We start from the raw sequence: 57,671 nt of genomic DNA, 5'->3' as shown, positions 1-57,671 counted from the left end.
CAAGGGCGGCGTCGGCAAGTCCTCGGTGACGGTCAACCTGGCCGCGGCGATGGCGGCGGACGGCCTGAAGGTCGGCGTGGTCGACGCCGACATCTACGGCCACTCGGTGCCGCGCATGCTGGGCGCCGACGGGCGGCCCACCCAGGTCGAGAACATGATCATGCCGCCGTCCGCGAACGGCGTGAAGGTCATCTCCATCGGCATGTTCACCCCGGGCAACGCCCCGGTGGTGTGGCGCGGCCCGATGCTCCACCGCGCCCTCCAGCAGTTCCTGGCCGACGTGTACTGGGGCGACCTGGACGTCCTGCTGCTCGACCTGCCGCCCGGCACCGGCGACATCGCCATCTCGGTGGCCCAGCTGGTCCCGAACGCCGAGATCCTGGTCGTCACCACCCCGCAGCAGGCCGCCGCCGAGGTCGCCGAGCGGGCCGGTTCCATCGCGGTGCAGACGCACCAGAAGATCGTCGGCGTGGTCGAGAACATGTCCGGCCTGCCCTGCCCGCACTGTGACGAGATGGTCGACGTGTTCGGCACCGGCGGCGGTCAGGTCGTCGCCGACGGCCTGACCCGCACCACGGGCGCCACGGTGCCGGTGCTCGGCTCCATCCCGATCGACGTCCGCCTGCGCGAGGGCGGCGACGAGGGCAAGCCGGTGGTGCTGACCGACCCCGACTCCCCGGCCGGCTCGGCGCTGCGGGCCATCGCCGGCAAGCTCGGCGGGCGCCAGCGCGGCCTGTCCGGCATGTCGCTGGGCATCACGCCGCGGAACAAGTTCTGACGCAGCCGGGCGGTCCGCGGACCGCGCGGTGAGGGGGCGCCGTCCCGGCCGGGACGGCGCCCCCGCGTCGTACGGCGGCTCGCGCCGCGCGGCAGCTCGCGCCGCGCGGCAGCTCGCATCGTGCGGCAGCTCGCATCGTGCGGCGGCCCGCGGCGCATGGCGGCTCGCGTCGCGCGGCAGCTCGCGTCGTGCGACGGCCCGCGACGCGCGGTCGGCGGCGGTCAGGTGTAGGCGGCGATGTCCTCGATCGCCGAGAAGCCCAGGCCGTAGGCGCTCATCCCGCGCCCGTACGCGCCCAGGTGGACGCCGCCACCGGTGGAGCCGGCCAGCACCCAGCCGAACTCGGACTCGCGGTAGTGGAAGGTGGTGGCCTCGCCGTCCACCGGCAGCAGCAGGGTGGACCAGGCGGGGCTCTCCAGGTCGTCGGCGAGCACCCAGGCCGTCTCGGTCTGCTGCTCCAGCCAGTCGTCGCGCAGGCTGTGGTCCATGTGCAGGGGCCAGGTGTAGGAGAGCAGGCCCAGGCCGGCCAGCCAGGCGGCGGAGGAGACGGTGGTGGCGTCGAGCACGCCGGTGCCGTCGGCGCTGCGGCGGACCGGCTGGTCGGCCACGGTGACCACGACGGCGAATCGTTCCTTGTCCTCGGCGGCCTCGTAGCGCACCGAGGGTTCGTCCCCGTGGCCGATGGAGCCGTGCTCCACGGAGCCGTCGGTGGAGGAGGCCACCTGCATCAGCCAGCGGGGCCCGGTGAACGCCTCGTCCAGGCCGTACCAGGGGAACGGCGCTCGCAGGTAGCCGTCGACCCCGCCCGCGGCAGGCCGGCCGCCCACGACCGCCGACGCCTGCGCGCCTACCCGACTTCTCGTCTCCATGCCCGGACGCCTCCTCGTTCTTCGCCGGACCGCGGGGAGATCGTGGAGGATCGGCCGCCGGTCCGCACAACAACTCGGCAGCATAGCCACCTTGCTTCACGGGTCCGGGATTACGGCCGAACGGGTGGGTCGGGGGAAGCCGTCCGAGGAGGGGGATGCCCGCGCGCCGGTGCGCGCGGGATCAGGTGGCGTCGAGGTCGTACGGGGGCCGCTCGGCGGCCTTCTCCGGCTTCTTCTCCAGGCCGACCGGGCCGGAGGTGGCGGCGGCCGGGGCGGAGGGCGACGACGTGGACGACGCCGCGGACTCCACGGCGGCGTTCGGGTCGGCGAGCTGCTGGATGTCCTTCTTCAGGTCGAGCGACTCACGGATCTCCTTGATGCCGAGGTCGTCGTTCTGCAGCTGCTTCTGGATGAACGTCTTGGGGTTGAGGTCCTGGAACTCGAAGTCCTTGAACTCCGGGCCGAGCTCCTCGCGGATGTCCTGCTTGGCGCTCTCGGAGAAGTCGCGGATCTTGCGGATGGTCCGCGAGATGTCCTGGATCAGCTTGGGGAGCTTCTCCGGCCCGAAGACGAGCACGGCGAGGACGACGAGCGTCACCAGCTCGAGCGTGCCTATGTCATTGAACACCTGAAGCTCCTTGCGATGTCCCGGGGCGGATCCACGGTACCCGGCCGACCGGCCACACCGGTACCGTCTCGCCGTCCTCTGACGCATACAACACATCCCGGGCCGCCGGGTGGCCGCACGCCGGTGACGGCAGGGTGACGACGCGGTGGCGCGGCGCGGTACCGGCGCCACCGCCGTACCCGCAGGTCAGTCCTGGGAGGAACCGAGGACCAAGGAGACCTTGCGCTCCTCGCCGTCCCGCTCCACGGTCAGCTCCAGGCGGTCGCCGGGGCGGCGGGCCCGTGTCTTGACGATCAGCTCGTCCCCGGAGTGCACCCGGACGCCGTCCACGGCGGTGATCACGTCGCCGGGCTTCAGCCCCGCCTCGGCGCCAGGGCCGCCGGGGGTCACCGGGGAGCCGCCGTCGGCGCCGCGGGTGTGGACGCGGGCGCCGTCACCGGGGTAGGCCATGTCGAGGGTGACGCCTATCACCGGGTGGGTGGCCTCGCCCTCGTTGATCAGCTCCTCGGCGACCCGCTTGGCCTGGTTCACCGGGATGGCGAAGCCGAGGCCTATGGAGCCGGACCGGCCCTCGTCGGTGTCGATGCCGGTGTCGGCGGAGCGGATGGCCGAGTTGATGCCGACCACCCGGCCCTCGGCGTCGAGCAGCGGACCGCCGGAGTTGCCGGGGTTGATCGGGGCGTCGGTCTGCAGCGCGTCGACGTAGGAGACGTCGCCGCCCTCGCCCTCACCGCCGGCCGTGATGGGGCGTTCCTTGGCGCTGATGATGCCCGCGGTGACCGTGTTCGACAGGTCGAAGGGGGCGCCGATGGCCACCACCGGGTCGCCGACGCGGACGTTGTCGGAGTTCCCCAGCGGCATCGGGCGCAGGCCCTTCACGCCCTTCACCCGGACCACGGCCAGGTCGTAGCCGGAGTCCCCGCCGACCAGTTCGGCGCGCGCGGTCTCGCCGCCGCTGAAGGTGACGACGATGCGGCCGTCGCCGGAGTCCTCGGCGGCCTCCACCACGTGGTGGTTGGTCAGGATGTGGCCGCGCTCGTCCAGCACGAAACCGGTGCCGGTGCCGGCCTGCCCGGAGCCCTGGACGTGCAGGGTGACCACGCTGGGCAGGGCGCGCTCGGCGATCCCCGCGACGCTGTCCGGGTCGCGGGGGGTGTCGCTGCGGGGCGCCTGCGACAGTTCGACGACGCCGAGGCCGCCGTACCGCTCCAGGTGGACGCCGGCCAGCCCGCCGGCCAGCCCCGCCGCCAGGGCGACCAGGGCCGCCCCGCCGACCAGGACCCGGCGGCGGCGGGCGCGCCGCCGGAACGGGCTCTCGGCGGCCTCCCCGCCGCCCTGCAGCGGGGCGGCGGGCAACGGGGCGGGGGCGGGTCCGGTGCCGGGGGTGGCCCAGGGGTCGTAGCGGCTCCAGGGGTCCGCCGCGTCGGACGCCGCGGGCTCGGCCGCGGCGGAGGGCCGTCCCTCCGGCGGTCCGGCGGGAACGGCGTCCTCGGGCGCGGGCGCCGGCGCGGAGGCAGCGGGGCCGGGGGCCGGTTCCGCCGGGGCCACGGGCGCCCACGCCTCGCGCGCCGCGGTCTGCCCGGCCGGGACCGGGGGCGCCGGTGCGGCCGGGGCGAGGGGCGCGGCGAGGTCCCCGGCGGCGGGGGCCGGGGCCTGCGGCGGCAGGTGGGTGCCCGCGGCCGGGGTCGCGGGGTGCTGCACGGGCGGCGCCGGGGCCCAGGGGCCCGGGTTGCCGTACGGCGGCGTGCTGTAGTGGTCCGGCTCGTGCAGGGGCCGGGGGGTGGCGACGGAACCGGCGGGGGAACCCGCTCCCGAGGGCTCGGGCCCACCGAGGTTTCCCGGCTGCGCCGGGTGCGCCGGGGCGACCGGCGCCTCCGGACGGACCGCGTGCTCGTCGGCACCGCCGGAACCGCCGGCGCCGCCCCCCTCACCCAGCGCGGCGGACCCGACCGGGGCCGGCGGCACCGCACCCCCGCCGTGGCCGGCGGCGGCGGAGGCCTCCGGGCCCGGGCCGTGGCCCAGGTCGGCGGAAGGGGCCGCGCCGGTGGGCCGGGGCGCGGCGATGTCGGACCCCAGGGGGTCCGTGGGGCCGGGCGCGGCGAGGGGGAAGTCGCCGGAGGCGTCGGGCTGCGGGGCGGGCCGGGGACGGCTCCACCACTTGGGCCTCGCGGACTTCCCCGGCGTGCCCTCGTTCATGCTCTCCCCAACACCTGGCGCGATTCGTCGACGCGCCGCCGCACGCGGCGCAGTCCGGATTCAATCAGGTTCCCGCACCGGCGCGCAGAGAACCTGGTCAGCGTCCCACGGGAGGGGAAGCCGTGGCTCCGGTCGGCGCGGGCGAGGGGGCGGTCAGCAGGCCCGGCAGCCCCGGCGTCACCGGAGTGCCCGGCTGTATCAGGGGCGTGGGCGCCTCCTCCGGCACGGACTGCGCGCCGCCGGAGATCAGCGGCGCGGCCGCCGGGGCGAGCTGCTGCCGCTGCCCGGCCGCGCTGTGCGCGAGCAGCGGCGCCGCGGAACGGCGGCGGCTGTCCACCGTGGCGGCGGCTCCGGCCCCCTGCTGGCGCGAGGGAGTGGCGTTGCTGCGCAGGCCGCCGCGGTCGGAGTCGGAGACCGGCACCACCGTGGTGACGCCGCCGAGCGCCACCGCGGCCAGCGAGACCGCGCTCGCGGCGGCGAAGGCGAACCTCCGGCCCCGGGAGGCCGCGGCCCGCTCGGCCTGGGCGCGGCCGACGTCGTGGATGGGGAAGCCGTGCGTGGCCGAGGCGGACAGGCCGAAGGCGTCGGTGTTCCGGGAGCCGAACATGGCGCTCCCGGGTCCCTGTTCCCCGGCCGCCCGGCGCAGCTCGTCGGGCCCGCCCGCGGGCAGCCCTTGCAGGCGCGCGAGAAGGCTCTCGGATGGCGTGGGGCCGGGGACCTCGGCGAAGACGTTCTTCAGTCTGCGCTGGGCGTCGGCCTCGACCCGGCAGCGGGCACAGGTCGCCAGGTGCGCCAGCACGCGCTCGCGCGCCTCGTGGCCCAGCTCGCCGTCGACCAGGGCGGAGAGCCGGTCCCCGAGGTGCTGCTCGGCCGGCGTCGGACGTGACTCACTCACGCGGTCGCGCCTCCTCCTCTCAGCGCCGGCAGGCGGGTGACGCCGAACCGGCGCGCGGCGCGCGCCTCGGGAGAGCGGTGGGCGAGCGCCTTGCGGAGCTGCGAACGGCCGCGGTGGATCCGGCTGCGGACCGTACCGAGCTTGACCCCCAGGGTGGCGGCGATCTCCTCGTACGACAGTCCTTCGATGTCGCAGAGGACGACCGCGGCGCGGAACTCGGGCGCCAGCGTGTCCAGCGCCTGCTGGATGTCGGCGTCGAAGTGGGCGTCGTTGAAGACCTGCTGGGGCGACGGCTCACGGCCGGGCAGCCGCTCGGCGGCGTCCTCGGCGAGGGCGTCGAAGCGGATGCGCTGCTTGCGGCGCACCATGTCCAGGAAGAGGTTGGTCGTGATCCGGTGCAGCCAGCCCTCGAACGTGCCGGGGGAGTACGTGGACAGCGAGCGGAACACCCGGACGAAGACCTCCTGCGTGAGGTCCTCGGCGTCGTGCTGGTTGCCGGTCAGGCGGTAGGCGAGCCGGTACACGCGCGCGCTGTGGGTGCTGACGATCTCCTCCCAGGTGGGCGGAGTCCACGCCGCCCCCTCGCCGTCGGTGGCGAACGTCGCGGTGCGGGTGGGCTCGGCGGAGGCACGGTCGGCCTCCGGGCCGGCCGTACGGTCAGCAGCGGTGTCGGTCACGGATTTCGGCCTGGCCGCCGACCCGAGGAGGCGTCTGAGCCCTCCACCGCGGTCTGCGGGCGCGGCCGCACCTCCCCTGTCGGCTCTGGTGGTGTCCAGTGGAGCCCCTACCATAGCCATCTCGTCCGTTAGCTCCGGATAAGCAGTTTTGCGAGAGTTCGCCACTCGCTCCATCGTCGCTTCCCCCGTCTCCTCGGCGCCTTTCCCCTCACCCTTCAAACGCGGCGTCCCGCCGCCAGGTTCCCGACGGCGCCGGATACAGTCACGACGAATGGATCCAGTGGGACGCCTAAGACGCGGACGGGGACGGGAGGGCGGCCATTAGCGGCAACCGGCAGGCGAGTTGGGCGCTGGCCGACGCGTTCGTCGCGGAGGACGAGGCGCTGCTCGTGGCCCGCGACCGGGCTCGGGAGGCGGGGCTGCGCCCCGTGACGCCCGCCGCCGGCTCGGTGCTGCGGCTGCTCGCCGCGTCGGTGGGTGCCAAGGCGGTCGCCGAGATCGGCACCGGCACCGGCGTCTCCGGCGCCCACCTGCTGCACGGCATGCGGCCGGACGGGGTGCTCACCACGGTGGACACCGAGCCGGAGTACCAGCAGTCGGCGCGGCAGGCGTTCCGGGCCTCCGGCTTCGCCGTCAACCGGGCCCGGCTGATCCCCGGGCCGGCGCTGGACGTGCTGCCGCGGCTCGCGGACTCCGGGTACGACCTCGTCTTCTGCGACGCGGACCGGCTCGAGGTGCTGGACTACCTCGCCGAATCGTTGCGCCTGCTGCGGCCGGGCGGTCTCGTGGTGTTCGCGGGCGTCCTGGCGAACGGCAGGACGGTGGGCACGGGGCCGCAGCCGACGGAGGTGCTGCGCCTGCGCGAGCTGCTCCGCGAGGTCCACGAGAACGAGGAGCTGGTCCACTCCCTCCTCCCGGTGGGCGACGGCCTGCTCTGCGCCGCCAAACGCTGACGCGACCCCATCGGCGGGCGCGGCAGGACAGGGCCCCGGAAAAAGGCCGCTGCCCGGTCCCCTGGGGGAACCGGGCAGCGGACGTCACGCTGAGTGGTGGTCGGCGTCAGCCGACGACCTTCTTGAGGGCGTCGCCGAGCGCATCCGCCTCGTCCGGAGTCAGCTCGACGACGAGCCGACCGCCGCCTTCGAGCGGAACGCGCATGACGATGCCCCGCCCCTCCTTGGTCACCTCGAGCGGGCCGTCGCCCGTCCGCGGCTTCATGGCCGCCATGCTCGTTCCCCTTCCTGAAACCAGCTCAACCGCCGTGCCGGAAGACCTCGAGGAGGACGCGCCGCGAAAAGGACGCACCTCGAAAAGGACTCGCCTGCCCCGAGCGGGCAGGCGTCACCGGCATCGAACACATTGCTTCCCGGCCATTATCCCGCATCTCACGCACCAATCACCAACATCAGTCCGCATCGCTTGCGCAACGCGCGAGGCCAAAACCACTCAATTCGGGGATGTCACTGCGATACTGCGCCGCCGATCCGACCGGCCGGGACCGAATGGTGACCGGAATACTTTGTCCGAGGTCACACACCGGCCACCGTCCGGCTTCCGGAATCTCCGCCATGCTGTCCTGACGACAGCAACCGACGGAGGGATTCCGAGATGGCCGACACCGTGCTCTACGAGGTCAGCGACGCGCTGGCGATCGTCACCCTGAACCGCCCCGAGGCGATGAACGCGCTGAACGTCGAGGCGAAGGTGGCGCTCCGCGACGCCCTGCGGGCCGCGGCGGAGGACCCCGGGGTGCGGGCGGTGCTGCTCACCGCGGCCGGTGACCGCGCCTTCTGCGTGGGCCAGGACCTCAAGGAGCACATCGAGCTGCTCGCCGCCGGGGAGGACGGCGGGGAGGGCCGGCTCAGCACGGTGAGTGAGCACTACAACCCGATCGTCCGCGCCATCGCCGGGATGGCCAAGCCGGTGGTCGCGGGCGTCAACGGGGTGGCCGCGGGGGCCGGCTTCGGCTTCGCGCTGGCCGCGGACCACCGGATCGTCGCGGACACCGCCAAGTTCACGACCTCCTTCGCGGGCGTCGCCCTGACCGCGGACTCCGGGGTCTCCTGGACGCTGCCGCGGGTGGTCGGCCCGGGCCGCGCCACCGATCTGCTCCTCTTCCCCCGCTCCGTCGACGCCCGGGAGGCCCTGGAGCTGGGCATCGCCGACCGGGTGGTGCCGGCCGCCGAGCTGCGCGCGGAGGCGGAGAAGGTGGCCCGGAAGCTGGCCGAGGGGCCCACGGTCGCCTACGCGGCGCTCAAGGAGTCGGTCGCCTTCGGCCTGACCCACTCGCTGGAGGAGACCCTGGAGAAGGAGGACGAGCTCCAGGGCCGGGCCGGCTCGTCGGAGGACCACCGGATCGCGGTGCAGGCGTTCCTCGACAAGGAGCGCCCGAAGTACCTGGGCCGCTGACGCGGCCGGCGCCACGGACCGCGGGCCGGGGCCGACCGCGGGCTCGGGCCGACCGCGGGTCCGCCCGGCCCGCGGTCAGGCCTCGCGCACGGAGCAGTCGGCCAGGTGGTCGTTGACGAGGCCGCAGGCCTGGAGCATCGCGTAGGCGGTGGTGGGGCCCACGAAGCGCAGGCCGCGGCGTTTGAGGTCCTTGGCCAGGGCGGTCGACTCCGCCGTCACGGCGGGCACGTCGGCGAGGGTGCGGGGGGCCGGGCGGGGCGCGGGGGCGTGGGACCAGATCAGCTCGTCGAGCTCGCCCGGCTTCCAGCCGGCCAGCACCTTGGCGTTGGCCAGGGTGGCGTCGACCTTGGCCCGGTTGCGGATGATCCCGGGGTCGGCGAGCAGCCTGGCCCGGTCCTCCTCGGTGAACGCGGCCACCTCGGCGATCCGGAACCCGGCGAAGGCGGCCCGGAAGCCCTCACGGCGGCGCAGGATGGTCAGCCAGGACAGGCCCGACTGGAAGGCCTCCAGGCAGAGGCGTTCGAACAGCGCGTCGTCCCCGTGGACCGGGCGGCCCCACTCCTCGTCGTGGTAGGCGAGGTAGTCGGGCGTGGACAGTCCCCAGGGGCAGCGCGGCCGTCCGTCCGGACCGGGCACCGCCCCGGAGTCCGGCGCGGCCTCCGTCACGGCCGCGGGCGGGGGCTCGGCGGGGGTCATCGGGTCTCCCCCGGGCCGGTCCACCCGTGGTGGTCGCCGTCGTGGTGGTCGCCGCCGTGGTGGTCGCCACCGCGCCGGTCGCCGCCGTCCTCGCGGTCCGCCGGCTTCGCGTCGCCGGGCGCGGTCCCCTCCGGGCGCTCCTCCCGGCCCCGCTCGTCCCGTGACGCGAGGAGCGTCGCCCGGGCGGCGTCGGCGCGGGCGGTGTCCAGGGCGGACTCCAGCGCGGCGATGCGCTCGTCGCGGACGGCGAGCTCGTGGGCCAGACGGACGAGGGCGTCGTCGACGTCCGCCATCCGGTAGCCCCGCAGGGCCGGCGGGAAGCGCAGCGCCTCCACGTCCCGCGTGGTCAGCGCGCGGGACGGGTGCAGCGGGTCGTGGAGGCGGTCCGGCGGCGCCTCGGGCAGCACGGCGCGGTCGCCGCCGCCGACGACGGCCAGTGTGGTCGCGGTCACCACCACGGCGAGCGCGACGACCAGGAAGAGGAACATTGCCAAGGCTGCTGCCCCCGCGGGTGTCGAAGTTGCCAGGGGTCCGATCGTGCCATGCCTCCGGTGCGGTTAGGGTCGCAGAGCCGAAGACCGGTGCAGCGGGACGCAGAGGAAAGAGGCCGCACGGAATGCTCAGGCTGGGCAGGCGTGAGTTCGACACGCACGAGCCGGTGATCATGGCCATCGTGAACCGGACGCCCGACTCCTTCTACGACCGGGGCGCCACCTTCCGTGACGAACCGGCCCTCGCCCGGGTGGAGCAGGCGGTGGCCGAGGGCGCCGCGATCATCGACATCGGCGGGGTGAAGGCGGGCCCGGGCGAGGAGGTCGACGCCGTGGAGGAGGCCCGCCGGACGGTGGGCTTCGTGGCCGAGGTGCGGCGCCGGTTCCCCGACGTGGTGATCAGCGTGGACACCTGGCGGCGCGAGGTCGGCGAGGCGGTCTGCGAGGCCGGCGCGGACCTGCTGAACGACGCCTGGGGCGGCGTGGACCCCGGGCTGGCCGAGGTGGCGGCCCGGTACGGGGTGGGGCTGGTGTGCACCCATGCCGGGGGCGCGGAGCCGCGGACCCGGCCGCACCGGGTGGCCTACGACGACGTCATGGCCGACATCCTGAAGGTGACCGTGGGGCTGGCCGAGCGGGCGGTGTCGCTCGGGGTGCCCCGTGAGTCGGTGCTGATCGACCCGGGGCACGACTTCGGCAAGAACACCCGGCACAGCCTGGAGGCGACCCGTCGGCTCGGCGAGATGACGGCCACCGGGTGGCCGGTGCTGGTCTCGCTCTCCAACAAGGACTTCGTCGGCGAGACGCTGGACCGGCCCGTCAAGGAGCGGCTGCTGGGCACGCTGGCTACCACGGCGGTGTCGGCCTGGCTGGGCGCCCAGGTCTACCGGGTGCACGAGGTCGCGGAGACCCGGCAGGTCCTGGACATGGTGGCCTCGATCGCCGGCCACCGCCCGCCCGCGGTCGCCCGCCGCGGCCTGGCCTGAGCCGGCGGGCCCGGCCGGCCGGCGGCGGGTGCCCGGAGCGGAACCGGGCGGGCCAGGCGAGCCAGGCAGGACGGGCCGGCCAGGCGGGACGGGCTGGGAGGGACGGGGGCGTCTAGCGGCCGGCCGCGCCGCGGGAGACCAGGGCGACGGCCTCGTCCACGTCGTCGGTGAGGTGGAACAGGTCCAGGTCCTTCTCGGAGCACTTGCCCCCGGCGACCAGCGTGGTCTTGATCCAGTCGACCAGGCCGCCCCAGTGCTCGCTGCCGAACAGGACGATCGGGAAGCGGGTCACCTTGCCCGTCTGGACCAGGGTGAGCGCCTCGAACAGCTCGTCCAGGGTGCCCATGCCGCCGGGCAGGACGACGAAGCCGCGCGAGTACTTCACGAAGCAGGTCTTGCGCGCGAAGAAGTACCGGAAGTTCAGCCCGATGTCGCAGTACGGGTTGAGCCCGGTCTCGAAGGGCAGCTCGATGCCGAGGCCCACGGAGACGCCGCCGCCCTCGCGGGCGCCCTTGTTGGCGGCCTCCATGGCGCCCGGGCCGCCGCCGGTGATCACGGCCCAGCCGGCCTCGGCCAGCCCCCGCCCCAGCCGGACCCCCGCCTCGTACTCGGGCGAGTCGGGCTTCGTGCGGGCGGAGCCGAAGACGCTGATGGCGTGCGGCAGCCCGGACAGCGCGCGGAAGCCCTCGCCGAACTCGGCCTGGATCCGGGCGACCTGCCAGGCGTCACGTTCGGTCCAGCCGGACTCGCCGTCCGGGTCGAGGAGTCTGCGGTCGCTGTCCCCCGCGGGGCCGGTCGTCCGTTCGTCGGGGGCGGCCTCGACCGGGTCGAGGCCGTGCAGCAGGTAGCCGAGCCGTTCCTCGCGCGGGGACACCTGCGTTCCCTCGGAGTTGCCTGCGGTCATGGGCTCTCCCCTCCGTGACGGTTTCTCCGCGTCCTCCGCGGAGAGGTCCTCCGCAGAGAGTAGGTCTACGCGGGTTACCCACTGGGGACACGAACATGTCCGTCGTGTGCCGTCCAGTACCCGTTTCGGTGCCCTTTCCGGACCTGCCGTGCCGCCCCGGGCCCCGCCGCGCCCCCGCCGGGGCACCGCTGGGGCACCGCTGCGGCGGGGCCGTGGCTCCTCCCCGGCCGTCCGGCCTCCTCAGCCGGTCAGCCAGTCCCGCAGCCGGCGCTCGGCCTCGGGGATCATCGACGCCCGCACGCGCTCGTCCCTCTTGTGGGCGAGCAGCGGGTTGCCGGGCCCGTAGTTCACCGCGGGGACGCCGAGGGAGCTGAAGCGCGACACGTCGGTCCAGCCGAACTTGGGCCGCGGGGTGCCGCCGACGGCCTCGATGAACGCCTGGGCGGCGGGGTGGGAGAGGCCCGGGAGGGCGCCGGGGCTGTGGTCGTCGACCACGAACTCCTCGATCGGGCAGTCCGCGAAGACCTCGCGGACGTGGGCGATCGCCTCCTCCTCGCCGCGGTCGGGCGCGTACCGGAAGTTGACGGTGACGGTGCACGCGTCGGGGATGACGTTGCCGGCGACGCCGCCCTCGATCGCGACCGCGTTGAGGCCCTCCCGGTACTCCAGGCCGTCGATGACCGGGCGGCGCGGCCGGTACTCGGCGAGGCGGCTGAGGATGGGCGCGGCGGCGTGGACGGCGTTGGCGCCCATCCAGGAGCGCGCCGAGTGGGCCCGCTCGCCGGAGGTGCGCAGCTTGACCCGCAGGGTGCCCTGGCAGCCACCCTCGACCTGCCCGTCGGTGGGCTCGAGGAGGACCGCGAAGTCACCCTCCAGCCAGTCGGGGTGTGCGGCGGCCACGTGACCGAGCCCGTTGAGGTCGGCGGCGACCTCCTCGTTGTCGTAGAAGACGAAGGTCAGGTCGCGGTTGGGCTCGGGCACGGTGGCGGCGATCCGCAGCTGCACCGCGACACCGGACTTCATGTCGCAGGTGCCGCAGCCCCAGAGCACGCCCTCCTCGTCGAGGCGGGAGGGCACGTTCTCGGCGATCGGCACGGTGTCGATGTGCCCGGCGAGGACGACCCGCTCCGGGCGCCCCAGCCGGGTGCGGGCCACCACGTTGTTCCCGTACCGGTCGACGGTGAGGTGGGGCAGGGTCCGCAGTGCCGCCTCGATCGCGTCCGCCAGGGGCTTCTCGGTGCCGCTCTCGGAGGGCAGGTCGACGAGCCTGGCGGTCAGCAGCGCGGCGTCCAGCGAAAGATCAAGCGGGGATTCGGCCATGACCCCGACCCTAACCCCCGCCCGGCGAAGAGAGGTTGTCCACAGGGCTCGGGTACCGGGGTACACCTCCGTTAACGTGTTACCCGTGAAAGAGACGTCAACCGCCCCCAAACGTCGCGGTCGCCTCTTCCGTTACGGAGCGGCCCTGGTGGTGCTGTGCTCCCTCGCGGGTTACGTGGCGGCCCGGCACCTGCCCGGTGGCACCGGTCCTACCGGACCGGGCTGCGAGGTGGTGGCCTCCGGCGGACGCGGCGAGGCCGCCCGCTACGCGTTCACGCCCGAGCAGGCCGTGAACGCCGCCACCATCACGGCCGTCGGCACGGCCCGCGACCTGCCCGAGCGCGCCGTGACGATCGCCCTGGCGACCGCGCTCCAGGAGTCCTCGCTGCGCAACATCCGCTACGGCGACCGGGACTCCCTCGGCCTCTTCCAGCAGCGGCCCTCGCAGGGCTGGGGCACGCCCGAGGAGATCATGGACCCGGCCTACGCGGCCGGACAGTTCTACGACCACCTGGTGAAGGTCCCGGACTACACGGAGATGCCGCTGACGGTCGCCGCGCAGGAGGTGCAGCGCAGCGGCTTCCCGGACGCCTACGCCAAGCACGAGCCGGACGCCTCGCTGATGGCCGCGGCGCTCACCGGCCGCAGCGCGGCCACGCTGACCTGCTCCGGGCGGCCCGCGCCGGACGCGCAGGCCGGGCCGGAGGCGGTCCGGGCGGCGCTGACGCGCGACTTCGGCACCGATGTGCTGGACACGGCCGCCGCGGAGGTCACCAAGGAGGTCACCGGGGCGGGCTCCGAGGAGGTCTCGGAGGACGGGACCGGCGCGGAATCCCCCTCCCCGGTGGCCGAGCGGACGGTGACGGTCCCGGTCGCGGAGCCCGAGGAGCGCCGGCGGGGCTGGCAGTTCGCCCACTGGGCGGTGGCCAACGCGTCCTCCCTGGGGATCGAGAAGGTCGCCTACGAGGGCCGGGAGTGGACGTCCGGTTGGGGCGCCTGGCAGCAGGCCACCGGCGAGGACGCCAAGGGCGCGCCCGGTGCGCCCGGCGCCGGCCAGGTCCGGATCGTCACCTCGCGGTAGCGGCCGGGGGGCTCGCCCACACCTCACGCAAACCGGGCTCACCCACACCCTGGCCACCCACACCCGCCCCCCTCGCTCAGGCTTGCGAGGCTTCGCCCGGTGGGGCCAACCGGCCGCCTGCCGTCCGCTGTGCGGCGGCGGTTATCGCACTGGTGGCCCACCGGGCGCCGTATCCGTTGCGGCAGCGGCGGCGGAAGGTTTCCGCAGCGCCCGACACGCTGTCCGGAACGTCCCGTTCCGTCCGCAGCCGATAATGCGACGCATTGCCAACTCTTTACGTCGGCGGTCCGCAACCTTCGGCCCGCCCGGTCCGTAAACACTGCGTCCGCCTCGCCGGACCATGACCTGGCGGTCGACCCACGAGGCCGCCGTGGACCGAACGTAAGGAGCACCATGTCCCTCCCCCTGACCCGCCGGATCGCCCGTGCCGCGCTGCTCGTCGCCGCGGGAGCCGCGCCCGTCGTCGGCGCCGCCGGATCCGCGCAGGCCGCCCCCGCCCTGCCGGACCTGGCTCCGGTGTCGGCCCTGGACGGCGCCGGAGACCTGGGCTCCACCCTGAGCGGCGTGACCTCCCACGTGACCGGTCTGGCCGGCCAGGCCGGCGGCGAAGCGGTCGAGGGCGGGACCAAGGCCGCCACCGGCGGCGCCACGATGGCCGGGAACGCCGCCGAGGGCGTGCCGGACGTCCAGAAGGTGGTGGGCGGGGTCGCCGGGCAGGCGGGCACCATGGTCGGCGACGCGACCGGCAGCCTCCCGGTGGGCGACCTGCCGCTGCCGGTCTGACCGCCGCCCCCGCCGAAGCAGCGGGCCCCCGGAGCCCATGGGCACCGGGGGCCTCGGTGTGCCCGGGGCGCCGTCAGCCGAGCCGCGCCACGGCGGCGGCCACCCGTTCGTCGGTGGCCGTGAAGGCGACGCGGACGTGCCGCTCGCCGGCCTGGCCGTAGAAGTCGCCGGGGGCGACCAGGATGCCCAGCGAGGCCAGGTACGCCACGGTGTCCCAGCAGGACTCGTCGCGGGTGGCCCACAGGTACAGGCTGGCCTCGCTGTGCTCGATGCGGAAGCCGTGCCGCTCGAGCGCGCCCCGCAGGAGCTCACGCCGGGCCGCGTACCGCTCGCGCTGCTCGGCCACGTGCGCGTCGTCGCCCAGCGCGGCCGTCGCGGCGGCCTGGGTGGGCATGGAGGTCATCATCCCGCCGTGCTTGCGCAGCTGGAGCAGCGGCATCAGGACCTCCTGGTCGCCCAGGAGGAACGCCGCCCGGTAGCCCGCCAGGTTGGAGCGCTTGGAGAGCGAGTGGACGGCCACCAGCCCCTCGTGGGAGCCGCCGCAGACGTCGGGGTGAAGCACCGACACCGGCTCGGCCTCCCAGCCGAGTTCGAGGTAGCACTCGTCGGAGACCACCAGCACGCCGTGCTCGCGCGCCCAGGCCACGATCCGCCGCAGCTCCTCCTCGGGGAGCACGCGGCCGGTCGGGTTGGACGGCGAGTTCAGCCAGAGCAGCTTCAGCGAGCTGGGGTCCAGGTCCTTCGTCGGGTCGTCGTAGGCCGCGAAGTCCGCGCCGGCCAGACGGGCGCCCACCTCGTAGGTCGGGTAGGCCAGCCGGGGGAAGGCCACGGTGTCCCCCGGGCCGAGACCGAGCTGGATCGGCAGCCAGGCCACCAGTTCCTTGGAGCCCACAACCGGCAGCACGTTGCGGTGCGTCAGCCCCTGGGCCCCGAGCCGTCGCCCCGCCCAGCCGGTGATGGCGTCGCGCAGCTCCGGGGTGCCCCAGACCGTGGGGTAGCCCGGCGAGTCGGCCGCCTCGGTCAGCGCCTTCCGGATCAGCTCCGGCACCGGGTCCACCGGCGTGCCGACGGAGAGGTCGACGACGCCGTCCGGGTGCTCCGCCGCGGTCGCCTTGTAGGGCTCCAGCTTGTCCCAGGGGAAGTCCGGCAGGCGGCTCGAGAGCTCGGACACGGGTTTGGCTCACTTTCCTCGTGGCGCGGGTGGTGCGGGATGGGCGGCGCGGACCGGCACGGCACGGACGGCGTGCACGGGCACGGCGGCGCGGACGGGCACGGCGGCGCGTGCGGCGTGGGAGGCGAAACGCCTCGGTCCCGCAGGCGACCGGTGCCGGATCGCCGTACGGGACCGAGGGGGAGTGATCACTCCTACGGGTTCCGCTACTGGTTCTGCGGGGGCAGCGCGGCGACGAAGGGGTGGTCGCGCTCGATCAGGCCCAGCTTGCTGGCGCCGCCGGGAGAGCCGAGCTCGTCGAAGAACTCCACATTGGCCTTGTAGTAGTCCTTCCACTCGTCCGGGGTGTCGTCCTCGTAGAAGATCGCCTCGACCGGGCAGACCGGCTCGCAGGCACCACAGTCGACGCACTCATCCGGGTGGATGTAGAGGGAGCGCTGCCCCTCGTAGATGCAGTCGACCGGGCACTCCTCGATGCACGCCTTGTCCTTCACGTCGACACAAGGCTGCGCGATGACGTAGGTCACGCTGTCGTTCCTCCTCGATAGGGCGCTGGCGGGCCTCCGCAGGCTCCGCCGCCTGGCGCGCGGGAGCGCGGCGTCGTCGATGCCCGCCCCTAGTATCTCCACTTCGGGACCCGAACCGAACACGAGGGGTGAACCGACCAGTGGAAATCTCCGCCGAAACGCGATCCGCGCTGCACCTTAACGGCTCTGACGTGGGCAAACGCGTCTCCGTGCGGCGGCTCGCCGAAGACGGCGACGCGGGTGCGAAGTTCACCGACACGGTCGGGGTTCTCACATCATGGAACGACGGCGTGCTGTCGATCACCCGTCGCGACGGCGAGCGGGTGCGGATCGACGAGTCGACGCTGGTCGCGGGCAAGGTGGTTCCTCCGGAGCCGGCCCGCCGCCGCGGCCCCGCCGCCTCGTACCGGGAACTGGCACGGGTGGCCGCCCGCGGCTGGCCCCCGGTGGAGAGCGAGCCGCTCGGCGAGTGGGTGCTGCGGGCTGCCGCCGGGTTCACCCGGCGCGCCAACTCGGCGCTGCCGACGGGCGACCCCGGCGTGGAGCTGGACCGGGCGCTGGACGCCGTGTCCGCCTGGTACGCCGAACGGGGGCTGCCCGCCTACGTCCAGGCGTCGACCGGGGCGGAGGGCACCGACGAACTGCTCTGCGTGGCCCTCGAGGAGCGCGGATGGGTGCGGGAGGTGACGGCGGAGCTGTGGACCGGCGGGCTCGCCCCGGTGGCCGACGCGGTGGACCCGGACGCCGCCGCGGTCGTGCTCTCCCGGCACACCGACGAGGCGTGGCTGGCGCGTTACCGGCGCAAGGGCGTCACCGAGGTGGCCCGCCGGGTGCTGGAAGCCGGGCCGTCGGTGTGGTTCGCGACCGTTCCGGGCCCGGAGGGCGAGCCGCCGGCCGCCATCGGCCGGTGCGTCGTGGACGGCAGGTGGGCCGGGTTCGCCGCGGTGGAGGTGGCACCGGAGCGTCGGCGCGAGGGGCTGGCGACCCGCGTGATGGCGGCGCTCGCCGGGCAGGCGTTGAAGGAGGGCGCCTCCGCGGGCTGGCTCCAGGTGGAGACCGACAACACCGGGGCCCGCCGGCTGTACGACGCCCTGGGCTTCACGGCCCACCACGCCTACCACCACTACCGTTCCCCCGAGGCCTGAGGAGGCGACCGCACGGCATGCTGACCCCCGACCCCCCGGTCCCCTCCGGGCCGGAACAACGCGCCCGCTGGACCGCCCGGTTCGCCGCCGAGGCGCGCGCCGAGCGTCCCGACCTGGTGACGCTGTGCCTGCTGATCGGCGCGGTCGCGGACTCCTCCTTCGACGAGGCCGGCATGGACGAGGTCCAGATGGAACTCGACCGGCTGGCCGGACGCCTGCCCTTCCGGCCGGGTGGCCCCCGCGAGTGGGCCGAGGCGGTGCGCGCTCTGCTGGGCGAGGAGGAGGGGTTCGCGGGCGGCGAGGCCGACTACCGCGACCTGCGCTCCTCGCTGCTGCACCAGGTGCTGCGGCGCAGGCGGGGACTGCCGATCCTGCTGTCGGTGGTGTGGACGGAGGTCGCCCGGAGGGCGGGCGCGCCGGTCCACGGGGTCGCGCTGCCGGGCCACTTCGTCGTCGGGTTCGGCCCGGCCGACGATCCGGCGCGGCAGGTGCTGGCCGACCCGTTCGCGGGCGGGCGGCTGCTCACCGGCCCGGACGCGGAACTGCTGGTGCTGGACGCGACGGGCTCCTCCCCCGACCCCGCCGACCCGTCGGTGTACGAGCCCGCCCGGCCGCTGGAGGTGGTCGTGCGGATCCTGAACAACGTCCGCGCCTGGGCGGCGGCCCGCCCCGAGCAGTCCGCGACGGCGCTCTGGGCGCTGGAGCTGTCCCTGCTGCTGCCCTCCCGCCCGGCGCACCTGCGCTACGAGTACGCGCAACTCCTGGTCAACAGGGGAGAGTTCATGGCCGGCGCGGAGGAACTCGAGGTCTACGCCGACGTGGTGGAGGAGGTCGACGAGGAGCTGGCCGAACGGGTGCGCGGCCAGGCCAGGTCGGCCCGCGCCCGTCTCAACTGACGCGTCTGCCGGACGAGTCCGCCCGCACCGCCCCGAAGGGCCGTGCGGGCGGAGGTCGTCGGGGCGGTCGTGCGGTCAGCTGGGGTTCGTCTCGATGACGCCGATCCGCTCGGTTTTGTCGAGCAGGGCGGGGCGCAGCGCGCCGATGACGTCCTCGACGGTCACCGGGGTCTTCTTCCCGGTGGCGCGGGTGACGAGCACCCCGTCGAAGGTCTCGCCGTAGAGCTTCTGCAGCTCCGCCTGGTCGTAGCTCTCGACCAGCCGGCCGTCGACGGCCTGCACGCGCAGGAACCGCCAGAGCGACTTCTCCGGGCTGAAGGAGATGGTGTGCGCGGCATCGGTCTGCACCGTCACCAGGCCGGACATGGCGGGCTGGGCGAACTCCTTCATCATCCGGTTCACCTCGGCGTCCGGGACGCTGGGCTCGCGGGTGACGACCGGCAGCTCCACGGCCTTCGCGTCGCCGGTGGCCACCTGCTCGCGGTAGGCCGCCTGGACCGCGGGCACGGCCTTCTGGAGGTCGATGCCCTTGCCGGGCTTGCCGTAGACCGGCACGGCCTTCCCGGCGCGGAACTCGATGCCGCCCTCGGTGACCGAGCCGGCGCCGCCGGCGGCCTCCTCCAGCGCCGCGCGCAGCTTCTCGGCGTCGACCGGCATGGCGGGATCGACCACCCGTTCCTGGCCGAAGAGCGAGCCGATCACGGAGACCGGGTTGTAGTCGCTCCTGGCGGCCTCGCCGACGGTGGCGCGGGTGTCGATCTCCAGGCCCGCCTGCTCCGGCTCCAGGTTGACGACCTCGCCGTCCACGGCCAGCTTCAGCGGCTGGCTCATGCGCTCGCCGAGCGCCTGGTCCAGCTTCTGCGCGGCCTCGTCGCGGGTGCCGCCGCCTATCTCCACGCCGAGCACGGTGGTGCCCTTGGGCACGTCGGAGTGGTTCAGCAGCAGGCCGGCGCCGTAGGCCACGGCCGCCAGGGCGACCAGGGCGCCGCCGAGCAGGGCCACCTTGTTGCGGCCCTTCTTCTTCGGCGCGGCGGGCGCGGCGGGCGCCGGGGCCGGGGCGGGAGCCGGGGTGGGGGCGGGGACCGGGCTGAACATGCCGGGCGGCGGGACGGCGGGCCCGCCGTGGGCTCCGCCGGCCGGCGGGGCGCCGGGGCCGGCGGGCACCCGGGGGATGCCGCTGGTGAGGGTGTCGCCGGAGATGTTGTCCTGGCGGCGCGGGGCGCCGGGGGCGGGGCGCTGCGGGGTGAGCACCGCGGTGTCGTCGCTGAGGCCGCCGCCGAGGTCGGGGGTGAGCGGGCCGCTGCCGGTCACCGGGCCGCCGGTCGGGCCCGTGGGGGGCTCGGGGCGGGAGGCCGGTGCGGCGCTCGCGCCGGGGGCCCGGCCCGCGGGGGTGTTGGCGCCCGCGCCGGGGGCCTGGCCGCCGCGGGGGCCGAGCGGGCCGGCGTTGAGCGCCTCGGTGACGTCCACCGAGCCGGTGCCGCCGCCGTGTCCGGGGGCCACCGGTCCGCCGGTGGCGCCGGGGAGGCCGGAGCCGTTGGTACCGCCGGAGCCGCCCTGGCCGGGGCGGGGGGCGCCGGCCGGACGCGGGGCGCCGGCCGCGGGACGCTGCCCGATGGGCGCCGCGCCGCCGGCGCGGGGCGTGGTGGGCCGCTGCGGGAGGGCCGGGGCGGGGGTGCCCGCCGCGGGCGTGCGGCCCTGGCCGGAGGGGCTGTTGCCCTGGCCGGAGGGGCCGGAGGGGCCGGAGGGGCCGGACGGGCCCGGCAGCGCGTCGCGGCCCGGCTTGGGGCCCGCCGGGTCGCCCTGCGGCGCGGGCGCGGGGGCCTTGCGCGGGGCGAACCAGTCGCTGGCCTTCTCCTTCGCCGGGGCCTGGGGCGACGACGGCGTGTCGGCGGGCGCGGCGGACGCGGCGGAGGTGTCCGTGCCGCCGGGAGGGGTGGCCCCTTCGGGCGCGGACTGCTCGCCCGCGGCGGAACCCTCCCCCACGGGCTTGCGCACCACCACCGGCGGGATCGGCCGGGACCCCGGGATGTTGATCTTCACGCGGGTCGTCAGCGTGGTCTCGGTCTTGCGGCCTTCCGGCGTCGTCGGCTCGGAGGGGTGCGCGGATCCGCCGTTCCCGCTGGGCGTGGGGGACGGATTGTCAGTTTCACGACTCAAGGCAGGTTCTCCCGGTTGGCTCCGCCGCCCGTCACGACCTCACAGCGGGCTTCTCGGCGGCGCGCTCCACGATACTGGCCGCTTCCCGCGGGTAACCCACGGCCGAGGGCATATCCACCCCGGTGGTCACCGGGACGACAGGACGAAGCGGGACGTCACTCCCATGTGGGACGGCGGGACTCAGCGGTCGCGGCCGCCACCGAGGGTGGCGCAGATCATAGCGACCACCATGCCACCGAGGAGGAACAGGTAGGGCCGCAGGCCGGCGCCGAACACGAAGTCGCCCTCCGGACGGCTGGTGGTGAGGAGCACGACGGCGATCAGCCAGCCCACCACGGGGACGGCCGCCCCGGCCCGGGAGGCCATCAGCCGCGCTCCGGCGAGGAAGGTCCCGGCCGTCCCGGCGAGGGCGAGCAGCAGCCCGCCGGGGAAGAACGCGCCCTGCACCAGGGAGCCGGCGACCCCGACGACCGCTCCGAGCAGGAGCAGTCCGGCGTAGGCCGCGGTGCGGCCGGCCGAGGGCAGACTCAGCGGCTGGGCCAGGAGGCTTCCGGGGCCTCCGGGGCCTCCCGCGGGCGGCTGCGTTCCCTTGGCGTTCGTGCTCACGCGGCATCTCCTTCGGTGACCCCGGAACCGGCGGGACCGGCGGGACCCGGGGAGCCGGCGGGACCCGGGGTCCCGGTGGTCCCCGCGCTCCCGGCGATTCCCGCGAACAGGTCGTCCTCCACGCCCGGGCCGCCCGGCTCGCCCTTCACCAACTCGTAGTGCTCCACCGCGAACAGCGGCTGGGCCAGCTCGTTGGAGAGCGCGAACCAGGGCGCGCGCACGGCGATCTGGGTGGCGTGGGCGGTCATCGCGGCGGCCTTGGCGGCGGCGTACGGGGTGCCCTCGGCGTCCAGCCGGGCGGTGATCCGCTCCGGGTCGTCGACGATGCCGGGCAGGTCGTCCACGGCGGCCGGCGCGGGGAACGGGAGCCCGGACAGGGCCTCGTGGAGGCGGGCGAAGGCCTCCTCGGCGACCGGGCGCGGCATCCGGGTCCAGTAGATCTTCGGGATGTCCCAGGCGTCGCCGAGGTCGGGGCGCAGGCCCGGGTCCGCGGCCAGTTCGGCCGCGCGCATCGCGACCCGGTGGGCCTGGATGTGGTCGGGGTGGCCGTAGCCGCCGTCCGGGTCGTAGGTCACCAGCACCTGCGGGCGGACCTCGCGGATCACGGCGACCAGGTGCTCGGCGGCCTCGTCCACCGGGGCGCCCCAGAAGGCTCCTGGCGCGTCGTTGTCGGGCAGGCCCATCATCCCGGAGTCGCCGTAGCGGCCCTCGCCGCCCAGCAGCCGGACGTCCGTCACGCCCAGCTCGCGCATGGCCGCGGCCAGCTCCTGCCGGCGGTGCGCGCCCAGCGCGGCGCCCGACAGGTGGGCCAGCTCGGGCGGGATGACCTCACCGAGCTCGCCGAGGGTGCAGGTCACCAGGGTGACCCCGGCGCCCTCGGCCGCGTAGCGGGCCATGGTGGCGCCGTTGTTGATCGACTCGTCGTCCGGGTGCGCGTGCACCAGCAGCAGGCGACGAGCGGGCGTGTCCGTCATGGGGCCAGCTTAGGCGGGCGCCCACGACCCGGCTCGGCGCCCCGGTCGGCGGACCGGTGTACGCCGCCGTCCCGGGGGTATCCGGGACGGAGGAGGACGACGGGTCAGAACTTGAAGCTGCCGATCATGCCCGCGATGTTGTTCGTCAGCTCGCTGATCGTGGGGGCCACCGACGAGGCGGCGAGGTAGAACCCGAGCAGCATGCAGACGATCGCATGCCCCGCCTTCAGCCCCGACTTCTTGATCAGCAGGAAGACGACGATCGCCAGCAGCACCACCACCGAGATCGAGAGTGCCACGGCGGTTCACCTCCAAAGCTCCCTAGGACACAGGCAGTCGGACCGAAGGGGCGACAAATCCTTCGCGCAGCCAGCAGGTTGATACCCACCGGACGGCAGCGATCATAACTATCCGAGGCCACGCATGAGTCGGCGCACAGCCGCACGCGGGGGGCGCATGGCCAATATGGTCAGGTCATGCAGACGGACACCGAATCCTTCCCCCGGCGGCACGCCCGCACCCAGCGGTTCACCCTCGGGGCGCCGCGCGCGTTCACCGTGGCACCCGACGGTTCCCGGGTCGTCTTCCTGCGCTCCGGCTCCGGCACGGACCGCGCCGGAGCCCTCCGGGTGCTCGACCTGGAGGCCGCGGACGGTCCCGCCGAGCGGCTCGCGGCGGACCCCGCGGCGCTGCTGGACGGCGCCGGGGAGGACCTCTCCGCCGAGGAACGCGCGCGTCGCGAACGGAGCCGTGAGGGCGGTGCGGGCATCGTCTCGTACGCCACCGACGCGGCCGTGGAGATGGCGTGTTTCGCCTTGTCAGGGCGGCTTTTCGCGGCCGAGCTGAGGGCCGGGACGGTGCGCGAGCTGCCCGTGGAGGGGCCGGTCGTCGACCCTCGCCCCTCCCCCGACGGACGCCGCGTCGCGTACGTGGCGGGCGGCGCCCTGCGGGTCGTCGGGGCGGACGGCGAGGGCGGCCGGGCGCTGGCGGAGCCGGAGTCGGGGACGGTGGCGTACGGGCTCGCCGAGTTCGTCGCGGCGGAGGAGATGCAGCGCTTCCGCGGCTTCTGGTGGTCCCCGGAATCGGACCGGCTGCTGGCCGCCCGGACCGACGACGCGCCCGTCCGGCGGTGGTGGATCGCCGATCCGGCGCACCCCGAGCGGGAGCCGCGGCCGCAGGCGTACCCCGCGGCCGGAACCCCCAACGCCCACGTACAGTTGTTCGTCTTCGGCCTCGACGGCAGCCGCACGGAGGTCCGCTGGGACCGCGAGGCGTTCCCCTATCTGGCACGAGTGCACTGGTCAGCGGGGGGTCCGCCGCTGATCCTGGTGCAGTCGCGGGACCAGCGCGAGCAGCTCACGCTGGCCGTCGACCCGGACACCGGGGCCACCCGGACGCTGCTCGGCGAGAGTGATCCAACATGGCTTGAATTGTTCGCTGCCACCCCGTGCTGGAACCCGGCCGGAGAGCTGGTGCGGATCACCGACGAGAGCGGGGCGCGGGCCCTCGCGGTGGGCGGCCGCACGCTCACCGACGGACGGCTGCACCTGCGGGCGGTGCTGGACGTCTCCGAGGACGACGTCCTGGTGTCGGCCTCCGCGGGCGAGGAGGCCGGCGCACCGGAGATCGGTGAGGTGCACGTCCACCGGGTCACGGCCGACGGGGTGGAGCGCGTCTCCACGGAGCCGGGCGTCCACACGGCGGTGCGCTCGGGCGGGGTGACGGTGCTGGTGTCGTCCACGCCCGACCGGCCGGGCGCCCGGGCGGTGGTGCTGCGCGACGGCGCGGAGGTCGCCCGGATCGCCTCGCACGCCGCCGACCCCGGCCTCACCCCGCGGGTCTCCCTCACCGAGGCGGGCGCGCGGCGCATTCCGTGCGCCGTGCTGCTGCCCACGCACTACCGCGCGGGTGACCTCCTGCCCGTCCTCATGGACCCGTACGGCGGCCCGCACGGGCAGCGCGTGTACGCCTCGCACAACGCCCACCTGACCTCCCAGTGGTTCGCCGACCAGGGGTTCGCGGTGATCGTCGCCGACGGGCGCGGCACCCCGGGGCGCTCCCCCGCGTGGGAGAAGGCGGTCCGTGGCGACCTCACCCTCGCCCTGGAGGACCAGATCGACGCCCTCCACGACCTGGCCGAGCGGTATCCGCTGGACCTGTCGCGGGTGGCCGTGCGGGGCTGGTCCTTCGGCGGTTACCTGGCCGCGCTGGCGGTGCTGCGCCGGCCGGACGTCTTCGCGGCGGGCGTCGCCGGGGCGCCGGTCACCGACTGGCGGCTCTACGACACCCACTACACGGAGCGGTACCTGGGCGACCCGGCCGCCGACCCGCGGGCGTACGCGGCCAGTTCGCTGGTGACCGACGACGGGCTCTCCGGGGCCGCCGGGCGCGGCCGGCCACTGATGGTGATCCACGGGCTGGCCGACGACAACGTGGTGGCCGCGCACACCCTGCGGCTCTCCTCCGCGTTGCTGGCCGCGGGACGGCCGCACGAGGTGCTGCCGCTGTCGGGGGTGACCCACATGACGCCGCAGGAGCAGGTGGCGGAGAACCTGCTGCTGCTCCAGGTCGACTTCCTGCGCCGCTCGCTGGGCATGGCCCCGGCGGGGGCGGACGGCGCGGCCCGGCCGGCGGGCTGACCGCCGCGCACGGGCTCGGCGGGAACGGCACGGGCCGGGGCGACATGGCGCGCCCCGGCCCGTTCACGGCACCCGCACGGCCGTACCCCCTCAGCGTTCCCCGTCCGTATATCGGATACGGGTCGGCTCAATTACCTGCCGGTTAACGGGGCGGCTCGTCCGGCTCCTCCTCGGGCACCACCCGCTTCTCCTCGGCGAAGTGACAGGCCGACGGATGCGCCGCCGGGCCGCCCCGGTCGCGGAACGCCTCCGGGACGGCGAGCGCCGGGACCTCCTCGGCGCAGCGCTGCTGGGCCTTCCAGCAGCGGGTGCGGAAGCGGCAGCCGGAGGGGATGTTCGTCGGCGAGGGCACGTCGCCGGTGAGGATGATCCGCTCCCGGCGGTCGCGGGCCGCCGGGTCGGGGACGGGAACGGCGGAGAGCAGCGCCTGGGTGTAGGGGTGCGTGGGATGGTCGTAGATGGCCCGGTCGGTGCCGGTCTCCACGATCCGTCCGAGGTACATCACCGCGACGCGGTCGGAGATGTGCCGCACCACGGACAGGTCGTGCGCGATGAACACGTAGGCGAGCCCGAACTCGTCCTGGAGCCGCTCGAGCAGGTTGACCACCTGGGCCTGGACCGAGACGTCGAGGGCGGAGACGGGTTCGTCGGCGACGATGATCTCGGGCCGGAGCGCGAGTCCGCGGGCGATGCCGATGCGCTGGCGCTGCCCGCCGGAGAACTGGTGCGGGTAGCGGTTGACGTGCTCGGGGTTGAGGCCGACCACCTCCAGCAGCCCCTGCACGCGGCGCCGGCGGTCGCCCTTGGGGGCGGCCTCGGGGTGGATGTCGAAGGGCTCTCCCACGATGTCGCCGACGGTCATCCGGGGATTGAGCGAGGTGTACGGGTCCTGGAAGACCATCTGGATGTTCCGGCGCACCGCCTTCAGGGCGCGGCCGGACAGCCGGGTGACGTCCTCGCCCTTGTAGCGGATCGATCCCGCGGTGGGCCGCTCGAGGTTGACCAGCATCCGCGCCACCGTGGACTTCCCGCAGCCGGACTCCCCGACGATGCCGAGGGTCTCGCCGCGGCCGAGGGCGAAGTCGACGCCGTCGACGGCCTTCACGGCGCCGACCTGCTTGCGGAAGACGATCCCCCGGGTGAGCGGGTAGTGCTTCACGAGCCCCTCGACCTCGAGGATCGGCTCGGTCGTCGTGTCCGTGCCGGGTGTGGGCGCCATGGTGGCCATCGGTTCTCCTGGCGGCGGTCGGGCGGTCGGGGCGGGGAGCGGTTCGGGGCGGGGTGGTCAGCGGGGGGCGGAGTTCTCCAGGCAGTCCTGCCAGAAGTGGCAGGCGCTGCCGCGGCCGGGCGCGGAGACGGGGCCCCGGTCCACGGCGTACAGCGGCGGGACGTCGGTCCGGCAGACGTCCTGGGCCATCGGGCAGCGCGGGTGGAAGGGGCAGCCGGGCGGGACGGCGGTGAGGCTGGGCGGCAGGCCCTTGATCGCGTAGAGCTCACCCCCCTTGTGGTCCAGGCGCGGGATGGAGTCCAGCAGGCCGCGGGTGTAGGGGTGCGCGGGCGCCTTGTAGAGGTCGTGCACCCCGGCCGTCTCGACGATCCGTCCGGCGTACATCACGGCGATCCGGTCGGCGACGTCGGCGACCACGCCGAGGTCGTGGGTGATCAGGATGAGCCCCATCCGGTACTCGCGCTGAAGCTCGGCGAGCAGGTCCATGACCTGGGCCTGGACCGTGACGTCCAGCGCGGTGGTGGGCTCGTCGGCGATGATCAGCGCCGGTTCCAGCGCCAGCGCCATGGCGATCATGATGCGCTGGCGCATGCCCCCGGAGAACTGGTGCGGGTAGTCCCGCACCCGCTGTGCCGCCGCGGGGATGCGGACCCGGTCCATCAGCTCGACCGCCTTGGCGCGGGCGTCCTTCTTCGACAGGCCGCGGTGGACGACGAACATCTCGCCGAGCTGGTCCCCCACGGTCATCACCGGGTTGAGGGAGGAGAGCGCGTCCTGGAAGATCATCGCCATCTCCGCGCCGCGGACGGTCCGCCGTTCCTCCTCCTTGAGCCGGAGCAGGTCGCGGCCCTGGAAGAGGATCTCGCCGCCGGTGATCCGGCCGGGCGGCGTGTCGAGGATGCCCATGACGGCCTGGGCGGTGACGGACTTCCCGGAGCCGGACTCGCCGAGCACGGCGAGGGTCTCGCCCGCGTCGACGCTGTAGCTGACCCCGTTCACCGCCTTGGCCACGCCTTCCCGGGTGGTGAACTCCACGCGCAGGTCACGGACGTCGAGCAGCATGGCGCGGCTCACCTCAGCTTCGGGTCGAGGGCGTCGCGGACCGCGTCGCCGAGCATGATGAACGCCAGCACCGTGAGCGCCAGCGCGCCGGCCGGCCAGAGCAGCATGTGCGGGGCGTTGCGGATGTACGGGGAGGCGGAGGAGATGTCGATGCCCCAGCTGACCGTGGGCGGCTTCAGCCCGACGCCCAGGTAGGAGAGCGTGGCCTCCAGGGCGATGTAGGTGCCAAGCGCGATGGTGGCGACCACGATCACCGGGGCGACGGCGTTGGGCGCGATGTGCCGCAGCAGCATCCGGGGGCTGGAGGCGCCGAGGGCGCGGGCCGCCTGGACGTAGTCGTGCTGCTTGGCGGTGATGACCGCGCCGCGGGAGATGCGGGAGATCTGCGGCCAGCCCAGCAGCACCATGAAGCCGATCACCGGCCAGACGCTGTTGCTGGTGACCACCGACAGCAGGACCAGGCCGCCCAGGACCACGGGGATGGCGAAGAAGACGTCGGTGAGGCGGGAGAGCAGCGCGTCCCAGATGCCGCCGAAGAAGCCTGCGAGGCCGCCCAGGACGCTGCCGAGGAGGGCGACGCCGAGGGTGGCGCAGACGCCGACGGTGACCGAGGTGCGGGCGCCGTACACGGTGCGGGTGTAGACGTCGCAGCCCTGGCCGTTGAAGCCGAACGGGTGACCGGGCTGGGAGCCCTCCTGGGCGCGGGCCAGGTCGCAGTCGAGCGGGTCGCCGGAGGTGAGCAGGCTGGGCCAGACCGCGATCAGCAGGAGGAAGAGGATCAGCAGCGACGAGACGAGGAAGACCGGGTTGCGGCGCAGGTCCCGCCAGGCATCGGACCACAGGGAGCGCGGCCTGGCCGCCGGCCCGCCGCCGTCGGGCCCGGGGTCGCCCTCCAGCGTGCGGCCCTCCTCGGTGGCCAGGTCCATGGAGCCGCCGAAGCCCGTCCCGGCGATCGCGCCGTCCCCGGCGGTCCGGCCGCCCTCGGAACGGCCGGCCTCGGTCCGGCCATCCCCGGAACGGTCGCCGCGCGGGTGGTCACCGGGGTCGGGAAGCGGCTGCCGCGGTTCAGGCATAGCGGATCCTCGGGTCGAGTACGGCGTACAGAAGGTCGACGATGAGGTTCGCCACCAGGAAGACCAGCACCAGCACCGTCACGAAGCCGACCACGGTCTGGGTGTTCTGCCGGAGGATGCCCTGGTAGAGCTGGTAGCCGACCCCGTGGATGTTGAAGATCCGCTCGGTGACGATGGCGCCGCCCATCAGCGCGCCGACGTCCGTGCCGATGAAGGTGACCACGGGGATCAGCGAGTTCCGCAGCAGGTGCCGGGTGACCACCCGGCGGCGCGGGAGCCCTTTGGCGACGGCGGTGCGGACGTAGTCGGAGCGGCGGTTCTCGGCGATGGAGGTGCGGGTCAGCCGGGTGACGTAGGCCAGCGAGACGGAGGCCAGCACCAGGCCGGGGACGATCAGCTCGCCGAAGCCGGCCTCGTAGGAGACCGAGGGGTTGATCCAGCCCCACTTCACGCCGAGCAGCAGCTGCAGCAGCAGGCCGGTGACGAAGGTGGGCACGGAGATCACCACCAGGGTGGCGACCAGGACGCCGGTGTCCACCGGGCGGCCGCGGCGCATCCCGGTGACCACGCCGAGGGCGATGCCGATGACGATCTCGAAGAGGATCGCCACCAGGGTCAGCCGGATGGTCACCGGGAAGGCCGTGCCCATCAGTTCGGTGACCTTCTGGCCGTTGAAGGCGGTGCCGAAGTCTCCGGAGAGGACGTTGCCCATGTAGGTCAGGTACTGCTTCCAGACGGGCTGGTCGAGCCCGAACTCCGCCTTGAGGCGGGCCGCCGTCGCCGGGTCGCAGGCCCGGTCGCCGCAGAGGCCGGCGACCGGATCGCCCATGACGTTGACCATCAGGAAGATCAGCAGCGTCGCGCCGACGAACACGGGGATCATCTGCAGCAGACGCCGGATCACGTAGCGTCCCATGGTGCCTCCCGGCCAGGGTTGCGGACCGAACGGTGGGGGGCGGACCCCCGGTCAGCCGACCTTGATCCGGTCGTAGACCGGGACGCTGAAGGGGTTCAGGGCGACGTCGGAGAGGCGCTCGGAGTAGCCGGCGGAGCCGTTCTGGTACCAGAGCGGGATGGCGGCCATCTCGTCGCGGACCACCTCCTCGGCCTTGAGGAAGTTGTCCACCGCGGTGCCGGTGTCGGACTCGGCGTTGGCCTTGTCGACCCAGTCGTCGAACTCCTGGTTGGACCACTTGCCGTCGTTGGACGAGGCGTTGGTGTAGTACAGCGGCTGGAGGAAGTTCTGGATCAGCGGGTAGTCCATCTGCCAGCCGGCCCGGAAGGGACCGGGCATCTTCCGTTCGGAGATCTGGTTGCGGTAGTCCGCGAAGGTGCCGACGGGGTTCGGGACGCACGCCTTGCCCTGTTCCAGCGCGCGGTTGATGCTGTTGCAGACCGCCTCGACCCAGTCGCGGTGCGAGCCGGTGTCCGCGTTGAAGGTGATCCTGACCCGGCCGCCGGGCAGGCCGCCGCCCTCCTCGATGAGCTTCCTGGCCTCCTCCGGCTTGTACTCGCAGGACTCGCCGCAGAAGCCCTCCCGGAAGCCGCCCTCCTCGCCGAGGACCGGGGAGGTCCAGTCCGTCGCCGGGGTGCGGGTCTTCTGGAAGATCGTCTCGGTGATCTGCTTGCGGTCGATCGCCATGGAGAGGCCCTTGCGGACCTTCTCCATGCCGGGCTTGTTCCACTGGGGGTCGTAGAACGGGAAGGCGAGGGTCTGCAGGATGCCCGCCGGGGTGTTGATGTACCGGTCGCCGAGGTCGGCGGGGGCGTTCTTGAGCTGGCTGGCGGGGATGTCGTCGACCAGGTCGAGGTTGCCGGACATCAGGTCGTTGTAGGCCGTGGCGTTGTCGGTGTAGACCTTCAGGTCCACGCCGCCGTTGCGTGCCTTGTCGGGGCCGGTGTAGCCGTCCCACGTGCGCAGGGTCATCTGCGAGCCCTTGGCGTACGACTCGACCTGGTAGGGGCCGTTGCCGACCGGCTTGGCGACCCAGGCGTCGTGGTCGTCGAAGAAGGCGCGGGGCAGCGGGGCGTAGGCGTTGTACCCGAGGGTGTCGGGGAAGGTCGAGAACTTCTGCGTGAGCTTGACGGTGAAGGTCCGGTCGTCGACCAGCCGCAGGCCGGAGAGGGTGTCGGCGCTCTGCGAGCCGCTCTCGGGGTGGGTCTTGTCGTACCCCTCGATGTACTGGAAGAAGTAGGCGTTCTTCTGGTTGTTCTTCAGGCTCGCGCCGTAGTTCCACGCGTCGACGAAGGACCGGGCGGTGACCGGCTCGCCGTTGCTGAACTTCCAGCCGTCCTTGACGGTGATGCGGAAGTTCTGCGAGTCGGTGGTCTCGATCTTCTCGGCGAGCATGTCCTTGGCCTCGCCGGTCTTCGGGTCGTACTTCTTGAGGTTGCGGAAGATCATGTCGAGGACCTTGCCGCCCTGGACCTCGTTGGTGTTGGCGGGCTCCAGGGGGTTCTGCGGGTCGCCCCAGGAGGAGCTCAGCACGGCACCGGCGTCACCGCCGCCGCCTCCACCGCCGCCCCCGCCGCAGGCCGCGGCGAGCAGCGCGACCGTGGCGGCGCCGGCCGCGGCGGTCGTCCTGCGGGTCGCGGTGCGTGGGCGCCGTGGGGTCGCCGCGGGCCCCCTTCGTCCTCCGCGCATGGCGTGCCTCCCTCTCCCTGGGCGGACCTTGACCGGTGGCTGACCGGTGTCCGGGCGATCGGTGACCGATCGTTGACCGATCCGTACGGTGAACGATGCATATCGCCGTTGACGTTCCGATTCATCCGGGATCCACCCGTTCGGGTGGAGAGGTCGCTCGGGTGGACGCGGGGAGGGGGGTTCGGGTTCCTGCCCCCGCGGGGCGAGCCGCGTGCGGCGTACGGGGCCGAGGGGGCCCCGCGGGGAGCCGCCTGGTGCACCCGCCGCGGCGCGCGTCGGGCCGGCGTCGCGGGGCCGGCGGGGCCGGCGGGGCCGGCGGGGCGAGCTGTCCGTGCCCTGACTGCGGCGCGCACGGGCTGAGCCTCCGTGGGGGCCGAGGTTCCGCGGGAAACCGTCCGGCGGCGTACGTGCCGCCTTTGAGCGCCCCAGCCGCCCGCAAGGGGACCCGCGGAACCCACCGGCAGCGGCACGGCACCCGCAGGGACGAGTGCGGGCGCTCGTGGAGGGCGGGGTGGCGTGGCTGCGACGCAAGGTCGTGGCGGGCGGGGCCGGGGGGTGGCAGGGCGAGCGACCGCGCGGGCAGTGTGAGCCGATGGTACGTCGGGTGCCGCGCGGGCCGGGAGCTGCGGCGTGGCGCCGAGGGGGCGGCGGGGCCGGGCGGGCCGCTGGCCGGGCGGGCAGGCGGGGCAGGCCGCGCAGGCCGCAGGCCAGGCAGGCGAGGCAGGCCGGGCAGGCGAGGCCGCAGGCCAGGCAGACCGCAGACCGGGCAGGCGAGGCAGGCCGGGCAGGCGAGGCCGCAGGCCAGGCAGACCGCAGACCGGGCGAAGCGAGCAGGCCGCGCAGGCCGCAGGCCAGGCGGGCCGGGCAGGCCGGGGGCGCCGGGCCGGGCAGGCCGGGCGGGCCGGGGGCGCCGGGCCGGGCAGGCCGGGCGGGCCGGGGGCGCCGGGGGAACGCGGAGGGCCGGTGGGGAGGGGGGTCCCCGCCGGCCCTGGCGTGTGGGTGAGGGGAGGGTCAGCCCTCCTTGCCCTCGCTCTCGAGCGCCTTCAGCGCCGGGTCGAGGATGACATCCTCGTCCCGCGCCTCCGTGGTGGGCGCCTCCGGGAAGTGGCAGGCCGTGAGGTGGCCCGCCCGGTTGCCGGAGATCTGCACCAGCGGCGGCTCCTCGGTCGCGCACTTGTCCTGCGCCTTCCAGCAGCGGGTGCGGAAGCGGCAGCCGGACGGCGGGTTGACCGGGGAGGGCACGTCGCCGTACAGGCGGATGCGCTCGCGCGGCTCGGCGTCCTCGAGCTCGACCTCGGGCACGGCCGACAGCAGGGCGTGGGTGTACGGGTGGCGGGGACGGTTGTAGATGTCGTCCCGGTCGCCGACCTCGACGACCTTGCCCAGGTACATCACCGCGACGCGCTGCGAGAAGTGCCGCACGATCGCGAGGTCGTGGGCGATGAAGACGAACGCGATGCCGAGCTCGTCCTGCACCTTCTTCAGCAGGTTGACGACCTGCGCCTGGATCGACACGTCCAGGGCGGAGACCGGCTCGTCCGCGACGATCAGCTTCGGGTTGACCGCGAGCGCGCGGGCGACGCCGATGCGCTGGCGCTGGCCGCCGGAGAACTCGTGCGGGAAGCGGTTGTAGTGCTCCGGGTTCAGGCCGACGAGCTCGAGGAGCTCCTTGACCCGCTTGTCCCGGCCGCCGGGCGGGTTGATGTCGTTGATCTCCATCGGCGACTTGATGATCGTGCCGACGGTCTGGCGCGGGTTCAGCGACGAGTACGGGTCCTGGAAGATCATCTGGATCTCGGACCGGATCGGCGCCAGCTTCTTGCGCGAGGCGTGGGTGATGTCCTGCCCGCGGTAGGTGATGGTGCCCGCGGTGGGCTCCATCAGGCGGGTGATCAGGCGGCCGGTCGTCGACTTGCCGCAGCCGGACTCGCCGACGACGCCGAGGGCCTCGCCCTCGTGGACCACCAGGTCCACGTTGTCGACGGCCTGGACCGCGCCGACCTTCCGCTTGAAGGGGAAGCCGCCGTACACGGGGAAGTGCATGGTCAGGCCCTTGACCTCGAGCAGCGTGTCGCGCTCGGCGGCGGGGGCGGCCTCGGTCTGCTTCTGCTCTGGGGCGGTGAGGTTGTCGCTCATGTCTCGGTGCTCCCTAGCGCAGCCGGGGCTGGATCTTGTCGATGAATATGGTCTGCTTCTGCTCGCGCGTCAGGTGGCAGGCGGTGTCCCGGCCCTCGCCCAGCTCGGGCGTGACGGTGGTGCAGAGGTCGCCGGCGACGTGGTCCTTGAAGACGCAGCGCGGGTTGAAGCGGCAGCCCGTCGGCGGGTTGAGCAGCGAGGGCGGGCTGCCGGGGATCGGCTCGAGCGCGATGTCCACGTCGCTGTCCAGACGCGGCATCGAGCTGAGCAGGCCCCAGGTGTAGGGGTGGCGGGGCTCGTGCAGCACCTCGCGGACGCTGCCGCGCTCCATCGCCCGGCCGCCGTACATCACCAGGAGGTCGTCCGCCATGTTGGCGATGACGCCCAGGTCGTGGGTGATGAAGATGATCGCGGAGCCGAACTCCTGCTGCAGGTCCTTGAGCAGGTCGAGGATCTGCGCCTGCACCGTCACGTCGAGCGCGGTGGTCGGCTCGTCGGCGATCAGCAGCTCCGGGTCGCACATCAGGGCCATGGCGATCATGGCGCGCTGGCGCATACCGCCGGAGAACTGGTGCGGGTAGTCGTCGAAGCGCAGCTTGGGCTGCGGGATGCCCACCTTCTCCAGCATCTGGATGGCGCGGGCCTTCGCCTCCTTCTTGGAGGCGCCCTTGTGCTTCATGAAGGGCTCGGACAGCTGCCGGCCCACCGTGTAGTACGGCGAGAGCGCGGTCAGCGGGTCCTGGAAGATCATCGCCATCTTGTTGCCGCGGAGCTTCTGCAGCTCCCGCTCGGAGGCGCTGAGCAGTTCCTGGCCGTCGAGGTGGATGGACCCCTCGATGGTGGTGGTGTCCGGGTTGTGCAGGCCGAGGACCGTGAGGTTGGTGACGGACTTGCCGGAGCCCGACTCGCCCACGATGCCCAGCGTCTTGCCGCGTTCGACGTCGAAGGAGAGGCCGTCGACCGCCTTGACGATGCCGTCCTCGGTGGAGAAACGCACCCGCAGGTCGCGGACCGAGAGGAAGCTGCCGGACCCGGCGGGGGTCGGAGCGTCCTCAGTCTTGGTCTGAGTGGTCACTGTGGTTCGTTCTTCCTAGGAGAGCCGGATGCGCGGGTCGACGTAGGCGTAGGCGATGTCGCAGATCATGTTGAACAGCAGGATGAAGAAGGCGCTGAACAGCATGACTCCCATGGTCAGCGGGAGGTCCTTGGTCTGGGCCCCCTCCACCGCCAGGATGCCGATGCCCTGGAGCGAGAAGGTCAGCTCGGTGACCACGCCGCCGGAGAGGAGGGCGGTGATGTCGATGCCCAGCACCGTGATGATCGGGATCAGCGAACCGCGCCAGGCGTAGCGGAAGAAGACGTACTTCTTGCTCATGCCCTTGGCCCGGGCGGTGCGGACGTGCTCCTCCTGGAGCTGCTGGATGAGCTCGGAGCGGGCCATACGCGTGTACTGCGCGGTGAAGATGGTGGCCATCACCAGGATCGGGATCCACAGGCCGGCGAGCCAGCCGAAGGGGCTCTCGGTGAAGGGGACGTACTGGGGGTTCTCGAACCAGCCGGTGGAGTACACCAGGGCGAGCAGGACCAGCGGGCCGAGGAAGTAGATCTGGAAGGAGCTCAGCACCATGGAGGCGCCCGAGGACACCTTGTCGATCACGGAGCCCTTCTTGTACGCCGAGATCATGCCGGCGCCCAGGCCCACGATCAGGAAGACGATCATGCCGCCGATGGTCAGCGACAGCGTGGTCGGGAAGTTGTCCATGATGCGCAGCCAGACCTGGTCCCCGGACTTGAAGGAGACGCCGAGGCAGGGCGCGGAGCAGTGACCGGTCGGGAAGTCCCGGCCCATCACGATGCCGGACATGAAATCCCAGAACTGGACGAAGACCGGCTGGTCAAGGCCCATGGCGGAGCGGATGTCGGCGATCCTCGCAGGCGAGCAGTCCTTGCCACACGCCAGGGAGGCATAGTCGGACGGTCCGGCGATGAAGAGGAAGAACGTCGCCGCCCCGATGAGGAAAAGGGTGACGACGGCACCGACCGAGCGCCGGATGAGGAACTTGAACATGGCGGGAAGGCTGCTCTCTGCGGAGACGGGTGAGGCGGGGATTCGCGGAACCGCGGGGGTGCGCTCCGCCTGGTGCGCACCCCCGCGGTCAGCCGTGAAGCCTTACGACTTCAGGAAGAGACGGTTGACGTCGATGTAGCTCGACTCCGAGCTGTAGCGGGCGCCACCGATGTTCGAGCCGAAGAGCTGGAACTGCTTGGCGTACCACAGCGGAGCGGCCGGGATGACCTCTTCCAGGATGTAGTGGTGCGCCTCCTGCCAGGTGGCCTGGGCCTCCTCAGGCTTCTGGGTCAGGGCCTTCTTGATCAGCTCCTGGACCTTCGGGTCGTTGATGTGCGCGTAGTTCGAACCACCGTCGGCGACCTGGTCACCGTCGTAGATCGGCGTCACGACCGTCGCGGCGGACGGCCAGTCCTGGCCCCAACCGGTGATGTACATGTCGTACGGGTTGTCCAGCTTGCCGATCTGCTCGTAGAAGCTGGCGGAGTCGACCTCCTTGGCCACCACGTCGAAGCCGAGCGAGGTCAGCGAGTCCTCGACGGCGACCTTGCGGAGCTGGCCGGCCTCGCTGTTCGGGTACGCGAAGACGACCTTCTTCTCCGCGGCCGGAACGTCCTTCAGGAGCTCCTTGGCCTTCTCGACGTTGCCCTGCGGCGTCTTCAGACGGCCGTACGGGTCGTAGTCGGCCTCGTAGCCCGGGAGGGTCGGGGCGAACAGGTTCGGCGCGGCGTCGCCGCCGTAGACGCCACCCTCGGTCGCGATGAGCGACTTCGAGTTGATGCCGTACGCGATGGCCTCACGGACCGCCTTGTTCTTGACGCGGTCGAGGTTGAAGGTCAGCTGCATCACGTAGGGCTGGTAGCCCTGGACGGTGCGCTTCTTGATCGACGGGTCCTTGAGGACCTGCGGGATCTTCGGGCCGTCGATCGAGCCGGTGAACTGGATCGCGTTCTTGTCACCGCCGTTGTCGGCGATCAGACGCTGGGTCTGGGTGGAGCCGGTGACGCCGATGACGAAGTTCCAGGCGTCCGGGTACGCGTTGCGGACCGGGTCGCTGGCCGCGTCCCAGTTCTCGTTGCGGACCAGCTTGAGGGACTTGCCGCTCTTGAACTCTTCGATCTTGTAAGGACCGGTGGCGACCGGGGCCTTGTCGTACTTCTCCTTGGTGTCCGTCTCCTCGGGCACCAGGGAGTAGCCCGGCATGGCCAGCGTCTGCGGCAGGTCCAGGCGCGGGGTGTCGAAGTGGAAGACGATGGTCTTGTCGTCCGGCGTCTCCAGGACCGAGTCCGGCAGGTGCTTCTTGCCGAAGCCGCCGTCCGGCAGCGCCTTGCGGTAGTCCGCGCCGCTCAGCCAGGTCTGCAGGTAGGTCGGGCCGTCGAAGATGAACTTGGCGTACGTGCGCTCGATGGTGTGGCGGACGTCGGCCGAGTTGATCGGGTTGCCGTTGGCGTCCTTCAGACCGTCCTTGAGCGTGAACGTCCAGGTCTTGCCGTCGTCGGACATCTTGCCGGCGTCGGTGGCGAGGTCACCGACGACGGACAGGTTGCCCTTGTCGTCCTCCTGGAAGTTCGTCAGGCCGCGGTGGATCAGGTTGGAGAAGAGACCGGCGTCCGAGACGTAGATCTGACCCGGGTCCAGGTGGGTGAGGTCGGTCTCCATGTACGCGGTGACGGTGCCGCCCTGCTTGGCGCCCGGAACCTCGGCGGCCGGGCCCTTGGAGGCGGCGGCGTCGGCGTAGACCATGGGCTTGGCCTGGCCCTTGGCGTCGTCCTGGGTCTTGGCGTCCGTCTTGGTCTTGCCGCCCTCGTTGTTGGAGCAGCCCGTCAGGGCGAGGGAGCCGGCCGCGAGGGCGACGACGATGGCGCGCGTGGTGCGCGTGTTCATCAGTCTCATTGGGTGATTACCTACCTGTCGGTTGTTTTCCTGAGTACTGCCTGACGCGGCTGGCAGCCGACGTTGGGGGCGGCAGTCACCCCCCACCAAGGACGACGGTCACCGTCCCGACTTGGGGTCGAAGGCGTCCCGCACCGAGTCTCCGAGGAGGTTGAAGCACAGGACGAAGATCACCAGAGCCACACCGGGGAAGAAGATGAAGGCCGGTGCCTGCTCCGTGTAGTCGGCGCCGTTCGCGAAGAGACGGCCCCAGTCCGGGGTGGGCTCCACGAAGCCCACGCCGGCGAAGGAGAGGAAGGCGATGGTGAGGATGGTGCTCGGCAGCGTGTACGTGAACTGCACGAGGATCGGCGAGACGACGTTGGGCAGGATCTCCTTGAAGAGGATCCGCCAGTTCGAGGCGCCGGAGACCTTGGCCGCCTCGACGAACTCCCGCTCACGCAGGGCGAGGACGGTCGACCGGACCAGACGGGACATGCCCATCCAGCCGAGAACCCAGAGCACGATCAGGATCGCCACGGCCCGGAAGTAGGTCGGGGTCTCCTCCCGCGGGTCCACGAAGAACGCGGTGACCACGGGCATGAAGGCGATGAAGAACAGCTGGCTCGGGAAGGCGAGGAAGAAGTCCGTGACACGGCCGATGAAGTAGTCGGTCTTGCCGCCGATGAAGCCGCCGATCAGACCGATCACCACACCGGTGACGATGCAGAGGGTGGTGACGCCCACCGCCATGAACAGCGAGGTGCGGATGCCGTAGACCATCATGGCGAAGAGGTCGCGCCCGAGCTGCGGCTCGACACCGAACCAGTGGTCGGCCGAGACGCCGCCGAAGGAACCGAGCGGCAGGCCGAACTCGTCCAGCACCGGCTTGTCGAGGTAGTCCGGGTCCTGGCCGTACAGCGTGTACGGGTCGGTCCCGCTCAGCATGGTGAGCAGCGGGGCCGCGAGGCCGATGAGGAAATACGCGAGGACGATCCACGCGCAGATCACGCCGGTGCGGTCGCGCTTGAAGCGCATCCACATCAGCTGACCGGGGGACCGGCCCTCCAGCGACGGCTCCGCCGCCTTGGGCTTCTCCTCGCCCTCGGCGACGACCTTGGTCGCGCTGTCGTCGATCTCGATCGGACTTGTCACTGTTCGCCCATCTCGCGTCTGGGTGTGCCGCGTGCGGCATCCGGCACCACGTGCCGGATGCCGGCCGTCGGCCGGATCATGAAGTGTCAGAGAACCCGGGTACGGCGGGTGACCGCCTGCCTACGCGCGTAGCGCTCGGGGCGGGCCCTGCCGGGAGTGGGTTCAGAGCCAGTCGTCGTACTGGCCGGCTCGGACGCGGCCGGCAGTCGACCGGACCCACAGGGCGCCTGTCGCACCACCCATGGGACTCCTCCTCATGACTCCACGTGTTCACCAACAGGAGAGGGAGCCGCCACCACCGTGTCACGGTCCGGGAACCGTGGCGGTTGAGCGAACACCCCCCATGGCGCCGGAAGTCCGGCCCGCTTACCGCACAGGCGGCGAACTGTTCACCGAAGCGCCATGCGGCTAACTATCTGCCATGACCCCGGAGAGGGACCACCGTCTATTGGTCTCGGTTCAATCACATCTCGCGCCCAAAGTCCCAAACTCCAGACATTCCGACGGCCACGAGAAGCCCACGAAACGGACGTGTTACATGGCTACCGGTCGAAGCGCGCCGAATACCGGACATCGGGAGCCGCAAACAAGTTGCGTACGACGGGGCCGGGAAAGGCGGAGGCCCGGGCCCCCTCATGAGGGGGCCCGGGCCTCCGGCGACGCCCGTCCGGCGGCCCCGTGGGGGGCCGTGGGAGGGGCGGTGGATCAGGCGTGCTTGGCGCGGGACGCCGTGCGCGCGCGGTCACGCTGGTCGAGGACCGTCTTGCGGATGCGGACGGACTCCGGGGTCACCTCGACGCACTCGTCGTCGCGGCAGAACTCCAGGGACTGCTCCAGCGACAGCTTGCGCGGCGGCACGATCGCCTCGAACGAGTCGGCGGAGGACGACCGCATGTTGGTGAGCTTCTTCTCCTTGGTGATGTTGACGTCCATGTCGTCGGAGCGCGAGTTCTCGCCGACGATCATGCCCTCGTACACCTCGGTGCCGGGCTCCACGAAGAGCACGCCGCGCTCCTGCAGGTTGGTCATCGCGAAGGCGGTGACGGCGCCGGAGCGGTCGGCGACCAGCGACCCGTTGTTGCGGGTGGTCAGGGTGCCGAACCAGGGCTCGTGGCCCTCGTGGATGGAGTGGGCGATGCCGGTGCCGCGGGTCTGGGTCAGGAACTCCGTGCGGAAGCCGATCAGGCCGCGGGAGGGCACCACGAACTCCAGGCGGACCCAGCCGGAGCCGTGGTTGGACATGTTGTCCATCCGGCCCTTGCGGACGCCCATGAGCTGCGTGACGGCACCCATGTGCTCCTCGGGCACGTCGACGGTCAGGCGCTCGACGGGCTCGTGGACCTTGCCGTCGATCTCCTTGGTGACCACCTGGGGCTTGCCGACGGTCAGCTCGTAGCCCTCACGGCGCATCTGCTCGACCAGGATGGCCAGCGCCAGCTCGCCGCGGCCCTGCACCTCCCAGGCGTCCGGGCGCTCGGTGTCCAGGACGCGGAGCGAGACGTTGCCGATGAGCTCGCGGTCGAGGCGGTCCTTGACCTGGCGGGCGGTGACCTTGCGGTCCTTGACGGCCGCCTTGTTGTCGGCGCCCTTGCCGGTGGCGCCGCGGCCCACCAGCGGGGAGGTGTTGGTGCCGATGACCATGGAGATGGCCGGCTCGTCCACCTGGATCAGCGGGAGGGCGACCGCGTTCTCCGGGTCGGCCAGCGTCTCGCCGATGGTGATGTCGGGGATGCCCGCGACGGCGCAGATGTCGCCGGGACCGGCCACCTCGGCCGGCTTGCGGGTGAGCGCCTCGGTCATCATCAGCTCGCTGATGCGGACGTTCGTCACCGAGCCGTCGCGCTTCATCCAGGCCACGGTCTGGCCCTTGCGCAGCTCGCCGTTCATCACGCGCAGCAGCGCGATGCGGCCGAGGAAGTTGTCGGCGTCCAGGTTGGTGACGTGCGCCTGGAGCGGGGCCTCCTCGTCGTACGTCGGCGCCGGGATGTGCTCCAGGATGGTGGAGAAGAACGGCTCCAGGTTGGTGCTGTCCTCGGGGACCGTGCCGTCGGCGGGCTTGGTCAGCGAGGCGACGCCGTCACGGCCGCAGGCGTAGACGATCGGGAACTCGATCTGGTCCTCGTCGGCGTCCAGGTCGAGGAAGAGGTCGTAGGTCTCGTTGACGACCTCGTCGATGCGGGCGTCGGGGCGGTCCGTCTTGTTGATGCACAGGATGACGGGCTTGCGGGCCATCAGCGCCTTGCGCAGCACGAAGCGGGTCTGCGGCAGCGGGCCCTCGGAGGCATCCACGAGGAGGACGACGCCGTCCACCATCGACAGACCGCGCTCGACCTCGCCGCCGAAGTCGGCGTGGCCGGGGGTGTCGATGATGTTGATGGTGATGGGCTCCCCGCCGTCCTTGGGGTGGTACTTCACCGCCGTGTTCTTGGCGAGGATCGTGATGCCCTTCTCACGCTCCAGGTCGTTCGAGTCCATGACGCGGTCGTCGACGGACTCCAGCTGGTGCGCGGCGAAGGCGCCGGCCTGCTTGAGCATGGCATCGACGATGGTCGTCTTGCCGTGGTCGACGTGGGCGACGATGGCGACGTTGCGGATGTCGTGGCGCGTGGCCATAGTGCGACTATCTCCCGGGAGTGTGAGGTGGCCGGCGCGCGCCTCGGTGGGTGGCGCGGGGCCTTCTGCCGGGCGGATACATGCCACGGCCTTACCCCATCGTACGGGGATATGGCGGCTTCCCCCGCCCCACCCCGCGTACCCGCAGGTCACCCGCCCTTTTCTGCCCTTCCGACGGCCGGGGCCGGGGTGTACCCCGGCCCCGGCGCCCCGCGGTGAGGCGGGGTGGTGCCGCTAGTCGGGGAGGAAGCCGATGTTCTCGTAGCTGGGGGTGCGGAACCCGAAGGCGCCCACGTTCGCGACCGTCCGCTGCACGGCGACCAGCTGCGGCCGCTGGTAGAGCGGCACGGAACCCGCCGCCGTCCAGATCCGCTCGTCCGCCCGCCGCATCAGCTCCCGCCCCTCCTCCTCGTCCAGCTCCGTGATCGCCCGCTCGAAGAGCTGGTCCACCTCGTCCGTGCCGACGCGCGTGTAGTTCTGCTCGACCACCAGCGACCCGTCCGCCGCCGGCACCGGCTTGGCGAAGATCGGCCGCGCGTCGGTGGCCGGGTAGGCCGAGACCGGCCAGGAGTAGAGCGCCAGGTCGTACTGGCCGTTGGCGATGTGGTCCTTGAAGTAGCCGTCGTCCGGCACGCGGGAGATCTCCGTGCGGATGCCGACCCGCCGCAGCATCTGCTGGATCCGGTCGCCGACCGTGCGCAGCGACTCCGACCCCGGCCCGGCCGGCAGCACGAACCGCAGCGACAGCGGCTTGCCGTTCTTGGCGAGCTGGGCCGCCTCCGGCCCGGCGGGCGCCGCGGTGCCGCGCGGGGCGTAGGCGCCGGGCATGCCGCCGCCCTGCTGCTCACCGGCGTCCCGGGCGGGCTTGTTGTCCTGGCCGACGACGTAGGTGGCGTCGCCGTCGTCCTTCCGGGCGGACGGCGAGGCGGAGGCCGAGGGGGTGGGCGAGGTCGCGGGCTTCGCGCCGGCGGCTCCGGCGACCGGCGCCTTGACCGGGCCGCCCTCCTTCCAGCCGGCCTCGGCCAGCAGCGCCAGCGCCTCCTCGGTGTCGTGGCCGCCCAGCGCGCCGCTGCCGTCGGCGTAGTGCGGCTGACCGGCGAGGGCGACGTGGCTGCCGACCGGGTCGGTGGGCAGGCCCAGCGGTCCCAGCACCGTCTTCGCCAGTTCCTCCCGGTCGAGCGCCCGGGCGACCGCGCGGCGGACCCGTTCGTCGGCGAGCGGGCCCTCGGAGCCGTTGAGCGCGAGCTGGGTGTAGGCGGGCTCCAGGGACTTGCGCACGTCGAACTTGCTCAGCCCCTTCTGCTCGGCGGTGAAGCGTTTCTCCGCCTCGGCCCGCCGGGCGCGTGCCGTCCGTTCCACGGTGGCGGCCTTCTCGTCGGAACCGTGCAGCACCGCCCAGGAGACGGTCGCCGCGGCGGCGTCCGCGGTGTCGGCGGGGCCGGAGCCGGGGACGCCGGAGAGCAGCAGGGGGGTGCCGGCCCGGGCGGCGCCGGGTCCCATCAGCGGGGTGGCGGAGCCGCCGCCCGGGGCGGGGGTGCCCTGCGGGCCGGGGGCCGCGGAATCGATCCGCCGGGCCTGCGCGGCGTCCACGTCGGCGACGTCCAGCCGGCCCGCGACCAGTTCCGCGGTGCGCTTGTCGCGCGGCACCGCGCGCAGCTCGATCCGGTCCAGCTTGGCGGGCTCGCCCCACCAGCGCCCGTTGCGCTCCAGCGTGACGCCGCCGCGCTCACGGTCGACCGACTTCACGGTGAACGGGCCCGCGGTGAGCCCGAGCTCGTTGCGCGCCTTGTTGTTGAACGCCTCGGCGGTGCCCGTGACCTCCTTGGGGTACAGCGGGGAGAACAGGGAGCGCCAGTCGGCGTAGCGGCGGGCGAAGGTGACCTTGACCTCCAGGTCGTTCCGGCCGCGTTCGACCTTCTCGATCCGGTCGTAGCCCGCGTTGTGGGCGGCCCAGAAGGCGCTGTTGCGTCCGGAGAGCGCGTTCCACTGGGCGGCGAAGTCGGCCGCGCCGATCTCCCGGCCGTCGCTCCAGACCGCCGCCTGGTTGAGCTTGTAGAGCACGACCTGCTTGGGCTCGGTCTTCACCACCTCCGCGGACTCCAGGTACTCCGGCGCCCGCCGGGGCCGGCCCTGGTCGTCCAGCCGGAACATGGCCGGCAGGACGGCCTGGGCGACGCGGGTGGTGGTGGCGTCGGCGTCGGACTGGAAGGCGTTGAGGGTCTGCGGGACGGAGTCGACCGCCCAGCGGAGGGTGCCGCCGTCCTTGATCCGCTCGCGGGTGGCGGGCGCGATGTCGGGACCGGCGAGCGGCTCGCTCGCCTTCTCCCCGGAGCCGCATCCGGACAGCGTGGTCACCGCGAGCAGGCCCGCGGTGAGGAAGACGACCGGGCGCATGACGGCGCGCGGTCCGACACGGTGGTGGTACGTCACTGCTGCCTCCGGGGCGAGCCGCTCCGCGGACGTCCGAGCCACGCCCGAGCAACGGGGTCTTGGGTGTTGAGTGGGTCTTGAGCGGGTCTTGAGTGGGTTTTTCCGATTTCCGGATGAGATTTGTGGCTCACTCAAGAGGGAGGCATCCCCTCCTGTCCCACGACACGGCGACAGTTCGCCCCGGATCCCACCCGTCCGGACCAAGGACAGGGCCGAACGGGACGGGTTCCGCGGACCGGACCCGCCGCGGTGCGGCGATCGGCGTGCGATCTCTCCCCGAAGGAAGCTGGCCTGATTCAGCCGCACACCGGTCGCGAACGGGCGCACCCGGCCATACGCTCCCCCCTGTGATGCCCACCCCGTCACCACCGCCCCGCCCCAGGTCCCACCGCCGCGGCCCCGTGCCGGCCAGGGCCGCCGCCGTCCTCCTCCTCGCGCTGTCCGCGCCGGTCTGGAGCCCGCCCGCCACCGCGGCCGCCTCCGCGGCCGCCCCGGTGACCGCCCCGGTGGCCGTCCCGGTGACCGCCCCGGTGACCGCCTCCGCGGGCGCCCCGGTGACCGCCCCGGTGACCGTCCCCGTGGACGCCTCTGCGGCTGCCGGAGCTCCCGTCCTCGTGGCGGCCGAGGACCGGGCCGCCTCGTCGGTGGCCGACGTGGCGCTCCCGGTGGCCGTCGGCGGGGCGGTCGGCCTGCTGGCCGGTTACGGCTACGTCCGCCGCACCCGCCGGACCCGCACCCGCACCCCCGCCACCGGCACGGACACCGCCGGGGCCGTGGAGGCGGCGTCCACGGACACCGCGCAGGGCGGCGGCGCGCTGGCCCGGCTGCGGTCGCGCGGATCGCGGGGGGACGTCCCGGTCCCGGAACTCGAGGCGCGGGCCGGGGCGGCGCTGGTCGCGGCCGACGACTGCGTCCGCACCAGCCGCGAGGAGCTGGGCTTCGCCGAGGCCAGGTTCGGGGCCGCGGCGGTGCAGGACTTCGCCCGCGCGGTCCGGGCCGCGGAGGCCGAGGTCGCGGCGGTGTTCGCGCTGCTGCACGACGCCGGGGAGCCGTCCGGCGACGGCTCGGCGCCCGGCCCCGGCCGCGTCGCGGTGCTGTACGAGGTGCTGGAGCGGTGCCGGGCGTCGGGGCAGCGGCTGGACGCCGAGGCGCAGGACTTCGACCGGCTGCGGTCGCTGGAGGACGGGACGGGCATTCCCGAGGCGCTGACCGTGGCCGAGCAGCGGTTCCGCGCGCTGACCGGGCGGGTCGGGGCGTGCGAGGCGAACCTGGCGGCGATCGGCGCGCGGTACGCGCCGTCCGCCGTGATGACGGTGTCGGGCCAGGTCGAACTCGCGAAGGAGCGGCTGGTGTTCGCGACCAGCCGGCTGAACCGGTCCCGGCAGACCGGCGACCTGGGCGACCCGGTCACCGCGGCGATGCACCTGCGCGCCGCCGAGGGCGCGATCTCCCAGGTCGCGGCGCTGGTCAACGGGGTGGACCGGCTGGCGGCGGAGCTGGCCGAGGCGGACGAGGCGGTGCCGGACACGTTCGTGGCGGCGGTCTCCCGGGTGGGCAAGGACCCGCTGGCCGCGCTGCGGGCGGAGGTGGACGACGGGGCCTGCGACCCGCTGGACGTGCTGCGGCGGGTGGTGCGGACGGCGACCACGGCGGTGCCGCTGCCGGAGGCGGAGCCGCCGGGCGAGGCGGACGCGCTGTTCCCGGCGGCGGTGCTGGTGGCGCGGTGCTCGGCGGCGGCGGCGGAGGACTACGTGGCGGCGCACCGGGGGGCGGTGGGGGTGCGGGCGCGGATCCCGCTCGCGGAGGCGCACCGGTTGCTGGCCCGCGCCGTGCAGGAGCGGGCGCCGGAGGACGCGCGGGACGCGGACGGGCTGGCGCGGCAGGCGCGGCGGCTGGCGGAGGAGGACGTGCGGGCGTACCGGGACGCGTTCGGGCCGCGGGGCGGGGGCGTCGGGGGCGCGGTCCTCGGGGGCGTGCTGCTGGGCGGCGGCGCGGACGGGGGGCCGCCCGGTTCCTTCGGCGGCCCCGACACCCGCGCCCGCCGCCGCTCCACCGTCACCCCCCGCGAGACCGACCCGGGCCCCATCACCCCGTGACCCCAGTCGGGGCGGACCCGGCGGACCGACCGCGGCGCGGGGTCGGAGGAGTCAGAAGAGATCGAGGAAGGCTTCGGTGGGGTCAGGGGCGGGGGTGCCCTCCTTGGGGAGGGCGAGCTCGAACCAGACGGTCTTGCCGCGGTGGGTGCGGCGGGAACCCCAGGCCGCGCTGAGGAGCTGCACCAGCTGGAGCCCCCGTCCGCCCTCGTCGGTGTCCCGCGCCCGCCGCCGCCGCGGCTGCACCAGCCCCGCGTCCCACACCTCGCACACCAGCGTCCGGTCCAGCAGCAGCCGCAGCCGGATGTCGCCCTCCCCGTACCGCAGGGCGTTGGTGACCAGCTCGCTGACCAGCAGTTCCGCCGTGTCGGCCAGCGCCTCCAGGCCCCAGGCGGCGAGCTGCTCCCGGCTGTGGTCCCGCGCCCGCCCCACGCTGCGCGCCTCGGCGGGGAAGGTCCAGTCGCCCACCGCGTCACGCGGCAGACCGCGGACGCGGGCCATCAGCAGGGCGATGTCGTCCTCACCGTGGTGGGTGTCCAGCGCGCCCAGGACCTGGTCGCAGACGTCCTCCAGCGGCCGCGTCGGGTCGGTGATCGCGGCGACGAACGCCTCCAGCCCGTCGTCCAGCGGCTGGTGGCGGGACTCGACCAGGCCGTCGGTGTAGAGGGCGAGCAGCGCCCCGTCGGGGAGCTCGACCTCGACCTCCTCGAACGGTTCGCCGCCGACGCCCAGCGGCATCCCGGGCGGCACCTCCAGCATCCGTCCGGGCCGGCCGTCCGGATCGACGACGACCGGCGGCAGGTGGCCGGCGTTGGCGAAGACGCAGCGCCGGGTGACCGAGTCGTAGACCGCGTAGACGCAGGTGGCGAGGTACACCTCGGCCGGATCGGCGCCCTCCGGCCGGCGGGCCGTGCGGCCGCTCTTCTGCGCGGGCAGGCCGGGGGAGCCCAGGCCGCGGGCGATCTCGTCGAGGGCCCCCAGCACCTCCGCCGGGCTGAGGTCGAGCAGGGCCAAGGTCCGTACGGCGGTGCGGAGTTCACCCATGGCCACAGCGGCCCGCAGGCCGCGGCCCATGACGTCGCCGACCACCAGCGCGGTGCGGTGGCCGGGCAGTTCGATGACGTCGAACCAGTCGCCGCCGACCTCCGCGGTGGAGCTGCCGGGCAGGTAGCGGCAGGCGATGTCGAGCCCGGCCGCCTCGGGGTCGCCCGGCGGCAGCAGGGAGCGCTGCATGATCAGCGCCCGCTGGTGCTCGCGCCGGTACAGGCGCGCGTTGTCGATGCAGACGGCGGCCCGGGAGGCGAGCTGCGCGGCCAGCGCGCGGTCCCGCTCGCCGAAGGGCTCGCTGCCCGTGACCCGGGCGAACTTCACCAGGCCGACCACCGTGTCGTGGGCGACCATCGGCACCGCGAGGGTGGAGAGCGTCCTGCCGTGTCCGCCGGCCGGCGGCACCAGCCGCGGCTCGGCCGTGCGCAGGGCGTCGGCGGCGGGCGAGTTGAACGGGTAGTGGTGGACCGTGCCGACCTCGTGGGGCGCGTCGTCGGCGGGGAACGCCAGGTCGGCGACGGCGCTGGCGAAGGCGACCCGGCGCAGGGCGGCGCTGCCGTCGGCGAGGCCGGGCGCGGCGTCGTCGCCGTCCAGCAGGGCCTCGTAGAGGTCGACGGTGGCCAGGTCGCAGAAGTGCGGGACGACGACGTCGAGCAGTTCCCGCGCGGTGGTCTGCAGGTCCAGGCTGTTGCCGATGCGGGCGCCGGCCTCGTTGAGCAGGTGCAGGTTGCGGCGGGCGGCGGCGGCCTCGCGGGCGGCCTGCTTGCGGGCGGTGACGTCGATGCCGAGCCAGGCGACGCCTACCGGGCGGCCGCTGCCGGCGTGGACGCGGTACAGGTTGACGGACCAGTCGCGCGGCTGGGCGGGGTCGCCGTTGCTGCCGGTGACGTGCAGGTCGGTGACGGAGTGGCCGGTCTCCAGGACCTGGCGCAGCGCGGTGGCGACGCGCTCCGCCTCCGGGGGCGACAGGTAGTCGTGGACGCCCTTGCCGAGGTGGTCCTCGGGGCGGCCGCCGAAGACGGAGGCGAAGCGCTGGTTGGCGCGCTGGATCCGCAGCTCGGTGTCGACCAGCAGGAAGCCGAACGGGGACTGGCCGAAGATCGCCTGGGAGGCGGCCAGGTCGCCCTCCAGGCCCTGGAGGGTGCGCACGTCCAGCACCAGGCAGTGCGCGGCGCGCTCGCCGTCGCCGGTGCGGGTGGGCATCACGTGGATCTCGGCGAGCGCCTCGCGTCCGCCCTCCGCCGCGTCGCCCTCCGCCGCGTCGGCGTCCCGGTGCGGCCGCAGGTAGGGGACGACGCCGGTCCATTCGCGTCCGTCGAGGATCTCGGCCATCTTGCGGCGGCCGCGGTCACGCAGGCCGGGCAGGACGAGGATGTCCACCGGGTCGTGGCCGACCGCCGCCTCGGCGGGGACCCCGAGCAGCCGTTCGGCGCGTTCGCTCCACTGGTCGACGAGCCCGTCCGGGCCGAGGGAGAACGAGGCGATCCCCAGCGCGTCGCACAGTGATCCGGGCGGCCCGCTCTGCCACACGCCGTCGACGTCCAGGGCCTCTTCTCCCGGGCCCTTCGGTGGTATCTCGCCCACGCGAACCGTCCCCTCCAGCACACCCACCCGGGCCGGTCACCTCGGGCGGCTGCCCGCAGTATCCAGCACCGCGCCGCCGTGCGACACCGTCCTTCACTCCCCCGGTCTCCTAACCACCCAGGTTCCGCCCGAACCGTGAGCACGTCGGACGGTCTGAGGGATCTCGAGCCCCGACCGGAACGGTGGCCTCACCCGGACACCGAAAGCTCGAACCACACCGTTTTCCCCCGGGGGCCGGGTCGTACACCCCAGGCCCTCGCGCAGTGGCTGAGCAGCATCAGTCCGCGCCCGCTCTCGTCGTCGGGCCGCACGTCCTCCTTCCGCCGCGGCGGAAGGGGTTCCTCGTCGTCGACCTCGATGCGCAGGGTGCCCGGGGCGCCTCCGTCGGGGCCCCAGACGCGCAGGTCGACGGGCCGGCCGCGGCCGTGGCGCACGGCGTTGGTGACCAGCTCGGTGACCAGCAGGGCCGCCGTGTCCCGCACCTCGTCCAGACCCCATTCGCCGAGCCTGCCGCAGACCGCCGAGCGGGCGGTGGGCACGGTGAGGGGTGCGGAGGGGAGGGTCCACTCGGCGTGTTGCGTCTTCCGTACGTCGAGCACCTCGACCACCTCTCCCGGAAGACCGTGACCGCCCGGTGGACGATCGATGTCGATGACATAGAGGCCCATACCCGGACGAATGGTGTGATTACCGCCACTTTGGCGAGAAGTTCGGGGAATACGGTCAGCCGGTGGCCGGGCGGTGGGCCAGGGCCTCGCGGACCGCGGGCACGTCCTGTTCCAGCCAGTCCACGTCCCAGATCTCCCCGGGGCCGAGCCAGCGCAGTTCGTCGTGGTCCTGCAGCGGCTCCGGCGCCGGGGAGCCCGCCTCCAGGACGGCGGTCCAGACCGTCAGGACGTAGGGGTCGCGCAGCGGCCATGAGCCGGGGACCCGGCCGACGGCCCGCGCGTGCACACCGAGCTCCTCCCGGAGCTCGCGCACCAGCGCCTCCTCGGGCGCCTCGCCGCTCTCGACCTTCCCGCCGGGCAGCTCCCAGCGCCCGGCCAGTTCGGGGGGCGCACTACGGCGCGCGGCGAGCAGCCGGTCCCCGTCGAACAGGGCGGCTCCGACGACGAGGACGGGAACGGGAACGGTCATGCGCCGGAGCATAAGGGGTCGGGCTCAGGACGCCCCGGACGGGCCGGCGGCGCTGGTGGCCCCGATCCGCTCCACCCAGTAGAGCTGCTTGTGACCGCGCGAGTCGAGGGTGTCGGCGATCTTCTGGGCCTCCGCACGCGTGGCGTACTGGCCGACCCGGTAGCGGTTGCCGTTGTCGTCCTGGCGGATGACCTGCCAGGGCAGAGTGATCGTGCCGTCGTTCATCGCGCCTCTCCGAGTGCCGGCCCCGCGGATGAAACCGCTGTACGCATATGCCCGAGCGTACGCCCAACCTTCACGCAGCGAACACGACTTATCGGAAAGAGGCAGGACAACCGGCCACGCCGAGGGGGCGCACGCCCCCCTTCGGCGTGCGCCTGACCTTGGCGCTCCCTCACGCCGGACCGGCGCGCAGGCCCCCAGGTCGTCCGAAATCCGACGCCTGCGACAGCCCGCCCACCGTGGCCGGTAAGGGAGTTACCGCACCGGAAGGTGATAGGAGACGCGGTACCGGTCGGCCGGAATCACCACGTCCGCGGTCTCCACCGGCTGCCCCGAGGCGTAGAACGTCCTGCGGATGACCAGCACGACGTGCCCGGGCACCCCGCCCAGTTCCAGCAGCTCCTCGGCCAGTCCCGGGCGGGCGGACACCTCCTCGGTGACGTTGTCGACCACCACGTCGATCCCGGCCATCCGTTCGACCACGCCCATGCCGCCGAGCGGGCCCTCCTCCGGCAGCATCACCGGCGTACGCCCCGTCAGGGACAGCGGCTCGTAGGAGGTGGAGAGCATCATCGGCTCGCCGGCCTCACGGAAGACGTACCGGGTGCGCATCACCCGGTCCCCCGGTTCGATGGCCAGCCGCTCGGCGACCGCCGGCTCGGCGTCGGCCTGCTCGCTGCGGGACTCCCAGGTCCCGCGCGCCCGGTCGTCGGCCTGCTCCTGGCGGAACGGGCTGGCGCCGCCCGCCGGGCGGTAGCCGGAGCGGGCGATGGGGCGCGGCACGGGCTGCTCCCGCACATAGGTGCCGGAGCCCGAGCGGCCCTCGACGAGCCCTTCGGCCATGAGCACCTTGCGGGCCTCCAGCGCCACCGTGTCCGAGACCCCGTACTCCTCGCGGATCCGGGCCTGGGAGGGGAGGCGGGTGTGCGGCGGGAGCGAACCGTCGACGATCTTCTTCCGGAGATCACCCGCGACGCGCAGATACGCCGGCTGCTCACCGAATGTCACTGGCCGCTCCGCTTCCTCGGGCTGTACAGGCAGCCACAGAGTGGCAACCGTGCGTGTCCGTACGCAAGCACGGGCCAGCGTTTCACCCGAAGTGATGAAGCGCGGTTGACCTGGCTCTGGGCGGGCAGATCCTGCCCAGCGCGGAGGCGGTTCAGTCGGCCTCCGGGCACCGGGTGCGGGGCCCTCCCGGGGCCGCCGGGAGGCCGGGCCGCACCGGGCGCGGGGCCCGCCGGGGGCGGCCGGGGGCGGCGCATCTCACGCAGCGGAATCGCCGCCGGACGCGGACGCCCCCGCCGCGGAGCACCACGGCGGGGGCGGGGGACCGCGAGGCGGGGGTCAGAGGAGGCCGGCGCCCGAGAAGTACTCGAACTCGGCCGCGTCCGGTCGCTCCACGCTCAGACCGAGCCGCTCGCGCAGGTCGACGACGCTCCCGGCTCCGTCGGTGAGGGCCGAGTCGGCCTCGCCCCACCGGACGTAGAAGGCGTCGGCGTCGTCCGCGGCCGCCAGCTTCTTCCAGTCGCCCTGGGCGGCGTCGACCTCGTCCGCGAGCCCGGCGGCGAGCGGGGCCGCGTCCGGCTTCCAGTCGTGCGCGCGCAGCGCCCGGGAGAGGCCGGCCAGCTTGTCGGAGACGTCTCCCGCCCACCGCTGGTAGCCCTCCAGGTCCTCCTCCACTGCGTCGAAGGGTGTCCGGACCAGCGCCGCGTTGACCTCGCCCACCGCGTCCAGGTAGGCGAGCTGCTGGGCGTCGAAGTCCTCGGCGTCCTGCCGCAGTTCCGCGGTCAGCCGCTCACCGGTCTCCAGCGGGGCGTAGACGCAGACGACGCTCCGGTCGTCCACCGCCCAGTTGTCCGCCGCGGGGTAGAAGTAGGTGACGTACGCGTGCTGGAAGAGGCGCCAGGCGTCCTTGCTGTAGGAGGTCATCTCCTTGGAGCAGATGGAGTCGGCGGACTCGACCACCTCGTCCTCGCCCGGGTAGGCCCCGGCCGGGAGGTCGACGCGCGCGAAGGCCTCGCCGTCGTGCGGGGAGGCGCAGTCCACCTCGCGGATGTCGTCGACCTCGTACCGCTCCAGTTCGGCGGCGTCCTCCGGCATGCCGGGCTCGTCGAAGCAGTCGCCCGGCTCGAGCGACGCCGTCACGTTGGCCTCGCGGACGCCCTCCTCGATGCCTTCGCCGATGCCCTTCTTGAACTCGCCCCAGGCGCCGGTGGCGAGGGCGAGCGCCAGCAGGATCGAGCCGACGGCGGAGAGCGCGATGCCGGCGATCGCCAGGCCCTTGCCGCGCTGCGGCTGCTTGCGCATCCGGACCAGGGCGGCGACGCCGAAGATCACGCCGAAGAGCGGGACGCAGCACAGGACGCCGAACACCAGCGAGGTGACGGCGAGCCCGCTGACCGGGGGCTGCGGGGCGAACCCGCCGTACGGAGCGCCGTAGGGGGCCGCGGCGCCGTACGGGTCGGGCGGGACCGGCGGCCCGAACCCGCCGGCGGGCGGGGCCGCGGGAGGAGCGGCGGGCGGCGGGACGCTGCCGGACTGCGGCGGCGCCCACGGGTCGCGCACCGCCCCGGCCTGCGACGGAGCGGGCTCCGCGGCGGCAGCGGGCGCCGCCGGAACCCCGTCGGCGGGCTGGGCCGGAGCGGCCGGGGTCGCCGGGGCCGTGGGGGTCGCCGAAGCCGGGGCCGCCGGGCTCGCCGAAGCCGGGGCCGTCGGGTTCGCCGAATCCGCCGGGGTGGCCCGGTCCGCCGGGTCCGTGCGGTCCGCCGGGTCCGTGGGGGACTTGGTGAAGGACACCGTCGGGGGCGTCTGCGCGGTGGCGTCCGGGCCCTCGGCGTCGGCGCTGCCGGGGTTCGGCGGGGTGGGTGGTTCGGTGGCCACTGAGCTGCGCTCCTCGTGCGGGTGTGTCAGGTCGGTCCGTGAGGCTCGCATGCTATTCGAACGATCTTTCCCACGGCGTGGCCGCCCCGGGCGCCGACGACCCCGCCCCCGTCACGGCGAGGTGACGGGGGCGGGGCGGGGAGGAGGGAGGTACCGGTCAGGAGGCGCGGGCGCCTGTCCGACGGTGGATCAGAAGGTCAGGCCCCAGCTGTTGACGTAGCCGGTGTCGCCGGCCGCGTTGTCGCTGACCCGCAGCTTCCAGGTGCCGTTGGCGACCTCGGAGGAGGCGTTCACGGTGTAGGTGGTGTTGATGTTGTCCGTGGAGCTGCCGGTGCCGTACGCCTTCAGGGTGTAGGCCGTGCCGTCGGGGGCGATCAGCTGGACCTGGAGGTCACCGATGTAGGTGTGGACGATGTTGACCGGCACCTGCAGGGTGGACGGCGCGTTGCCGGTCACACCGCTGACGGTGATCGGGGACTCGACCGTGGTGTTGTCGCGGATCGTGTAGTCCGTGGCGTTGCTGAAGGACGGGCCGGGGGGCGGGGTGGTGCCGCCACCGGTGCCGACGTACAGCAGGCGGTTCGGCGAGCCGGTGCCCGGGCTGGTGACCTTGCCGGAGACCGAGTTGGCGATCAGCGCGGAGGCGACGGCGGCCGGCGTGGCCGACGGGTTGTCGGCGAGGTAGAGGGCCGCGGCGCCCGCGACGTGCGGGGTGGCCATCGAGGTGCCGGAGATGGTGTTGGTCGCCGTGTCGCCGGTGTACCAGGCGGAGGTGATCGACGAGCCCGGGGCGAAGATGTCCAGCACCGAGCCGTAGTTCGAGTAGCTGGCGCGCGCGTCGGTGTTGGTGGTGGCGCCGACGGTGATGGCCTCGGTCACGCGGGCCGGCGAACCGGTGGCGGTGACGGACTCGTTGCCCGCGGCGACCGCGAAGGTCACACCGGAGGCGATGGCCCGGCGCACCGCGGCGTCGAGGGTGGTGGAGGCGCCGCCGCCGAGGGACATGTTGGCGACGGCGGGCTTGACCGCGTTGGCGGCGACCCAGTCGACGCCGTCGATGACGCCCGCCGTGGTGCCCGAGCCGCTGTTGTTCAGCACGCGGACGCCGACGATGTTGGCCTTCTTGGCCACGCCGTAGGTGTTGCCCGCGATGGTGCCGGCGACGTGGGTGCCGTGGCCGTTGCCGTCCTGGGCGACGTTGTCGCCGTCCACCGCGTCGTAGCCGTTGCGGGCACGGCCGCCGAAGTCGCCGTGGGAGATGCGCACGCCGGTGTCGATGACGTACGCGGTGACGCCCGCGCCGGCCGTGTCGTCGTAGGTGTACGAGCTGTTCAGCGGCAGGGAGGTCTGGTCGATGCGGTCCAGGCCCCAGGTGGGGTTGGTCTGCGTCGCCTGGGTGGTGAAGGTGCGGTTCTGCTCGACCAGGGCGACGGCCGGGTCGGCGGCCAGCTTGGCGGCCTCGGCCTCGGTGGCCTCGATCGTGTAACCGTTGACGGCCTTGCGGAAGGTCTTCTCGACCTCGGCGCCGTGCTTCTCGGCGACGCCCTTGCCCTTGGCCGTGTTGGCCTTGGTGTCCGACTTCAGCGTGACGATGTAGCTGCCCTTGACCGCGTTCTCGGCGTTCGCGTAGGCGATCGTGCCGGTGGCCTCGGCCGCGCTCGCGGGAAGCGCGGTGAACAGACCGCCGGTGAGGGCGGCGGCCGCCAGGGCGCTGACGCCGGCGAGCGTTCTGCTACGGGAGCTCCGCATCACTGCCATCTGAGGGTTCCTCCTGCTAGGGGCTGGGTGGAGCGCTGGTGGGGGGACCGTTGCGCCTGCCGGGGCGGACGCGGCGACAGGTGCATGCCAATCGCGGTCACCACGACCCCGGCGGCTCCAGCTGTCACCAAGCCGAAAGATTGATGCGTCTACGCGGATTGCACAAGAGGCTCTGCGCGCATCCTGGACACGGCTTCGTGCATCTGTAACACCCGTTTCACAAACGGGCACGACACAACGACACCAATCGGCACACACACGCTGGGTAAACGAGACGAGCGTCACAGTGGGGTCCGCGCGGCCCCCGAAGCACCCCATCCGTCCCCCCTTGCGGGCGGCTCCGGCACTCCGCCTGACCAGGCACGAACCCCTCCGGGACGCCCGACGTACACCTTTCGGACACCTGCGGCCCCGAGACCCCCCTCCCGCCGGACCGTCACACACGGTGACCATTCCCGGCCCGCCCCACGGGAACGCGAGGCCTCAACTTCCCTTCCGCGCACGTCCGTTCAACGACCGACCCTTGACCCCTGTGGTCCAGACCAATAACGTCCGGGCATGCGTCTGCCTCGAAGACTCCTCTCTTCGGCGGGAGTTGTCGCTTCCGCCCTCGCTCTGGTCGTCGGGCTCGCCCCGGCATCGTCCGCCGCTCCCCAGTCCGGCACCGCCGGTTCCTCGGCGCACGGCAAGAACACGCTCCGTCAGGTCGGTTACTTCACCCAGTGGGGTGTCTACGGCCGCGACTACCAGGTTCAGGACATCGACCTGAGCGGCGCCGCCGAGCGGCTTACCCACCTCAACTACGCGTTCGGCAACGTGAGTCCACAGGGCGAGTGCCTCATGGGGAACATCCCCGGCGAGGCCGACGCCTGGGCGGACTACGTGCGGCCGGTGGACGCCGCCACCTCCGTGGACGGTGTGGCCGACACCTGGGACCAGCCCCTGGCGGGCAACTTCCTCCAGCTGAAGAAGCTGAAGCAGAAGCACCCCGGTCTCAAGGCGATGATCTCGCTGGGCGGTTGGTCCTGGTCGACCCACTTCTCCGACGCGGCCCGCACCGACGCCTCCCGCAAGCGCCTCGTCTCCTCCTGCATCGACCTCTACATCAAGGGCAACCTGCCCGAGGACAGCGGTCGCGGCGGTCCCGGCTCGGCGGCCGGCGTCTTCGACGGCATCGACCTGGACTGGGAGTGGCCCGGCTCCGAGGGTGACGTGGACACCGTCTTCCGGCCCGAGGACAAGAAGAACTTCACCAAGCTGGTGGCGGAGTTCCGCAAGCAGCTCGACGCCCTGGGCAAGCGGCAGCACCGGCACTACGAGCTGTCCGCCTTCGTCCCCACCGCCGAGTCCAAGATCGACGCCGGCTTCGAGGTCCGCAAGATCATGCGGGACCTGGACTTCGTGACCCTCCAGGGCTACGACTTCCACGTCAGCGGCGAGCCGGTGGCCAACCAGCAGTCGGCGCTGTTCGCGAAGGACGACTTCAGCGTGCACGGGACCGTGGAGGCCTGGCTGGACCGCGGGGCCCCCGCCCGCAAGCTGGTGGTGGGCGTCCCCTTCTACGGCCAGGGCTGGACCGGCGTCACCGGCGGCGGTGACGGCCTGGGCCAGCCCGCGGCCGGGCCCGCCCCCGCCACCTGGGCCAACGGGTACGGCGACTACAAGGAGCTGAAGGCCCTCGTGGAGTCCGGTGACTTCACCGTGCACCGCGACAGGCGGAACGGCCACGCGTGGATCTTCGACGGCACCACGCTGTGGACCTACGACGACCCGCAGGTGCTCGCCCGCAAGGCCGCCTACGTGAAGGACCGCCGGCTCGGCGGCGCCATGATCTGGTCGCTGGACGGCGACACCCCCGACGGTGAGCTGATCAAGGCGCTGGACGCCGGTCTCAACGGCTGACCGGCCGACGGCAGGGCCGCCCACGACCCCTCGACAGGGGGGCGCGGGCGGCCCTGTCCGCGTTCCGCGGGACGTGCGCGTGCACGGAGGGGCGGAACATCACCCACCGCTCACGGCGCGGTCACGGGCACGGCGCGGTGTGTCCGGTCCGATACCGAAGCGCAACAGACCGTCACGCACGTTCCCCGCCGCCCCGGCGTCACAGTGACGCCAGGGAAGGCACCGGCGCCGTCCGCGCCGAACATCCGAGGGGGACACGGCAGATGACGATCCCGGCAAGGACACGGACCGGCGACAGGGCCGGCGACAGGGCCGGCGGCAGGGCAGGCGGCAGGACCGGCAACCGGGTCGGCGGCAGGACCGGCAGCGGGACCGGCGGCAGGACCGGCGTCGGGTACCCGGCCAGGGCCGCCGGGCGGCGGGGGCTCGGTGCCCTCCTCGCGGGGGCGGCCGCCGCGGGGCTGCTGCTCACCGGCTGCGGCGCGAGCGGCGACAGCTCCTCGGAGAAGGCCGCCGACGCGCCCGCGTCCCGGGAGGACGTGCCCGCGCCCGCGCCGTCGGAGCGCGGCGGCGACCGGCTCTCCACCTTCGCGCTGGACGTGGACACCGCTTCCTACGGCTACGCCCGGCGCGTCCTGAGCGAGGGCGGCCTGCCCGAGCCGTCGGCGGTCCGGCCGGAGGAGTTCGTCAACAGCTTCCGCCAGGACTACGACCGTCCCGAGGGCGACGGCTTCACGGTCACCGTCGACGGGGCACGGGCCGGGGACGGCGACTGGGCGCTGATGCGGGTGGGTCTCGCCACCCGTCCGGAGCCCGCGGCCGACGACGCCGAACGCCCGCCGGCCGCGCTGACCTTCGTCGTGGACGTCTCCGGCTCGATGGCCGACGAGGGCCGCCTGGACCTGGTGCGGCAGGGGCTGCGCACCATGACCGGGCGGCTGCGCGACGACGACTCCGTGGCCCTGGTCTCCTTCAGCGACGAGGCGGAGACCGTCCTGTCGCCGACTCGGATCGGCGGGAACCGCGACCGGGTGCGCGAGGCCGTCGACCGGCTGGAGGTGGACGCCTCCACCAACCTCGGCGCGGGCGTGCGGGCCGGGTACACCGCGGCGCTGGACGGGCTGCGGGACGGCGCCACCAACCGGGTCGTGCTGATGTCGGACGCGCTGGCCAACACCGGGGAGACGGACGCCGACGCGATCCTCGAGGAGGTGTCGCACGCCCGCCGGGACCACGGCATCACGCTCTTCGGCGTGGGCGTCGGCAGCGAGTACGGCGACGACCTGATGGAACGGCTCACCAACCGGGGCGACGGCCACACCGTGTACGTCGCCACCGCCGAGGAGGCGGACCGGGTGTTCTCCGAGGACCTGCCCCGCAACGTCGACCTCACGGCGCGGGACGCGAAGGCGCAGGTGCGGTTCGACCCGCGGACGGTGGCCGAGCACCGGCTGATCGGTTACGAGAACCGGAGGGTCGCCGACGAGGACTTCCGCGACGACCGGGTCGACGGGGGCGAGGTCGGCCCCGGGCACACCGTCACGGCGCTGTACGCGGTGCGGCTGAGGGACGGGGAGTCCGGGCGGCTCGCCACGGCCACGGTGCGGTGGCTGGACCCCACCTCGCGCGAGCCGCACGAGGCGTCGCGCTCGCTGAGCACCGGGCGGCTGCACGACTCGGTGCGGGAGGCGTCGGCGCGGTTCCAGATCACGGCGGTGGCGGCGCACTTCGCGGCGGCGCTGCGGGAGAACGGGTTCGGGCCCGAGACGCCGACACTGCGGGGGCTCGCGGAGCACGCGGACACGCTGGCCTCCCGGACGGAGGACCCCGAGGTCGAGGAGCTGGCCCGGGCGATCCACCGCGCGGCGGAGCTCCGCGGCGACGAGTGACGGGCGCGGGGGCCGGGGCGCTGCACAGGCGCCGCCCCGGCCCCGCGGGG

General features: G+C 73.4%; 46 protein-coding genes and 1 pseudogene (1 of these 47 only partly in view). 12 read left to right on the top strand and 35 right to left on the bottom strand.

Going from position 1 to position 57,671, the window contains the following annotated elements; genetic code table 11:
* On the top strand, positions 1-778 hold the 3' portion of the coding sequence (locus ACWD3O_RS26130) for an Mrp/NBP35 family ATP-binding protein (protein WP_451410280.1). It extends 356 nt beyond the left edge of the window; only the last 778 of its 1,134 coding nucleotides appear in the window; its start codon lies off the left edge, out of view; it ends in the stop codon at positions 776-778.
* Positions 779-999: 221 nt separating this feature from the next.
* On the opposite strand, the gene ACWD3O_RS26125 is transcribed toward ACWD3O_RS26130, so the two are convergent.
* The 5 genes from ACWD3O_RS26125 to sigE all read right to left on the bottom strand — a co-directional run bounded on the left by ACWD3O_RS26125 (position 1,000) and on the right by sigE (position 6,157).
* Positions 1,000-1,647: a hypothetical protein gene (locus tag ACWD3O_RS26125; RefSeq protein WP_451417562.1), complete on the bottom strand. Its 648-nt coding sequence runs from the start codon at positions 1,645-1,647 to the stop codon at positions 1,000-1,002.
* A gap of 181 nt (positions 1,648-1,828) precedes the next feature.
* Complete coding sequence (locus tag ACWD3O_RS26120) at positions 1,829-2,275, bottom strand: sec-independent translocase (protein ID WP_451417561.1); 447 nt, start codon at positions 2,273-2,275, stop codon at positions 1,829-1,831.
* 186 nt (positions 2,276-2,461) lie between these two features.
* A complete protein-coding gene (locus ACWD3O_RS26115; RefSeq protein ID WP_451417560.1) occupies positions 2,462-4,471 on the bottom strand; it encodes a trypsin-like peptidase domain-containing protein in 2,010 nt (669 codons plus the stop codon).
* Between the two features lie 97 nt (positions 4,472-4,568).
* Complete coding sequence (locus ACWD3O_RS26110) at positions 4,569-5,366, bottom strand: zf-HC2 domain-containing protein (protein WP_451412816.1); 798 nt, start codon at positions 5,364-5,366, stop codon at positions 4,569-4,571.
* Complete coding sequence (gene sigE, locus ACWD3O_RS26105) at positions 5,363-6,157, bottom strand: RNA polymerase sigma factor SigE (RefSeq protein WP_451412817.1); 795 nt, start codon at positions 6,155-6,157, stop codon at positions 5,363-5,365. Before sigE ends, ACWD3O_RS26110 begins: the two co-directional genes overlap by 4 nt.
* 157 nt (positions 6,158-6,314) lie before the next feature.
* On the opposite strand from sigE, the pseudogene ACWD3O_RS26100 reads away from it, so the two are divergent.
* Positions 6,315-6,996, top strand: a pseudogene (locus ACWD3O_RS26100) (O-methyltransferase).
* A 106-nt stretch (positions 6,997-7,102) separates the two neighbouring features.
* Here the strand turns inward: ACWD3O_RS26100 and ACWD3O_RS26095 are convergent.
* Entirely contained in the window at positions 7,103-7,270 is a 168-nt protein-coding gene (locus ACWD3O_RS26095) for a DUF3117 domain-containing protein (protein ID WP_003966491.1), read from the bottom strand.
* Positions 7,271-7,651: 381 nt separating this feature from the next.
* On the opposite strand from ACWD3O_RS26095, the gene chcB reads away from it, so the two are divergent.
* The gene (chcB, locus tag ACWD3O_RS26090; RefSeq protein WP_451417559.1) at positions 7,652-8,452 is read left to right on the top strand and encodes a 2-cyclohexenylcarbonyl CoA isomerase; all 801 of its coding nucleotides are present in this window, start codon (positions 7,652-7,654) and stop codon (positions 8,450-8,452) included.
* A 75-nt stretch (positions 8,453-8,527) separates the two neighbouring features.
* Here the strand turns inward: chcB and ACWD3O_RS26085 are convergent, their stop codons facing one another.
* Positions 8,528-9,148, bottom strand: a complete 621-nt coding sequence (locus tag ACWD3O_RS26085; protein WP_451417558.1) for a DNA-3-methyladenine glycosylase I — start codon at positions 9,146-9,148, stop codon at positions 8,528-8,530.
* Positions 9,145-9,636 (bottom strand): DivIVA domain-containing protein, encoded by a 492-nt coding sequence (locus ACWD3O_RS26080; RefSeq protein WP_451417578.1) that lies wholly within the window; start codon positions 9,634-9,636, stop codon positions 9,145-9,147. The genes ACWD3O_RS26085 and ACWD3O_RS26080 overlap by 4 nt, the downstream gene beginning before the upstream one ends.
* A 128-nt stretch (positions 9,637-9,764) precedes the next feature.
* On the opposite strand from ACWD3O_RS26080, the gene folP reads away from it, so the two are divergent.
* Positions 9,765-10,625 (top strand): dihydropteroate synthase, encoded by an 861-nt coding sequence (gene folP, locus ACWD3O_RS26075; RefSeq protein ID WP_451412820.1) that lies wholly within the window; start codon positions 9,765-9,767, stop codon positions 10,623-10,625.
* Between the two features lie 112 nt (positions 10,626-10,737).
* Here folP and ACWD3O_RS26070 read toward each other — a convergent pair whose 3' ends face one another.
* Both ACWD3O_RS26070 and dapE read right to left on the bottom strand, forming a co-directional pair.
* On the bottom strand, positions 10,738-11,529 hold the full coding sequence (locus tag ACWD3O_RS26070; RefSeq protein ID WP_451412821.1) for an LOG family protein: 792 nt from the start codon (positions 11,527-11,529) through the stop codon (positions 10,738-10,740).
* Between the two features lie 240 nt (positions 11,530-11,769).
* Positions 11,770-12,849, bottom strand: coding sequence for a succinyl-diaminopimelate desuccinylase (gene dapE, locus ACWD3O_RS26065; protein ID WP_451417557.1), 1,080 nt, complete (start codon positions 12,847-12,849; stop codon positions 11,770-11,772).
* A gap of 85 nt (positions 12,850-12,934) precedes the next feature.
* Between dapE and ACWD3O_RS26060 the strand changes: the two genes are divergently transcribed.
* Together ACWD3O_RS26060 and ACWD3O_RS26055 are read left to right on the top strand one after the other, a co-directional pair.
* The gene (locus tag ACWD3O_RS26060; RefSeq protein WP_451417556.1) at positions 12,935-13,930 is read left to right on the top strand and encodes a heavy metal transporter; all 996 of its coding nucleotides are present in this window, start codon (positions 12,935-12,937) and stop codon (positions 13,928-13,930) included.
* 393 nt (positions 13,931-14,323) lie between these two features.
* Positions 14,324-14,713: an ATP-binding protein gene (locus ACWD3O_RS26055; RefSeq protein WP_451412824.1), complete on the top strand. Its 390-nt coding sequence runs from the start codon at positions 14,324-14,326 to the stop codon at positions 14,711-14,713.
* Positions 14,714-14,786: 73 nt separating this feature from the next.
* Here the strand turns inward: ACWD3O_RS26055 and dapC are convergent, their stop codons facing one another.
* Together dapC and fdxA are read right to left on the bottom strand one after the other, a co-directional pair.
* Positions 14,787-15,884 (bottom strand): succinyldiaminopimelate transaminase, encoded by a 1,098-nt coding sequence (dapC, locus tag ACWD3O_RS26050; protein WP_451417555.1) that lies wholly within the window; start codon positions 15,882-15,884, stop codon positions 14,787-14,789.
* A gap of 206 nt (positions 15,885-16,090) precedes the next feature.
* Positions 16,091-16,411, bottom strand: coding sequence for a ferredoxin (gene fdxA, locus ACWD3O_RS26045; protein WP_077966227.1), 321 nt, complete (start codon positions 16,409-16,411; stop codon positions 16,091-16,093).
* Positions 16,412-16,551: 140 nt separating this feature from the next.
* Between fdxA and ACWD3O_RS26040 the strand changes: the two genes are divergently transcribed.
* Together ACWD3O_RS26040 and ACWD3O_RS26035 are read left to right on the top strand one after the other, a co-directional pair.
* Positions 16,552-17,556, top strand: a complete 1,005-nt coding sequence (locus ACWD3O_RS26040; RefSeq protein ID WP_451417554.1) for a GNAT family N-acetyltransferase — start codon at positions 16,552-16,554, stop codon at positions 17,554-17,556.
* 17 nt (positions 17,557-17,573) lie between these two features.
* Positions 17,574-18,452 carry a transglutaminase-like domain-containing protein gene (locus tag ACWD3O_RS26035; protein WP_451412827.1) on the top strand — a complete coding sequence of 293 codons (879 nt, stop codon included), beginning with the start codon at positions 17,574-17,576 and terminating at the stop codon, positions 18,450-18,452.
* Between the two features lie 75 nt (positions 18,453-18,527).
* Here the strand turns inward: ACWD3O_RS26035 and ACWD3O_RS26030 are convergent, their stop codons facing one another.
* The 4 genes from ACWD3O_RS26030 to ACWD3O_RS26015 form a co-directional block, all read right to left on the bottom strand.
* A complete protein-coding gene (locus ACWD3O_RS26030; RefSeq protein WP_451417553.1) occupies positions 18,528-20,609 on the bottom strand; it encodes a hypothetical protein in 2,082 nt (693 codons plus the stop codon).
* Between the two features lie 180 nt (positions 20,610-20,789).
* Positions 20,790-21,215 carry a DUF6113 family protein gene (locus tag ACWD3O_RS26025; protein WP_451412829.1) on the bottom strand — a complete coding sequence of 142 codons (426 nt, stop codon included), beginning with the start codon at positions 21,213-21,215 and terminating at the stop codon, positions 20,790-20,792.
* Complete coding sequence (gene mshB, locus ACWD3O_RS26020; RefSeq protein WP_451417552.1) at positions 21,212-22,189, bottom strand: N-acetyl-1-D-myo-inositol-2-amino-2-deoxy-alpha-D-glucopyranoside deacetylase; 978 nt, start codon at positions 22,187-22,189, stop codon at positions 21,212-21,214. The genes ACWD3O_RS26025 and mshB overlap by 4 nt, the downstream gene beginning before the upstream one ends.
* Before the next feature lie 104 nt (positions 22,190-22,293).
* Complete coding sequence (locus ACWD3O_RS26015; RefSeq protein WP_166021337.1) at positions 22,294-22,488, bottom strand: hypothetical protein; 195 nt, start codon at positions 22,486-22,488, stop codon at positions 22,294-22,296.
* 177 nt (positions 22,489-22,665) lie between these two features.
* Between ACWD3O_RS26015 and ACWD3O_RS26010 the strand changes: the two genes are divergently transcribed.
* Positions 22,666-24,828 carry a prolyl oligopeptidase family serine peptidase gene (locus ACWD3O_RS26010; RefSeq protein ID WP_451417551.1) on the top strand — a complete coding sequence of 721 codons (2,163 nt, stop codon included), beginning with the start codon at positions 22,666-22,668 and terminating at the stop codon, positions 24,826-24,828.
* Between the two features lie 142 nt (positions 24,829-24,970).
* On the opposite strand, the gene ACWD3O_RS26005 is transcribed toward ACWD3O_RS26010, so the two are convergent.
* The 12 genes from ACWD3O_RS26005 to ACWD3O_RS25950 form a co-directional block, all read right to left on the bottom strand.
* A complete protein-coding gene (locus tag ACWD3O_RS26005) occupies positions 24,971-26,056 on the bottom strand; it encodes an ABC transporter ATP-binding protein (RefSeq protein ID WP_451417550.1) in 1,086 nt (361 codons plus the stop codon).
* Positions 26,057-26,113: 57 nt separating this feature from the next.
* On the bottom strand, positions 26,114-27,118 hold the full coding sequence (locus ACWD3O_RS26000) for an ABC transporter ATP-binding protein (protein WP_451417549.1): 1,005 nt from the start codon (positions 27,116-27,118) through the stop codon (positions 26,114-26,116).
* 8 nt (positions 27,119-27,126) lie between these two features.
* Complete coding sequence (locus ACWD3O_RS25995; protein ID WP_451417548.1) at positions 27,127-28,191, bottom strand: ABC transporter permease; 1,065 nt, start codon at positions 28,189-28,191, stop codon at positions 27,127-27,129.
* The gene (locus tag ACWD3O_RS25990) at positions 28,184-29,107 is read right to left on the bottom strand and encodes an ABC transporter permease (RefSeq protein ID WP_356137134.1); all 924 of its coding nucleotides are present in this window, start codon (positions 29,105-29,107) and stop codon (positions 28,184-28,186) included. Before ACWD3O_RS25990 ends, ACWD3O_RS25995 begins: the two co-directional genes overlap by 8 nt.
* 51 nt (positions 29,108-29,158) lie before the next feature.
* Positions 29,159-30,835 carry a peptide ABC transporter substrate-binding protein gene (locus ACWD3O_RS25985; RefSeq protein ID WP_451417547.1) on the bottom strand — a complete coding sequence of 559 codons (1,677 nt, stop codon included), beginning with the start codon at positions 30,833-30,835 and terminating at the stop codon, positions 29,159-29,161.
* A 1,011-nt stretch (positions 30,836-31,846) separates the two neighbouring features.
* Positions 31,847-32,971: an ABC transporter ATP-binding protein gene (locus ACWD3O_RS25980; RefSeq protein ID WP_451412835.1), complete on the bottom strand. Its 1,125-nt coding sequence runs from the start codon at positions 32,969-32,971 to the stop codon at positions 31,847-31,849.
* A 13-nt stretch (positions 32,972-32,984) separates the two neighbouring features.
* A complete protein-coding gene (locus ACWD3O_RS25975; RefSeq protein ID WP_451412836.1) occupies positions 32,985-34,046 on the bottom strand; it encodes an ABC transporter ATP-binding protein in 1,062 nt (353 codons plus the stop codon).
* Positions 34,047-34,061: 15 nt separating this feature from the next.
* Entirely contained in the window at positions 34,062-35,039 is a 978-nt protein-coding gene (locus tag ACWD3O_RS25970) for an ABC transporter permease (protein ID WP_451412837.1), read from the bottom strand.
* 102 nt (positions 35,040-35,141) lie between these two features.
* Complete coding sequence (locus tag ACWD3O_RS25965; protein WP_451417546.1) at positions 35,142-36,932, bottom strand: ABC transporter substrate-binding protein; 1,791 nt, start codon at positions 36,930-36,932, stop codon at positions 35,142-35,144.
* A 99-nt stretch (positions 36,933-37,031) separates the two neighbouring features.
* Positions 37,032-38,066, bottom strand: a complete 1,035-nt coding sequence (locus tag ACWD3O_RS25960) for an ABC transporter permease (protein ID WP_451417545.1) — start codon at positions 38,064-38,066, stop codon at positions 37,032-37,034.
* A 705-nt stretch (positions 38,067-38,771) separates the two neighbouring features.
* Entirely contained in the window at positions 38,772-40,679 is a 1,908-nt protein-coding gene (typA, locus tag ACWD3O_RS25955) for a translational GTPase TypA (protein WP_451412840.1), read from the bottom strand.
* Between the two features lie 234 nt (positions 40,680-40,913).
* A complete protein-coding gene (locus ACWD3O_RS25950; RefSeq protein ID WP_451417577.1) occupies positions 40,914-43,073 on the bottom strand; it encodes an ABC transporter family substrate-binding protein in 2,160 nt (719 codons plus the stop codon).
* Between the two features lie 437 nt (positions 43,074-43,510).
* Between ACWD3O_RS25950 and ACWD3O_RS25945 the strand changes: the two genes are divergently transcribed.
* On the top strand, positions 43,511-45,205 hold the full coding sequence (locus ACWD3O_RS25945; protein WP_451417544.1) for a hypothetical protein: 1,695 nt from the start codon (positions 43,511-43,513) through the stop codon (positions 45,203-45,205).
* Positions 45,206-45,256: 51 nt separating this feature from the next.
* Here ACWD3O_RS25945 and ACWD3O_RS25940 read toward each other — a convergent pair whose 3' ends face one another.
* From ACWD3O_RS25940 to ACWD3O_RS25910, 7 genes are all read right to left on the bottom strand, one after another.
* Positions 45,257-47,833, bottom strand: a complete 2,577-nt coding sequence (locus ACWD3O_RS25940) for a SpoIIE family protein phosphatase (RefSeq protein WP_451417543.1) — start codon at positions 47,831-47,833, stop codon at positions 45,257-45,259.
* Between the two features lie 188 nt (positions 47,834-48,021).
* Positions 48,022-48,432 (bottom strand): ATP-binding protein, encoded by a 411-nt coding sequence (locus tag ACWD3O_RS25935; RefSeq protein WP_451412843.1) that lies wholly within the window; start codon positions 48,430-48,432, stop codon positions 48,022-48,024.
* Between the two features lie 124 nt (positions 48,433-48,556).
* Positions 48,557-48,970: a (deoxy)nucleoside triphosphate pyrophosphohydrolase gene (locus ACWD3O_RS25930; RefSeq protein ID WP_451417542.1), complete on the bottom strand. Its 414-nt coding sequence runs from the start codon at positions 48,968-48,970 to the stop codon at positions 48,557-48,559.
* 24 nt (positions 48,971-48,994) lie between these two features.
* On the bottom strand, positions 48,995-49,195 hold the full coding sequence (locus tag ACWD3O_RS25925; RefSeq protein ID WP_451412845.1) for an SPOR domain-containing protein: 201 nt from the start codon (positions 49,193-49,195) through the stop codon (positions 48,995-48,997).
* A gap of 252 nt (positions 49,196-49,447) precedes the next feature.
* Positions 49,448-50,200 carry a GntR family transcriptional regulator gene (locus ACWD3O_RS25920; RefSeq protein WP_451417541.1) on the bottom strand — a complete coding sequence of 251 codons (753 nt, stop codon included), beginning with the start codon at positions 50,198-50,200 and terminating at the stop codon, positions 49,448-49,450.
* A 336-nt stretch (positions 50,201-50,536) separates the two neighbouring features.
* Positions 50,537-52,072: a DUF4190 domain-containing protein gene (locus tag ACWD3O_RS25915; protein ID WP_451417540.1), complete on the bottom strand. Its 1,536-nt coding sequence runs from the start codon at positions 52,070-52,072 to the stop codon at positions 50,537-50,539.
* Positions 52,073-52,261: 189 nt separating this feature from the next.
* Positions 52,262-53,830 carry a S8 family peptidase gene (locus tag ACWD3O_RS25910; RefSeq protein WP_451417539.1) on the bottom strand — a complete coding sequence of 523 codons (1,569 nt, stop codon included), beginning with the start codon at positions 53,828-53,830 and terminating at the stop codon, positions 52,262-52,264.
* A gap of 558 nt (positions 53,831-54,388) precedes the next feature.
* On the opposite strand from ACWD3O_RS25910, the gene ACWD3O_RS25905 reads away from it, so the two are divergent.
* Positions 54,389-55,732 (top strand): glycoside hydrolase family 18 protein, encoded by a 1,344-nt coding sequence (locus ACWD3O_RS25905; RefSeq protein WP_451412849.1) that lies wholly within the window; start codon positions 54,389-54,391, stop codon positions 55,730-55,732.
* Between the two features lie 263 nt (positions 55,733-55,995).
* On the top strand, positions 55,996-57,621 hold the full coding sequence (locus ACWD3O_RS25900) for a YfbK domain-containing protein (protein ID WP_451417538.1): 1,626 nt from the start codon (positions 55,996-55,998) through the stop codon (positions 57,619-57,621).
* The last annotated feature ends 50 nt before the right edge of the window (positions 57,622-57,671 follow it).

The organism is Streptomyces sp. NPDC002640, from assembly GCF_053592575.1.
The sequence above is the reverse complement of the archived record's forward strand: the minus strand, read 5'-3'. Positions and strand labels throughout refer to the sequence as shown.

Bases quoted from the DNA above. Each gene is read 5' to 3' on its own strand.
- ACWD3O_RS26080 (WP_451417578.1), bottom strand. From the start codon at position 9,636: ATGTTCCTCTTCCTGGTCGTCGCGCTCGCCGTGGTGGTGACCGCGACC.
- chcB (WP_451417559.1), top strand. From the start codon at position 7,652: ATGGCCGACACCGTGCTCTACGAGGTCAGCGACGCGCTGGCGATCGTC.
- mshB (WP_451417552.1), bottom strand. From the start codon at position 22,189: ATGACGGACACGCCCGCTCGTCGCCTGCTGCTGGTGCACGCGCACCCG.
- ACWD3O_RS25990 (WP_356137134.1), bottom strand. From the start codon at position 29,107: ATGGGACGCTACGTGATCCGGCGTCTGCTGCAGATGATCCCCGTGTTC.
- ACWD3O_RS25985 (WP_451417547.1), bottom strand. From the start codon at position 30,835: ATGCGCGGAGGACGAAGGGGGCCCGCGGCGACCCCACGGCGCCCACGC.
- ACWD3O_RS26125 (WP_451417562.1), bottom strand. From the start codon at position 1,647: ATGGAGACGAGAAGTCGGGTAGGCGCGCAGGCGTCGGCGGTCGTGGGC.
- ACWD3O_RS26095 (WP_003966491.1), bottom strand. From the start codon at position 7,270: ATGGCGGCCATGAAGCCGCGGACGGGCGACGGCCCGCTCGAGGTGACC.
- ACWD3O_RS26115 (WP_451417560.1), bottom strand. From the start codon at position 4,471: ATGAACGAGGGCACGCCGGGGAAGTCCGCGAGGCCCAAGTGGTGGAGC.
- ACWD3O_RS26000 (WP_451417549.1), bottom strand. From the start codon at position 27,118: ATGCTGCTCGACGTCCGTGACCTGCGCGTGGAGTTCACCACCCGGGAA.
- dapE (WP_451417557.1), bottom strand. From the start codon at position 12,849: ATGGCCGAATCCCCGCTTGATCTTTCGCTGGACGCCGCGCTGCTGACC.
- ACWD3O_RS25905 (WP_451412849.1), top strand. From the start codon at position 54,389: ATGCGTCTGCCTCGAAGACTCCTCTCTTCGGCGGGAGTTGTCGCTTCC.
- ACWD3O_RS25950 (WP_451417577.1), bottom strand. From the start codon at position 43,073: ATGCGCCCGGTCGTCTTCCTCACCGCGGGCCTGCTCGCGGTGACCACG.
- sigE (WP_451412817.1), bottom strand. From the start codon at position 6,157: ATGGTAGGGGCTCCACTGGACACCACCAGAGCCGACAGGGGAGGTGCG.
- ACWD3O_RS26070 (WP_451412821.1), bottom strand. From the start codon at position 11,529: ATGACCGCAGGCAACTCCGAGGGAACGCAGGTGTCCCCGCGCGAGGAA.
- folP (WP_451412820.1), top strand. From the start codon at position 9,765: ATGCTCAGGCTGGGCAGGCGTGAGTTCGACACGCACGAGCCGGTGATC.
- ACWD3O_RS26055 (WP_451412824.1), top strand. From the start codon at position 14,324: ATGTCCCTCCCCCTGACCCGCCGGATCGCCCGTGCCGCGCTGCTCGTC.
- ACWD3O_RS25995 (WP_451417548.1), bottom strand. From the start codon at position 28,191: ATGCCTGAACCGCGGCAGCCGCTTCCCGACCCCGGTGACCACCCGCGC.
- ACWD3O_RS25910 (WP_451417539.1), bottom strand. From the start codon at position 53,830: ATGGCAGTGATGCGGAGCTCCCGTAGCAGAACGCTCGCCGGCGTCAGC.
- ACWD3O_RS25965 (WP_451417546.1), bottom strand. From the start codon at position 36,932: ATGAGACTGATGAACACGCGCACCACGCGCGCCATCGTCGTCGCCCTC.
- ACWD3O_RS26085 (WP_451417558.1), bottom strand. From the start codon at position 9,148: ATGACCCCCGCCGAGCCCCCGCCCGCGGCCGTGACGGAGGCCGCGCCG.
- ACWD3O_RS26005 (WP_451417550.1), bottom strand. From the start codon at position 26,056: ATGGCCACCATGGCGCCCACACCCGGCACGGACACGACGACCGAGCCG.
- typA (WP_451412840.1), bottom strand. From the start codon at position 40,679: ATGGCCACGCGCCACGACATCCGCAACGTCGCCATCGTCGCCCACGTC.
- ACWD3O_RS26010 (WP_451417551.1), top strand. From the start codon at position 22,666: ATGCAGACGGACACCGAATCCTTCCCCCGGCGGCACGCCCGCACCCAG.
- ACWD3O_RS25900 (WP_451417538.1), top strand. From the start codon at position 55,996: ATGACGATCCCGGCAAGGACACGGACCGGCGACAGGGCCGGCGACAGG.
- ACWD3O_RS26035 (WP_451412827.1), top strand. From the start codon at position 17,574: ATGCTGACCCCCGACCCCCCGGTCCCCTCCGGGCCGGAACAACGCGCC.
- ACWD3O_RS25970 (WP_451412837.1), bottom strand. From the start codon at position 35,039: ATGTTCAAGTTCCTCATCCGGCGCTCGGTCGGTGCCGTCGTCACCCTT.
- ACWD3O_RS25980 (WP_451412835.1), bottom strand. From the start codon at position 32,971: ATGAGCGACAACCTCACCGCCCCAGAGCAGAAGCAGACCGAGGCCGCC.
- ACWD3O_RS25925 (WP_451412845.1), bottom strand. From the start codon at position 49,195: ATGAACGACGGCACGATCACTCTGCCCTGGCAGGTCATCCGCCAGGAC.
- ACWD3O_RS25930 (WP_451417542.1), bottom strand. From the start codon at position 48,970: ATGACCGTTCCCGTTCCCGTCCTCGTCGTCGGAGCCGCCCTGTTCGAC.